Source organism: Agromyces terreus (assembly GCF_009749465.1).
Taxonomy (GTDB): Bacteria; Actinomycetota; Actinomycetes; order Actinomycetales; family Microbacteriaceae; genus Agromyces; species Agromyces terreus.
The window spans coordinates 1-53,006 of the sequence record NZ_WBIS01000011.1 but is presented as its reverse complement, the minus strand read 5'-3'; the positions used below and the strand labels follow the sequence as shown (position 1 = coordinate 53,006).

The 53,006-nt window shown below is 71.2% G+C and carries 53 protein-coding genes; 17 read left to right on the top strand and 36 right to left on the bottom strand.

Going from position 1 to position 53,006, the window contains the following annotated elements; genetic code table 11:
• The 18 genes from GQQ92_RS14930 to GQQ92_RS14845 form a co-directional block, all read right to left on the bottom strand.
• On the bottom strand, positions 1-224 hold a 224-nt coding region (locus GQQ92_RS14930; protein ID WP_157000094.1), incomplete at its 3' end, for a DivIVA domain-containing protein.
• 115 nt (positions 225-339) lie between these two features.
• A complete protein-coding gene (locus tag GQQ92_RS14925; RefSeq protein ID WP_157000093.1) occupies positions 340-645 on the bottom strand; it encodes a YggT family protein in 306 nt (101 codons plus the stop codon).
• A 5-nt stretch (positions 646-650) separates the two neighbouring features.
• On the bottom strand, positions 651-1,127 hold the full coding sequence (locus tag GQQ92_RS14920) for a cell division protein SepF (RefSeq protein WP_157000092.1): 477 nt from the start codon (positions 1,125-1,127) through the stop codon (positions 651-653).
• A 33-nt stretch (positions 1,128-1,160) separates the two neighbouring features.
• On the bottom strand, positions 1,161-1,859 hold the full coding sequence (locus GQQ92_RS14915) for a YggS family pyridoxal phosphate-dependent enzyme (RefSeq protein WP_232057728.1): 699 nt from the start codon (positions 1,857-1,859) through the stop codon (positions 1,161-1,163).
• Positions 1,856-3,049: a cell division protein FtsZ gene (gene ftsZ, locus GQQ92_RS14910; protein WP_157000091.1), complete on the bottom strand. Its 1,194-nt coding sequence runs from the start codon at positions 3,047-3,049 to the stop codon at positions 1,856-1,858. The genes GQQ92_RS14915 and ftsZ overlap by 4 nt, the downstream gene beginning before the upstream one ends.
• Positions 3,050-3,239: 190 nt before the next feature.
• Positions 3,240-4,316, bottom strand: a complete 1,077-nt coding sequence (locus GQQ92_RS14905; RefSeq protein ID WP_232057727.1) for an FtsQ-type POTRA domain-containing protein — start codon at positions 4,314-4,316, stop codon at positions 3,240-3,242.
• A gap of 13 nt (positions 4,317-4,329) precedes the next feature.
• The gene (gene murC / locus GQQ92_RS14900) at positions 4,330-5,733 is read right to left on the bottom strand and encodes a UDP-N-acetylmuramate--L-alanine ligase (RefSeq protein WP_157000090.1); all 1,404 of its coding nucleotides are present in this window, start codon (positions 5,731-5,733) and stop codon (positions 4,330-4,332) included.
• A gap of 93 nt (positions 5,734-5,826) precedes the next feature.
• Positions 5,827-6,927 (bottom strand): undecaprenyldiphospho-muramoylpentapeptide beta-N-acetylglucosaminyltransferase, encoded by a 1,101-nt coding sequence (murG, locus tag GQQ92_RS14895; protein ID WP_157000089.1) that lies wholly within the window; start codon positions 6,925-6,927, stop codon positions 5,827-5,829.
• On the bottom strand, positions 6,924-8,096 hold the full coding sequence (gene ftsW / locus GQQ92_RS14890) for a putative lipid II flippase FtsW (RefSeq protein ID WP_232057726.1): 1,173 nt from the start codon (positions 8,094-8,096) through the stop codon (positions 6,924-6,926). The genes murG and ftsW overlap by 4 nt, the downstream gene beginning before the upstream one ends.
• Positions 8,097-8,133: 37 nt before the next feature.
• The gene (gene murD, locus GQQ92_RS14885) at positions 8,134-9,672 is read right to left on the bottom strand and encodes a UDP-N-acetylmuramoyl-L-alanine--D-glutamate ligase (RefSeq protein WP_157000100.1); all 1,539 of its coding nucleotides are present in this window, start codon (positions 9,670-9,672) and stop codon (positions 8,134-8,136) included.
• Positions 9,669-10,766 (bottom strand): phospho-N-acetylmuramoyl-pentapeptide-transferase, encoded by a 1,098-nt coding sequence (mraY, locus tag GQQ92_RS14880; protein WP_157000087.1) that lies wholly within the window; start codon positions 10,764-10,766, stop codon positions 9,669-9,671. Before mraY ends, murD begins: the two co-directional genes overlap by 4 nt.
• The gene (locus GQQ92_RS14875) at positions 10,763-12,175 is read right to left on the bottom strand and encodes a UDP-N-acetylmuramoyl-tripeptide--D-alanyl-D-alanine ligase (protein WP_157000086.1); all 1,413 of its coding nucleotides are present in this window, start codon (positions 12,173-12,175) and stop codon (positions 10,763-10,765) included. The genes mraY and GQQ92_RS14875 overlap by 4 nt, the downstream gene beginning before the upstream one ends.
• Positions 12,172-13,719, bottom strand: a complete 1,548-nt coding sequence (locus GQQ92_RS14870) for a Mur ligase family protein (protein WP_157000085.1) — start codon at positions 13,717-13,719, stop codon at positions 12,172-12,174. Before GQQ92_RS14870 ends, GQQ92_RS14875 begins: the two co-directional genes overlap by 4 nt.
• Positions 13,720-13,732: 13 nt before the next feature.
• Positions 13,733-15,538 carry a peptidoglycan D,D-transpeptidase FtsI family protein gene (locus GQQ92_RS14865; protein WP_157000084.1) on the bottom strand — a complete coding sequence of 602 codons (1,806 nt, stop codon included), beginning with the start codon at positions 15,536-15,538 and terminating at the stop codon, positions 13,733-13,735.
• A 41-nt stretch (positions 15,539-15,579) separates the two neighbouring features.
• Positions 15,580-16,164: a hypothetical protein gene (locus GQQ92_RS14860; protein WP_157000083.1), complete on the bottom strand. Its 585-nt coding sequence runs from the start codon at positions 16,162-16,164 to the stop codon at positions 15,580-15,582.
• Positions 16,161-17,114 (bottom strand): 16S rRNA (cytosine(1402)-N(4))-methyltransferase RsmH, encoded by a 954-nt coding sequence (gene rsmH, locus GQQ92_RS14855; RefSeq protein WP_157000082.1) that lies wholly within the window; start codon positions 17,112-17,114, stop codon positions 16,161-16,163. The genes GQQ92_RS14860 and rsmH overlap by 4 nt, the downstream gene beginning before the upstream one ends.
• A 102-nt stretch (positions 17,115-17,216) precedes the next feature.
• The gene (mraZ, locus tag GQQ92_RS14850) at positions 17,217-17,648 is read right to left on the bottom strand and encodes a division/cell wall cluster transcriptional repressor MraZ (protein WP_157000081.1); all 432 of its coding nucleotides are present in this window, start codon (positions 17,646-17,648) and stop codon (positions 17,217-17,219) included.
• Between the two features lie 343 nt (positions 17,649-17,991).
• Positions 17,992-18,378, bottom strand: coding sequence for a DUF3040 domain-containing protein (locus GQQ92_RS14845; protein ID WP_157000080.1), 387 nt, complete (start codon positions 18,376-18,378; stop codon positions 17,992-17,994).
• A gap of 74 nt (positions 18,379-18,452) precedes the next feature.
• Between GQQ92_RS14845 and GQQ92_RS14840 the strand changes: the two genes are divergently transcribed.
• Positions 18,453-19,565, top strand: coding sequence for a polyprenyl synthetase family protein (locus tag GQQ92_RS14840; protein WP_157000079.1), 1,113 nt, complete (start codon positions 18,453-18,455; stop codon positions 19,563-19,565).
• A gap of 57 nt (positions 19,566-19,622) precedes the next feature.
• On the opposite strand, the gene GQQ92_RS14835 is transcribed toward GQQ92_RS14840, so the two are convergent.
• The gene (locus GQQ92_RS14835) at positions 19,623-19,976 is read right to left on the bottom strand and encodes an Rv2175c family DNA-binding protein (RefSeq protein ID WP_157000078.1); all 354 of its coding nucleotides are present in this window, start codon (positions 19,974-19,976) and stop codon (positions 19,623-19,625) included.
• Between the two features lie 320 nt (positions 19,977-20,296).
• Here GQQ92_RS14835 and GQQ92_RS14830 point away from each other — a divergent pair, with 320 nt between their 5' ends.
• Both GQQ92_RS14830 and pknB read left to right on the top strand, forming a co-directional pair.
• The gene (locus GQQ92_RS14830) at positions 20,297-21,316 is read left to right on the top strand and encodes a LysM peptidoglycan-binding domain-containing protein (RefSeq protein WP_157000077.1); all 1,020 of its coding nucleotides are present in this window, start codon (positions 20,297-20,299) and stop codon (positions 21,314-21,316) included.
• A gap of 152 nt (positions 21,317-21,468) precedes the next feature.
• Positions 21,469-23,403 (top strand): Stk1 family PASTA domain-containing Ser/Thr kinase, encoded by a 1,935-nt coding sequence (gene pknB / locus GQQ92_RS14825; RefSeq protein WP_157000076.1) that lies wholly within the window; start codon positions 21,469-21,471, stop codon positions 23,401-23,403.
• Positions 23,404-23,573: 170 nt separating this feature from the next.
• Here the strand turns inward: pknB and GQQ92_RS14820 are convergent, their stop codons facing one another.
• From GQQ92_RS14820 to GQQ92_RS14810, 3 genes are all read right to left on the bottom strand, one after another.
• Complete coding sequence (locus tag GQQ92_RS14820; protein WP_372493398.1) at positions 23,574-24,944, bottom strand: class II 3-deoxy-7-phosphoheptulonate synthase; 1,371 nt, start codon at positions 24,942-24,944, stop codon at positions 23,574-23,576.
• A gap of 80 nt (positions 24,945-25,024) precedes the next feature.
• The gene (locus GQQ92_RS14815) at positions 25,025-25,714 is read right to left on the bottom strand and encodes a lysophospholipid acyltransferase family protein (protein WP_157000074.1); all 690 of its coding nucleotides are present in this window, start codon (positions 25,712-25,714) and stop codon (positions 25,025-25,027) included.
• Positions 25,715-25,755: 41 nt separating this feature from the next.
• Complete coding sequence (locus GQQ92_RS14810) at positions 25,756-26,712, bottom strand: ROK family glucokinase (RefSeq protein WP_157000073.1); 957 nt, start codon at positions 26,710-26,712, stop codon at positions 25,756-25,758.
• Positions 26,713-26,868: 156 nt separating this feature from the next.
• Between GQQ92_RS14810 and GQQ92_RS14805 the strand changes: the two genes are divergently transcribed.
• Positions 26,869-28,704 carry an AMP-dependent synthetase/ligase gene (locus GQQ92_RS14805; protein ID WP_157000072.1) on the top strand — a complete coding sequence of 612 codons (1,836 nt, stop codon included), beginning with the start codon at positions 26,869-26,871 and terminating at the stop codon, positions 28,702-28,704.
• A gap of 116 nt (positions 28,705-28,820) precedes the next feature.
• On the opposite strand, the gene def is transcribed toward GQQ92_RS14805, so the two are convergent.
• From def to GQQ92_RS14790, 3 genes are read right to left on the bottom strand one after another with little or no spacing between them, the layout of a single operon-like run.
• The gene (gene def / locus GQQ92_RS14800) at positions 28,821-29,312 is read right to left on the bottom strand and encodes a peptide deformylase (RefSeq protein ID WP_157000071.1); all 492 of its coding nucleotides are present in this window, start codon (positions 29,310-29,312) and stop codon (positions 28,821-28,823) included.
• 12 nt (positions 29,313-29,324) lie between these two features.
• Positions 29,325-30,698, bottom strand: a complete 1,374-nt coding sequence (locus tag GQQ92_RS14795) for a MinD/ParA family ATP-binding protein (RefSeq protein WP_232057724.1) — start codon at positions 30,696-30,698, stop codon at positions 29,325-29,327.
• A gap of 56 nt (positions 30,699-30,754) precedes the next feature.
• Entirely contained in the window at positions 30,755-34,159 is a 3,405-nt protein-coding gene (locus GQQ92_RS14790) for a pyruvate carboxylase (protein WP_157000070.1), read from the bottom strand.
• Positions 34,160-34,237: 78 nt separating this feature from the next.
• Here GQQ92_RS14790 and GQQ92_RS14785 point away from each other — a divergent pair, with 78 nt between their 5' ends.
• Positions 34,238-35,071 carry a ParA family protein gene (locus tag GQQ92_RS14785; RefSeq protein ID WP_157000069.1) on the top strand — a complete coding sequence of 278 codons (834 nt, stop codon included), beginning with the start codon at positions 34,238-34,240 and terminating at the stop codon, positions 35,069-35,071.
• Between the two features lie 127 nt (positions 35,072-35,198).
• Here the strand turns inward: GQQ92_RS14785 and GQQ92_RS14780 are convergent, their stop codons facing one another.
• The 4 genes from GQQ92_RS14780 to GQQ92_RS14765 all read right to left on the bottom strand — a co-directional run bounded on the left by GQQ92_RS14780 (position 35,199) and on the right by GQQ92_RS14765 (position 37,700).
• On the bottom strand, positions 35,199-35,753 hold the full coding sequence (locus GQQ92_RS14780; protein ID WP_157000068.1) for a MerR family transcriptional regulator: 555 nt from the start codon (positions 35,751-35,753) through the stop codon (positions 35,199-35,201).
• 123 nt (positions 35,754-35,876) lie between these two features.
• Positions 35,877-36,566, bottom strand: a complete 690-nt coding sequence (ftsR, locus tag GQQ92_RS14775; protein WP_157000067.1) for a transcriptional regulator FtsR — start codon at positions 36,564-36,566, stop codon at positions 35,877-35,879.
• The gene (locus GQQ92_RS14770; RefSeq protein ID WP_157000066.1) at positions 36,566-37,060 is read right to left on the bottom strand and encodes an FHA domain-containing protein; all 495 of its coding nucleotides are present in this window, start codon (positions 37,058-37,060) and stop codon (positions 36,566-36,568) included. The genes ftsR and GQQ92_RS14770 overlap by 1 nt, the downstream gene beginning before the upstream one ends.
• A gap of 16 nt (positions 37,061-37,076) precedes the next feature.
• On the bottom strand, positions 37,077-37,700 hold the full coding sequence (locus GQQ92_RS14765) for a CDP-alcohol phosphatidyltransferase family protein (protein ID WP_197738279.1): 624 nt from the start codon (positions 37,698-37,700) through the stop codon (positions 37,077-37,079).
• A 32-nt stretch (positions 37,701-37,732) separates the two neighbouring features.
• Between GQQ92_RS14765 and GQQ92_RS14760 the strand changes: the two genes are divergently transcribed.
• The gene (locus tag GQQ92_RS14760; RefSeq protein WP_157000065.1) at positions 37,733-38,572 is read left to right on the top strand and encodes a DUF1295 domain-containing protein; all 840 of its coding nucleotides are present in this window, start codon (positions 37,733-37,735) and stop codon (positions 38,570-38,572) included.
• A 6-nt stretch (positions 38,573-38,578) separates the two neighbouring features.
• On the opposite strand, the gene GQQ92_RS14755 is transcribed toward GQQ92_RS14760, so the two are convergent.
• Together GQQ92_RS14755 and GQQ92_RS14750 are read right to left on the bottom strand one after the other, a co-directional pair.
• Positions 38,579-39,028: an NUDIX domain-containing protein gene (locus GQQ92_RS14755; RefSeq protein WP_232057723.1), complete on the bottom strand. Its 450-nt coding sequence runs from the start codon at positions 39,026-39,028 to the stop codon at positions 38,579-38,581.
• Between the two features lie 34 nt (positions 39,029-39,062).
• On the bottom strand, positions 39,063-39,581 hold the full coding sequence (locus tag GQQ92_RS14750) for a MarR family winged helix-turn-helix transcriptional regulator (protein ID WP_157000063.1): 519 nt from the start codon (positions 39,579-39,581) through the stop codon (positions 39,063-39,065).
• A 55-nt stretch (positions 39,582-39,636) separates the two neighbouring features.
• Here GQQ92_RS14750 and idi point away from each other — a divergent pair, with 55 nt between their 5' ends.
• From idi to GQQ92_RS14705, 9 genes are all read left to right on the top strand, one after another.
• The gene (gene idi / locus GQQ92_RS14745) at positions 39,637-40,188 is read left to right on the top strand and encodes an isopentenyl-diphosphate Delta-isomerase (protein ID WP_157000062.1); all 552 of its coding nucleotides are present in this window, start codon (positions 39,637-39,639) and stop codon (positions 40,186-40,188) included.
• Positions 40,181-41,227 (top strand): polyprenyl synthetase family protein, encoded by a 1,047-nt coding sequence (locus GQQ92_RS14740; RefSeq protein ID WP_197738278.1) that lies wholly within the window; start codon positions 40,181-40,183, stop codon positions 41,225-41,227. Before idi ends, GQQ92_RS14740 begins: the two co-directional genes overlap by 8 nt.
• Complete coding sequence (locus GQQ92_RS14735; protein WP_157000060.1) at positions 41,224-42,105, top strand: phytoene/squalene synthase family protein; 882 nt, start codon at positions 41,224-41,226, stop codon at positions 42,103-42,105. The genes GQQ92_RS14740 and GQQ92_RS14735 overlap by 4 nt, the downstream gene beginning before the upstream one ends.
• The gene (crtI, locus tag GQQ92_RS14730; RefSeq protein ID WP_157000059.1) at positions 42,102-43,733 is read left to right on the top strand and encodes a phytoene desaturase family protein; all 1,632 of its coding nucleotides are present in this window, start codon (positions 42,102-42,104) and stop codon (positions 43,731-43,733) included. The genes GQQ92_RS14735 and crtI overlap by 4 nt, the downstream gene beginning before the upstream one ends.
• On the top strand, positions 43,730-44,125 hold the full coding sequence (locus tag GQQ92_RS14725) for a lycopene cyclase domain-containing protein (RefSeq protein ID WP_157000058.1): 396 nt from the start codon (positions 43,730-43,732) through the stop codon (positions 44,123-44,125). Before crtI ends, GQQ92_RS14725 begins: the two co-directional genes overlap by 4 nt.
• Complete coding sequence (locus tag GQQ92_RS14720; RefSeq protein ID WP_157000057.1) at positions 44,122-44,454, top strand: lycopene cyclase domain-containing protein; 333 nt, start codon at positions 44,122-44,124, stop codon at positions 44,452-44,454. Before GQQ92_RS14725 ends, GQQ92_RS14720 begins: the two co-directional genes overlap by 4 nt.
• Positions 44,451-45,353, top strand: coding sequence for a prenyltransferase (locus GQQ92_RS14715; protein ID WP_157000056.1), 903 nt, complete (start codon positions 44,451-44,453; stop codon positions 45,351-45,353). The genes GQQ92_RS14720 and GQQ92_RS14715 overlap by 4 nt, the downstream gene beginning before the upstream one ends.
• 9 nt (positions 45,354-45,362) lie before the next feature.
• On the top strand, positions 45,363-45,746 hold the full coding sequence (locus GQQ92_RS14710; protein ID WP_157000055.1) for an RNA-binding S4 domain-containing protein: 384 nt from the start codon (positions 45,363-45,365) through the stop codon (positions 45,744-45,746).
• Positions 45,747-45,811: 65 nt separating this feature from the next.
• The gene (locus tag GQQ92_RS14705) at positions 45,812-46,105 is read left to right on the top strand and encodes a GNAT family N-acetyltransferase (protein WP_157000054.1); all 294 of its coding nucleotides are present in this window, start codon (positions 45,812-45,814) and stop codon (positions 46,103-46,105) included.
• 49 nt (positions 46,106-46,154) lie between these two features.
• Here the strand turns inward: GQQ92_RS14705 and GQQ92_RS14700 are convergent, their stop codons facing one another.
• Complete coding sequence (locus GQQ92_RS14700) at positions 46,155-47,003, bottom strand: aggregation-promoting factor C-terminal-like domain-containing protein (RefSeq protein WP_232057722.1); 849 nt, start codon at positions 47,001-47,003, stop codon at positions 46,155-46,157.
• Positions 47,004-47,158: 155 nt separating this feature from the next.
• Between GQQ92_RS14700 and GQQ92_RS14695 the strand changes: the two genes are divergently transcribed.
• Complete coding sequence (locus GQQ92_RS14695) at positions 47,159-47,572, top strand: YchJ family protein (RefSeq protein ID WP_157000053.1); 414 nt, start codon at positions 47,159-47,161, stop codon at positions 47,570-47,572.
• Between the two features lie 4 nt (positions 47,573-47,576).
• Here GQQ92_RS14695 and GQQ92_RS14690 read toward each other — a convergent pair whose 3' ends face one another.
• A complete protein-coding gene (locus GQQ92_RS14690) occupies positions 47,577-48,443 on the bottom strand; it encodes an MBL fold metallo-hydrolase (protein WP_157000052.1) in 867 nt (288 codons plus the stop codon).
• 182 nt (positions 48,444-48,625) lie between these two features.
• Between GQQ92_RS14690 and GQQ92_RS14685 the strand changes: the two genes are divergently transcribed.
• Positions 48,626-49,309: a GTP pyrophosphokinase gene (locus tag GQQ92_RS14685; RefSeq protein WP_157000096.1), complete on the top strand. Its 684-nt coding sequence runs from the start codon at positions 48,626-48,628 to the stop codon at positions 49,307-49,309.
• Positions 49,310-49,318: 9 nt separating this feature from the next.
• On the opposite strand, the gene ligD is transcribed toward GQQ92_RS14685, so the two are convergent.
• From ligD to GQQ92_RS14665, 3 genes are read right to left on the bottom strand one after another with little or no spacing between them, the layout of a single operon-like run.
• Entirely contained in the window at positions 49,319-50,350 is a 1,032-nt protein-coding gene (gene ligD / locus GQQ92_RS14680; protein WP_157000051.1) for a non-homologous end-joining DNA ligase, read from the bottom strand.
• A gap of 45 nt (positions 50,351-50,395) precedes the next feature.
• Positions 50,396-51,715, bottom strand: coding sequence for a nitroreductase/quinone reductase family protein (locus GQQ92_RS16890; RefSeq protein ID WP_232057721.1), 1,320 nt, complete (start codon positions 51,713-51,715; stop codon positions 50,396-50,398).
• Positions 51,716-51,720: 5 nt separating this feature from the next.
• Entirely contained in the window at positions 51,721-52,830 is a 1,110-nt protein-coding gene (locus tag GQQ92_RS14665) for a YihY/virulence factor BrkB family protein (protein WP_157000050.1), read from the bottom strand.
• Positions 52,831-53,006: the final 176 nt, after the last annotated feature.

Below are 53,006 nucleotides of genomic sequence, written 5' to 3'. Positions count from 1 at the left end.
GGCGCGGCGGCGGCGGGAGCGGCGGCGGCGGACTTGGCGGCCTCGGCGGCGCGCGCCTCGGCGGCCGACACGCGCTGGCGCAGCTCCTCGTTCTCCTGATTCAGTCGACGAAGCTCGACGACGACCTCGTCGAGGAAGTCGTCGACCTCATCCTGGTCGTACCCCTCGCGGAACTTCGTCGCCTGGAAGCGCTTGTTGACCACATCTTCCGGAGTTAGCGCCATGGCTTCTCACCCTCACATCTTCGAACTGTTCGTTGCGTTCTGCTAAACGGTAGCAAAGTCCACCCGGTTCCCCCAGTGCCGGGGTCATGCAGCGCCTCGTGTTCGCAGGAGATCGTCAGGCGACCGCTGCGAGCCACGATACGACGGTCATCGCCATGATCACGACGAGCATGGCCAGAGACCAGCCCAGATCCAGCGCGACCTGCCCGATGCGGATCGGCGGGATCAACCGCCGGAAGAACCGCACGAGCGGATCGGTCGCCGAGTAGACCACCTCGACGACCACCAGCCAGCCCCCTTGGGGCCGCCAGGATCGATTGAACGTCCGGATGAGGTCGAGCACGAAGCGCGCCCACATCACGAAGAAGTAGATGACGAGCAGTGTGTAGAGAATGCCCCAGACGACGGACAGCGCACCCACGCCCTTTACGCGTGCGTGAAGAACGACGCGTCGACGTCGCCCTCGGTCTCGCCGGCCTCGCCGGAGACCACGACGTGCGACGGCGAAAGCAGGAACACCTTGCTCGTGACGCGCTCGATCTTGCCGTTGAGGCCCTGGGAGAGCCCGCTGGCGAAGTCGATGAGGCGCCGCGCGTCGGCATCCGACATCTGCGACAGGTTGATGATGACCGGGACTCCCTCACGGAAGGACTCGGCGATGACCTGCGCGTCGCGGTACTGACGCGGGTGCACGGTGAGGATCTCGTTCATCTCCGCCTGCGGGGTGCTCGGTTGTACAGGATGCTTCCGGAGCGGCGTGACGGCCGCCCCCGTCTTCGGTGCCGGCGCGGCGTGCACGACCGGCGATGCCGGCGCGGGCGCCGACGCTTCTCGTTGCTCGGTCTCGAACTCCTCGTCCGCGAGGCCGAGGTAGACCATGGTCTTCTTGAGCGGGTTGGACATCGCTGCCTCCGTCTAGGTTCCGTCTCTTCGAGGCTAACCGGCGACCGGACGATTGCCGGTGATTGCGGTGCCGATGCGTAGGTGTGTCGCGCCCTCGGCCACGGCGTCCTCGAGGTCGTGGCTCATGCCCATCGAGAGCGACGCGGCGTCGGGTGCGGCCGGCAGCACGACGCGCTCGCTGAGCTCGCGCACCCTCGCGAACGCCGCACGGGCCGGCTCGTCGAGCGGAGCGACCGCCATGAGCCCCCTGAGCGCGAGGCCGGGGGTCTCCAGCACGCGGTCCACGAGCGAGGCGAGCTCGGCGGGCGCGACGCCGCCACGGCCCGGATCATCGGTGAGGTTGACCTGCACGAAGCAGTCGGTCGAGCGTTCGTCGGACCGCAGCGCATCGACGAGCGCGTCGCGGTCGATCGAGTGGATCGCATCCGCGTACGCCCTCACCTGGCGGGCCTTCTTGCTCTGCAGCTGGCCGATGAAGTGCCATCGCAGATCGAGGTCGGTGAGCTCGGCCGCCTTGGCCTGCGCTTCCTGATGGCGGTTCTCGCCGACGTCGGCCACGCCGAGCGCGGCGAGGTCGCGCACGAGCGAGGCCGGATGGAACTTGGTGACCACGATCGTACGGATGCCGGCGGGGTCGCGTTCGGCGAGGCGCGCTGCCTCGCCGACGCGATCCTGCACGGCCAGGAGCCGCTCGCGCAGGACGTCGACCCCCGCGGAGGGCTGGTCGCTCACTTCAGGAAGTCGGGGATGTCGAGGTCGTCGTCTGACGGCTCGAACGCGGGGTCGCCGACGATCTGGTCGGCGGTCTGCGTCTCGGCCCCGCCCCAGTTCGCCGTCTCGACGAGCTCGTCGATGTCGATCTCGCCGATGACGTCGGCCGAGTCCGCACCGGACGCCGCCGCTCCGCCGATGCCGGCGCCGACGGCGGCGGGAACGAGCTGTTCGCGTCTGGCCTCGACCGGCTTCGCGTTCGGCTCGCCGCCGTCGAATCCCGCGGCGATGACCGTGACCCGCACCTCGTCGCCCAGCGTGTCGTCGATCACGGCTCCGAAGATGATGTTCGCCTCGGGGTGCACGGCCTCCTGCACGAGACGGGCGGCGTCGTTGATCTCGAAGATTCCGAGGTTCGACCCGCCCTGGATCGAGAGGAGGACGCCGTGGGCGCCGTCGATGGAGGCCTCGAGCAACGGGCTCGCGACCGCGAGCTCCGCGGCCTTGATGGCTCGATCGGCCCCCCGGGAGGAGCCGATGCCCATGAGGGCCGAACCGGCCCCCTGCATGACCGACTTGACGTCGGCGAAGTCGAGGTTGATGAGGCCGGGCGTGGTGATGAGGTCGGTGATGCCCTGCACACCGGCGAGGAGCACCTGGTCGGCCGTGGCGAACGCCTCGAGCATGGAGATGCCGCGGTCGCTGATCTCGAGCAGGCGGTCGTTCGGCACCACGATGAGGGTGTCGACCTCTTCCTTCAGGCGTGCGACGCCCTGTTCGGCCTGCGTCTGGCGGCGCTTGCCCTCGAAGCCGAACGGCTTGGTCACGACACCGATGGTGAGAGCGCCGATGGACTTCGCGATGCGGGCCACGACGGGCGCGCCGCCGGTGCCGGTGCCGCCGCCCTCGCCGGCCGTGACGAAGACCATGTCGGCGCCCGCGAGCGCCTCCTCGATCTCTTCGGCGTGGTCTTCCGCGGCGCGGCGGCCGACCTCGGGGTCGGCTCCGGCGCCGAGGCCCCGGGTGAGGTCGCGGCCGACGTCGAGCTTGACGTCGGCGTCGCTCATGAGCAATGCCTGGGCGTCGGTGTTGATCGCGATGAACTCGACGCCCCTGAGGCCGAGTTCGATCATGCGGTTGACGGCGTTGACGCCGCCGCCGCCGATACCGACGACCTTGATGACGGCGAGGTAGTTCTGGTTAGTCGACATCTCCGGCCCTTCGTGCGAACTCTGAACTCTGAACCTCAAGTCGAGGGTTAAAGTCTTGCCGAGTATGCAATTCCTGTTCTCGAAGGTAGGCGGCCACGGCGCGAGGCGCGGCAAGGCACGCGGGCGTGTCGCGAACGGAGCGGATCCGCAGCCCCGAACAGGCTCGACGGAGCACCCGTCGCTATCGCGGTCACCGCGTGACGGCGCTCTTCGGCGACGACACGTCGTAGAGCTCGACGGTGTCGGGCGGCGCGGCCCGCATGAGACCGGCCAGCACCGCAGCCTTGAGCGCCGAGTCCTCGGCGCTCCCCCACACGACGCGTGCATCGCCGAGTTCGAGCACCACGTCGTCGGCCGTCTCGGCGCTCGCGCCCGTCACGAGCGACCGGACCTCGGCCGGGAGGCTGCGCACGACCGCCGCGACCGCCCGGAATCCCTCGCTCGCGACTCCCCCGTCGACCTCGATCAGCGGCTGTCCGTCGGGCCGGGCCTCCGGCCGCTCGATCACGACCCCGGCGGCATCGACGAGCTCGAGCCCGTCGTCGGTCTCGATCACCCCCACTGGCGTGCGCTCGACGAGTCGCACGACGAGGGTGCCGGGGGGAATCGCCTCGATCTGGTAGGTCTCGATGAGCGGGAACTGCGACAGCGCGGCCTGCACCTCGCCCCGATCGATCAGGGTGAGGGGGGTGCCGAGCATCGGCTCGAACGCACTCGTGACGCCGTCGGCCGAGACCCTCGACGCGCCCTCGACCCGCACGTCGCGCAGGGCCATGATCGGCGAGTACGCCCCGACCACGACCGCGGCGACGAGGAGCCCCAGTGTGCCGAGCGAGACGCCCCACGCCAGACGGCGGCGTCTGGAGCGCACGGTGAACCGGCGAACCTCGGCGCGCTCGTAACGCCTCCGCTCACGCGCCGCCGCCGCGATCGCGCGACGGGTAGACCATCGACCGCGCGCCGTCGTGCCCCGGGCGGGGGCGGGTTCGCCGAGCTGATCGGCCGACGCCGACCAGGCCGGACGGGACTCGGGCGAAGGGCCAACCTCGATCGGCTCGGTGTGCGCCGCGTCGGCAGCGCCCGGGCCGGGGCGGTGCGCGACCCCGTCGGCGGAGCCGCCCATGCCCCCCGACGCGGCCGTGCGGCGCGCCTGCTCGCCCTGACGGGACGCCCCGGACGCGCGCGCCTGCGGCCTCGGGGTGTCCGCGCGCGGCTTCGCGGCCGGGCGCGCCTGCGCCGGCCGTTCGAATCCCTGCGGCCGCTTCACGCGGCGTGCACCCTCATCCTCGTTCCCGCTCGAGGGAGCCGAGGAGCTGCGGAACGATGCGGTACACGTCGCCGCAACCGAGGGTGATGACGTAGTCGCCAGCCTGCGCGATGCGCGCCGTGTGGTCGGCCGCCTCCTGCCAGTCGGCGAGGAACGCGACGTGCGAGGCATCCGCGAACCGCTCGCTCACGAGCGCGCCGGTCACACCCGGCACCGGATCTTCGCGGGCCCCGTACACGTCGAGCACGACCGTCTCGTCGGCGTACCGCTCGAGCACCTCGGCGAACTCCCGCGCGAACGCCTGCGTGCGGCTGTACGTGTGCGGCTGGTGCACGGCGATGATGCGGCCGTCGCCCACGACGGTGCGCGCCGCCGCGAGCGCCGCGGCGACCTCGGTCGGATGGTGCGCGTAGTCGTCGAAGACGCTCACCCCGCCGACGGTGCCGTGCAGCTCGAACCGGCGGCCCGTGCCCGAGAAGCCCTCGATGCCGGCCAGCGCGGACGCGGGGTCGAAGCCCATGCCCACGAGCACCGCGAAGGCGCCCGCCGCGTTGACCGCGTTGTGGTGGCCGGGCACCCGCAGGCGGGCGGAGTAGTCGACGCCCTCGTACGCGACGCTGAACGCGACCGGGCCGTCGGTGACGACCGAGTGCAGGCGCACCGTCGCATCGGATGCCTCGCCGAACGTGATCACGCGCTCGTGCGAGAGGCGCTCGGTCACCCGCACCGCCCCGGCGTCGTCGCTCGAGATCACGACGAGCTCGCTCGCGCGGTCGGCGAAATCGACGAAGGCCTGCTCGAACGCGTCGCGCGAGCCGTAATGGTCGAGGTGGTCGGGGTCGACGTTCGTGACGAGCGCCACCGCGGTGTCGTACAGCAGGAACGAGCCGTCGGACTCGTCGGCCTCGACGACGAAGAGCTCGCCCGCGCCGGCGGCCGAGCTGACCCCGAGGTCGGCGAGGACGCCGCCGTTGACGAAGCTCGGGTCTGCGCCGACGGCCCGCAGGCCCGTCACGATCATGCCGGTCGAGGTGGTCTTGCCGTGCGCGCCGGCGACGGAGACCAGCCGGCGACCGCCGATCAGTGCGGCCAGCGCGTGCGACCGGTGCAGCACGGGCAGGCCCCGCTCGAGCGCGAGCCGGTACTCGGGATTGTCCTGCCAGAGCGCGCCGGTCACGACGACGGTGTCGACGTCGTCGCCGAGGTTCGCCGCCGCGTGCCCGATCGCGATCTCGGCGCCGAGCTCGCGCAACGCGGCGATGTTCGCGGAGTCGCGCACGTCGGAACCGGTCACCCGGTGCCCCTCGCCGATGAGGAGGCGCGCGATGCCGCTCATGCCGGAGCCGCCGATGCCCACGAAGTGCACGGCGCCGAGGCTGGCGGGGATCGGGATGGTCAGATCGGGCTTGATGGTCACGACGGTGCTTTCCTCGGGATCAGGGTGCGGGTGCGGCAATCGAGCATGCCACGGATCACGGCTCCGGATGCCGCGGCATCCGTCGTCTCCACGTTACGCGCCGCGCGAGGCACCGGCGGCACCCGCGCCGAGGGCCGCGTCGACGAGGCCGACCATGCGCTCGGTTCCGTCGCGGCGTCCGACCGAGGCCGCGGCGGCCGACATGTCGGCCACCCGGTGCGGTGCGGCGAGCAGCGGCAGCAGGGTCGTGCGCACGAAGTCGGACGTGAACGCGGCGTCGTCGACGAGGAGCGCGCCGCCGGCCTCGACGGCCTCGGCCGCGTTGAAGCGCTGCTCGCCGTTGCCGACGGGGTAGGGCACGAGCACCGAGGGGATGCCGAGCGCGGTGAGCTCGCAGACCGTCGCCGCGCCCGCCCTGGACACCGCGAAGTCCGCGACCGAGAGGGCGAGGTCCATGCGGTCGGCGTACTCGAGCAGACGGTAGTCGGGCACGTCGGGGTCGGACACCTCGGAGTTCGCACCGGTGATGTGCAGCACCTGCCAGCCGGCGCCGGTGACGGTCTCGGCCGAATCGACCATCGTGCGGTTGATCCGGCGCGCGCCGAGCGAACCGCCCGTCGCGAGGAGCACGGGCCGGTCGGGGTCGAGGCCGAAGAACTCCGCGGCGGCCCGGCGACGTGCGGTGCGGTCGAGCTCGGCGATCTCGCGCCGGAGCGGCATGCCGACGACCTCGGCGTGCCGGAGCGGGGTGCCGCCGAACGCGACGCCGACGGTCTCGGCCCACCGGGAGCCGAGTCGGTTGGCGAGACCGGGTTTCGCGTTGGCCTCGTGGATCGCGATCGGCACGCCCAGCCGGCGCGCGGCGAGGTACGCGGGCGTCGACACGTAGCCGCCGAAGCCGACCACGACGTCGACGCCGCGCTCGGCGATGATCGCCCGGACATCGGACACCGACTCCCAGAACCGCTTCGGGAACCGCACCGCGGCCCCGTTCGGACGCCGGGGGAAGGGCACCTTCGCGATCGTGAGCAGCTCGTAGCCGCGCGAGGGGACGAGGCGCGCCTCGAGCCCTTCGGCGGTGCCGAGCACGAGCACTTCGGCGCCGGGATCGCGCTCGCGCAGGCGATCGGCGACGGCGAGGAGCGGATTGACGTGGCCGGCCGTTCCCCCGCCGGCCAGCAGGTGCACGGTCATCGCGTGCGACCCGCGGCCGAGCGAGGAGCCAGGCGTGCCGCGGCGCGGGCGGCGGCGCGCGCCCCCGCCTCGGGGTCTCGGGCGACGGAGAGCACGACGCCGATGGCGAAGAGCGTCGTCACGAGCGCCGTGCCTCCGGCGGAGACGAGCGGAAGTGGGACGCCGAGGACGGGGAAGACACCGAGCACGACTCCGATGTTGACACACGCCTGCCCGATCACCCACACCATCACGGACGCCGTGACCGTCTTCGCGAACAGCGTCTGCGCCGAGCGCAGCACGCGCGCGAACGCCACCGCGAGCAGCACGAAGAGGGCGATGACCACGATCGCCCCGATCAGGCCGAGTTCTTCCCCGATGATCGCGAAGATGAAGTCGTTGTCGGCCGCGGGCAGCCACGACCACTTCGCCGTCGAGTTGCCGAGCCCGACCCCGAAGATCCCGCCGCCGGCGAGGGCGAACCGGCCGTGCTGGATCTGCCAGCAGTCGTCGCTGCTGCCGTCGGCGCAGTTCTCCTGGAGGAAGGCGCTGATGCGGCGCATCCGGTTGTCGCTGGAGACCGCGACGACCACGAAGATCGCGGCGCTCGCCAGCACCGGCGGCAGCAGCAGCCGGAAGCGAACCCCGATGAGGAACAGCGCGCCGAGCAGCATCGCGCCCATGATCATCACGGTGCCGAGGTCGCCGCCGAGCAGCACCAGCCCGATCGCTCCGCCGCCGACGAGCAGGATCGGGAGGATGCCGTGGCGGAAGTCGCCCAGGTACGCCTGCTTCTTCGTGACGATGAAGCCGAGCCAGAGCACGAGCGCGACCTTGATGAGCTCCGAGGGCTGGAACTGCACCGGACCGAGCGCGAGCCAGTTCGTGTTGCCGCCCACCTCGATGCCGAGGGGCGTCGCGACGACCAGGATCTGCAGTCCGCACGAGGCGATGAGGAGCGGCCAGGCCACGCGCATCCAGAACCGCTCGGGCATCCGGCTCGCGATGAGCATGAGCGGAAGCCCGATCACGGCGAACATACCCTGCCTCGCCGCCTGGAAGAAGAAGTCGCCGTCTTCGATGCGCGATTCGACGGTCGACGAGGAGAGCACCATGACGAGCCCGAAGAGCACGAGGAACACGGTGGTGCTCAACAGGAGCACGTAGTCCTTCGACTCGACGCGGAACACGCGACCGATCCGGATGCGGGCGGCGACGCCCCTGCGGTCAGGCTCCGGCGTCGGGGGTGTTCGCGGCGGGGTCGCCATCGGCACCACCTCCTGCTCGCTCCCGGACCGCCTGCTGGAAGGACCGCCCGCGATCGGCGTAGTCGGCGAACTGGTCCATCGATGCGGCCGCGGGCGCCAGGAGCACCGTGTCGCCGGCACGGGCGGCCGACTCGGCGAAGGCCACCGCGCGAGACATCACCGTTCCAGTGTCGGCGTCGTCGACCTCGAACACCGGCACGTCGGGCGCGTGTCGGGCGAACGCGGCGAGGAGGGCCGATCGGTCGACGCCGATCACGACCGCCGCACGCAGGCGCGACGCGTGCGCCGCGACGAGGGCGTCGACGTCGACCCCCTTGAGGAGTCCGCCGACCACCCACACGACGCTCGGATACGCGCGCAGCGACGCCTCGGCGGCATGCGGGTTCGTCGCCTTCGAGTCGTCGACCCAGCGGATGCCGCCCGCGAGCTCGACGGTCTCGATGCGGTGGTGATCGAGCCGGAACTCGCCGAGCGCGTCGTGGACGACGCCCACCGGGACGCCGGCGGCGCGCACGAGGGCCGACGCCGCCAGGATGTTCGCGACGATGTGCGGTACCGCGAGACCGTGCGGCTCGAGCTCGTCGACCGTGATGATCTCGAGCGCCGACGAGTGCCGCTCCTCGAGGAACGCGCGGTCGCAGAGGATGCCCTCGACGACGCCGAAGTCGCTGGGCCCCGGCACGTCGAGGCCGAAGCCGATCGCACGGGCGCCGGCCTCGACGTCGGCGTCCTCGACCATGCGGCGCGTCGCCTCGTCGGCGCGGTTGTAGACGCACGCCACGCGCGTGTTCGCGTAGACCTTGCCCTTCGCCGCACGGTACGCCTCGGCGCCGCCGTGCCAGTCGAGATGATCGTCGGCGATGTTGAGGCACACGCTCGCGAGCGGGTGCAGCGCGCCGGGGCCCTCGGTGGGCAGCGCGTGCAGCTGATAGCTCGAGAGCTCGACGACGAGCACGTCGAAGCCGCTCGGGTCGCGCACCGCGTCGAGCACGGGCACGCCGATGTTGCCGCAGGGGGCGGCGCGCAGTCCGTTCGCCGCGAGGAGCGTCGCGGCGAGCTGCGTCGTCGTGGTCTTGCCGTTGGTGCCGGTGACGAGGATCCACTCGGCCGGGGTCACCTTGTCGCGCACGCGCCAGGCGAGCTCGATGTCGCCCCAGACTGCGACCCCGGCGTCGGCGGCCCAGGCGAGCACGGCATGGTCGGGGTGGAATCCGGGCGAGACGACGACGACGTCGGGGGCGAACGCGACCGCCTCGTCGGGAACGGCGTCGAGCGGATGCCGCAGCACGCGCACTCCGATGACGTCGAGGATCCGCGCGCGATCGTCGTCGACCTTCGCCGCGACGAGCAGCACCTCGGCGCCGAGCTCGGAGAGCGTGTCGGCGACGGCGAATCCGGTGACCCCCGCGCCGAGGACGACGGCCCGGAGCCCTTTCCAGTCGGCGTGCCAGCTCGTCAGCGCGTCGAGACGCCCGGTCGAGGCATCCGCACCGCTCATCGCTGGAGCCACTCGAAGTAGAAGGCGCCGACGCCCGCGGCGACGAACATGCCGGCGATGAGCCAGAACCGCACGACGATCGTGACCTCGGCCCAGCCCTTCAACTCGAAGTGGTGGTGGATCGGGCTCATGAGGAAGATGCGTTTGCCGCCGGTGAGCTTGAAGTACGCGCGCTGCACGATCACCGAGCCGGTCTCGATGACGAAGATGCCGCCGATGAGCACGAGCAGGAGCTCCGTCTGGCTCACGATCGCGAGCGCCGCGAGGGCGCCGCCGAGGGCGAGGGAGCCCGTGTCGCCCATGTAGATCTTCGCGGGATTCGTGTTCCACCACAGGAACCCGATGAGGCCGCCGACGATCGCCGAGGCGACGATCGCGATGTCGAGCGGATCCCGCACGTCGTACGCCCGGTAGGCGTCGGCCATGTTGAGGTTCGGGCTGAACTTCGACTGGTTGAACTGCCAGAAGCCGATGATGATGAACGAGCCGATCGCGAGCACCGAGGCACCGCCGGCGAGGCCGTCGAGGCCGTCGGTCACGTTGACGCCGTTCGAGGCCGCGGCGGTGATCAGGCAGATCCAGATGACGTAGATGATCGTGCCGAGGATCGTGCCGAACACCATGAAGTCGAGCGGCAGGTCGCGGATGAACGAGATGCTCGTGCTGGCCGGCGTGACGCCCTCGGCGTTCGGGAAGTTGATCGCGAGCAGGGCGAACGCGGCGGCGACCGCGGTCTGCCCCGCGACCTTCGCCCATCCGCCGAGCCCGAGGCTCTGCTTCTTGCGCGTCTTCAGGAAGTCGTCGAGGAACCCGACGAGGCCGAGGCCGACCATCATGAACAGCACGAGGAGGCCCGTCGCCGTCGGCCGTTCGTTGCTCAGCAGCAGCGTCGCGACGAAGTAGCCGAAGATGGTGCCGAGGATGAAGACGATGCCGCCCATCGTGGGCGTCCCGCGCTTGACGTGGTGGCTCTGCGGCCCGTCGTCGCGGATGAACTGACCCCACCCGAGCCGCACGAAGAGCCGGATGAACAACGGGGTCAGAAACAGCGTGAAGGCGAGCGACAAGGCTCCGGCGCTCAGCAGTGCTCTCACGAGAACCATTCTCCCAGTCGGTCGCCGAGGTGGCGGAGGCCCGCCGCGTTCGACGATTTCACCAGCACGGTGTCTCCGGGCCGGGCGGAGGCGACGACGAGCTCGTACGCCTCGTCGGAGGTCTCGACGAACGCGGACTCGCCGTCCCACGAGCCCTCGTTGATCGCGGTGATGTGCAGGCGTCTGGCGCCCTGCCCCACGACGACGAGCTGCGAGACGCCGAGCCGCACGGCGAGCAGGCCGATGCGGTCGTGCTCCTCGCCCGAGAACTCCCCCAACTCGCTCATCTCGCCGAGGACGGCGATGGTGCGGGTGCCGGGCGCCTTGACCTGCGCGAGCGTCTTCAACGCCGCGCTCATCGAGTCGGGGCTCGCGTTGTACGCGTCGTTGATGACCGTGATGCCGTCACGACCGCCCATGACCTGCATGCGCCAGCGCTCGGCGAGGGTCACCGACTCGAGCGCGGCGACGACGTCGGACAGCCCGACGCCCAGTTCGACGGATGCCGCGACGGTCGCGAGCGCGTTCATCACGTGGTGCTCGCCGAGCACGCCGAAGCGGACCGACGCGGATTCCCCGCCGGGGACGTGCACCGTGAACTCGGTGCCGCGGGCGTGCACGACGACATCGGTCGCGCGCACGTCGGCGTTCGCGCCGAGCCCGAACGTGAGCACCCTGGCCTTCGTGAGCGCGGCCATCGGCGCGACCCGCGGATCGTCGACGTTCAGCACCGCGACGTCGCTCGGGAGGAGGTCGGTGACCATCTCGGACTTGGCGCGCACGGTCTGTTCGATGCCGCCGAACTCGCCGGCGTGGGCGAGCCCCACCTTCAGCACGATGCCGATGTCGGGCCGTGCCATGCGCACCAGGCGGGCGATCTCGCCGACGCCGGAGGCGCCCATCTCGGCGACCAGGTACTTCGTGTCGGCCTCGAGCGCGAGCATCGTGATCGGGCCGCCGACCTCGTTGTTGTACGAGGCGCGTGCGGCGACCGTGGGGCCGACGCGCTCGAGCACGGCGCGCAGGAGGTTCTTCGTCGTCGTCTTGCCGTTGGAGCCCGTGACGCCGACGATCTTGAGGTCGCCCGCCGCCCGCACGCGCGCGACGACCGAGGTCGCCAGCGCGCCGAGCGCGATCACGGAGTCGTCGACCACGATCTGCGGCACGTCGAGGTCGAGTTCGTGCTCGACGACGAGCAGCGCCGCGCCCTGCTGCGCGGCAGCGGGTGCGAAGCGGTGGCCGTCGTCGAACTCGCCGCGCTTGGCGAAGAACACGTCGCCCGGGGCGATCTCGCGCGAGTCGGTGGTGACGGTGCCGTCGACCGTCGTGTCGGGCGAGGCATCCGCGCCGCGCAGCACGAGCGCGCCGCCGACGGCGTCGGCGATCTCACGGAGGGTCAGGGCGATCATGCGGGCCACCCCGCCTCGCGGAGCGCGCTTCTCGCGTCGTCTCTGGCTGAATACGGGATCTTGACGCCTTTCACTTCGTGGTAGTCCTCGTGGCCCGGGCCGGCGTAGAGGATCGCGTCGCCGTCGCCCGCGAGGGCGAGCGCGGCACGGAACGCGGCGCGCGGGTCGGCGATCTCGTGGATCTCGCGGTCGGGCACCGCGGCGCGCGCGCCGTCGATGAGGGCCGTGCGGATGGCCGCCGGGTCCTCCCAGCGGGGATGGAAGTCGGTGATGACGACGACGTCGGCGCCGCGCGCGGCGATGGCGCCCATGTCGGCGCGCTTCGTGGTGTCGCGGTCGCCGTCGGCGCCGAACACCATGATGAGCCGGCCCGTCGTCGTGCGCCGGATGGCGTCGAGGGTCTGCAGGAACGCGTCGGGGCTGTGCCCGTAGTCGATGTAGACGATCGGCCCGCGTTCGCCCGAGATGCGCTCGGCACGGCCGGGGATGTACGCGTCGATGCCGCCGTCGCGCTCGAGGGCTGCGGCGATGCCCTCGAGGGCGTACCCGGCGTCGACGAGCATGACGATCGCGAGCGCGGCGTTGGCGGCCATGTACCAGCCGAGCAGCGGCACCCGGGTCTCGAGCCGGCGCCCGCCCGGGCCCTCGAGCAGGAACGCCGTGTGCGCGGGCTGCTCGTCGAGCACCGTGATGCGCCAGTCGGCCTCGATCTCGGGCCGCGTCGTCAGGGTCGTGACCGGGACGCCGGCCTCCGCGGCGAGTCGGGCGCCCCACTCGGAGTCGACCGTGACGACCGCGCGCCGCGACCGCTCGGGCTCGAACAGGTCGCGCTTGGCCTCGTAGTAGACCTGCATCGACGGATAGTCGTCGAGGTGGTCGTGCGTGAGGTTCGTGAATCCGGCGACGTCGAACACGAGGCCGTCGACCCGGTGCCGCGACAGCGCCTGCGCCGAGACCTCGATGCCGACGGCGCGCACGTCGACCTCGCGCATGCGCGCGAGGAGGGCGTGCAGCTCGCTCGCCTCGGGAGTCGTCAGCGAGCTCGTGACGGCCTCGTCGCCGATGCGCCGCTCGGCCGTGGAGGTGAGTCCGGCGGTCACGCCGAGCTGGCGGAGGATGCCGTAGAGCAGGTACACGACGCTGGTCTTGCCGTTGGTGCCCGTCACCGCGAACATCGTCGCCGGGTTCTCGGCCGTCCGGTGGATCCACGCGGCGACCTGCCCGAGCGTGGCACGGGCATCGTCGGCGACGAGCACCGGCAGGCCGGCGCCGGCGGCGATCTCGGCGCCCGCGGCATCCGTCAGCACCGCGACGGCCCCTGCGTCGCGAGCGGCGGCGGTGTACTGCGCGCCGTGGGCGTTGCGCCCCGGCACGCCGACGTAGAGGTCGCCGGGCCGGACCGTGTTCGAGGAGAGCACGACGCCCGTGGCCTCGAGATCGGCGAGTTCGCCCCGCACCTCGAGCCCGAACTGCTCGGCCAGACTGCGAAGCGACCGGGGCGCGGGATGCTGCGGCCGGAGGGCCGTGGGAGGCGATCCGGTCACGAACCCAACTTTCTCACCAGTTTGCTGGCAGGTCAGGCGCCGGAGCGCCGGATGGAATGGTCCGATTCTTCTTCAGCACCTGGCTCATGACCTGTTGGAACACGGGAGCGGATGCGGCGGACGAATTCATCTTAACGGCATCCATGTAGCTGACCGAAACGACGAACTCGGGATCGTCGGCGGGCGCGAAGCCCGAGACCGACACGAGGTACCCGGTGAGGTACCCGCCGTTGCCGTCGGCCACCTGGGCGGTGCCGGTCTTCGCCGCGACGCGGTAGCCCGGGATGTTCCACTGGTCGGCCAGCCAGCCCTTGGTGTAGACGTTCTCGAGCATCTGCCCGGTCTCGCTCGCGGCCTTCTCGCTGATGACCCGCGTGCCCTCGGACTTCGTCTTCGTGACCTCGCCGTCGGCGTCGGTGCAGCTCTCGACGAGCTGCACCGGCATGCGCACGCCGCCGTTCGCGATGGTCTGGTAGGCGCTGGCCACCTGCACGGCCGTGGTCGTGAGGCCCTGGCCGAACATGGTCGCGTACTTCGTCTGGTCGTCCCATTCGGCCGGGTCGCCGTGCAGGTCTCCGGATGCCTCGGCCGGGAATCCGACCTCGCTCTCGCGCCCGAAGCCGAACTTCTGCATGTACTCGTATCGCTGCTGGTCGCTCAGCATCTCGCCGAACATGGACATGCCGGTGTTCGACGAGTCGATCATCACGCCCGTGAGCGTGTACGGGGTGTCGTCGTGGTAGAAGCTGTCGTTGACGTTCGCGTCGCCCGGCTCGTAGCGGTAGCCGGCGGTGATGCGGCTCAGTGCGTTCGCCTTGCCGGCGTCGACGACGGATGCCGCGGTGACGGCCTTGAACGTCGAGCCGGGCTCGAACGGCGCGGTGAAGGTGCGCGAACCGCGGTCCTCGGCGTCGGTCTCGGCCGGTGCGTTCGGATCGACGGTCGGAACATCGGCCACGGCGAGCAGCTTGCCGGTCTTCGCCTCCATGACGGTGACGGTGGCCCACTGCGCGCCGACCGCGAGCCGCTGCTCCTCGGCGATGCGCTGCACCTCCCACTGGAGGTCGGCGTCGATCGTGAGCTGCACGGTGCCGCCGTTCCTCGCCTGCTTGTGCACGACCTCGGTGCCGGGGATCTCGACCCAGTCCTCGAGGCTCGGGATGAAGGTCACCTCCCCGTCCTGCCCGGCGAGGCACTCGTCCTCGCCGAGTTCGAGTCCGGCGACGGCCTCGCCGTCGGGGTCCACGAAGCCGAGCAGGTTTCCGGCGACGGCCCCGTTCGGGTAGCTGCGGCTCGGGTGCGTGTACTGCACCACCCACGGGATGTCGAGCGCGCGCACCTTCTCGTAGGTGTCGACGTCGACGAGCTTCGCGACGTAGGCGAAGTCGGAGTCGGGGTCTTCGGCCAGCGCCGCGGTGATGATGCCGAGCACCTGGTCGCCGGTGAGGCCGACGGCCTCGCCGAGTTCGGCCGCGGTCTGCTCGAGCGGCACCTCGACCCGTTTCGTCGTGGTCGGGTCCGCGGGGTCGGGCTCCTCGCGCGCGACGGGCCCCTTCTTCGCGTTCTTCGGCGAGAGGGCGACGTCGTAGCGCATCACGCTGTCGGCGAGCACCGTGCCGTTGCGGTCGAGGATGTCGCCCCTCGCGCCGTAGACCGGGATCGGCGCGGTCGAGCGCACCTCTTCGGCCTGCGCGTTGAGCGCCGAGGCACGCACGATCTGGATGTCGACGAGCCGCACCACGAAGACGCCGACGAGCACCACCAGGATGACGCCGGCGGCGAGGATCCTCCGCATCGGGTGGGTGCTGATGCGATTCATCTGCGGCCTTTCGGGTGGTGCGGGTGGATCGGTGCGACGGGTCAGTGCGTGGTCGGCGTCGGCAGCGAGCCCCCCACCGGCGGGGTGGTCGCGACCTCCGCGGCCGGCGCGCCGACCGAGGCGCCCGAACCGCCCGCGGGTGCAGTCTCGCCCCCTGCGGCCGCGTCCGTCACGAGCGGCACGCCGTCGATCAGCGAATTCGGAACCAGGGCCGCGGATGCCGCGGAGTCGCCCGACGCGCTCACCGGGAGCCCGAGCACGGCCCCGTCGCTGAGACGCAGGAACACGGGATTCGTGTTCGGGACCATGCCGAGCGCCTCGGCGTTCTTCGCCAGATACTGCGGCGACTCCACGCGATCGAGGTCTTCGGCGAGCTTCTGCTGCTCTCGCGAGAGCTTCGCCTGGCTCGTCTCGTAGGCGTCGATCTCGTAGGCGCCCTGCGTCACCGCGATGGACAGCAAGAGCTGCGCGAGCGCGATGAAGACGACGCCGCTGATCGCGATGACGGCGTAGGCGAGCCGGGGCTTCGCCCGGGCGGCCCCGTCGGGAACGGGTCGCAGGACGTCGGGGACGCGGATGCGCCGCCTGGACGGATTCGGGGCGCCGTGCGCGGGGAGTGCGGTCATGAGTCCCTCCTCACCCGTTCGGCCGCGCGGAGGCGCACGGGCTTCGCCCGCGGGTTCTCGGCCTGCTCGGCCTCGCTCGCCAGTTCGGCGCCTCGCACGAGCAGCTTGAACCGCGGGGCGTGCTCGGGCAGCTCCATCGGGAGGCCGGCGGGCGCCGAGGACGTCGTGGCCGACTGGAGCACGCGCTTGACGATGCGGTCCTCGAGCGACTGGTAGGCCAGGACGACGATGCGACCGCCGAGGTTCAGCGTCTCGAGCGCCGCGGGCATCGCCCGCTGCAGCACGGAGAGCTCTTCATTGACCTCGATGCGCAGTGCCTGGAACACCCGCTTGGCGGGGTGCCCCTGGCGCTGCACGGCGACCGGGGTCGCCGCGGTGATGATCGAGACCAGCTCGGCGGAACGGGTGATCGGGCCCTCGTCGCGTGCCTGCACGATGGCCTTCGCATAGCGGCCCGAGAGTTTCTCCTCGCCGAAGTCCTGGAAGATGTGACGCAGCTCCACCTCGCTGTACGTCGCGATGATGTCGGCCGCGGTGCGGCCGGCCGTGCCGTCCATGCGCATGTCGAGCGGCGCGTCCTTCGAGTACGCGAAACCCCGTTCGGCGCGATCGAGCTGCAGCGACGAGACGCCGAGGTCGAAGAGCACGGCGTCGACCTCGGCGAACCCCTCGGCGGCGACGGCCTCGGCGATGCCGTCGTACACGGTGTGCACGAAGCGCGCACGGTCGCCGAACCGGGCGAGCCGTTCGCGGGCGATCGACAGGGCATCGGTGTCGCGGTCGAGGCCGATGACGGTGAGCGACGGGAACCGCTCGAGCATGGCGGCCGTGTGGCCGCCCATTCCGAGCGTCGCGTCGACGGCCACCGCGCCGTCGCGGCCGAGCGCGGGTTCGAGCAGCGCGAGCGTTCGCTCGAGCATGACCGGGGTGTGGATGCGTTCGATGTCCATGATGTCTCCGGGTCGTGTCCGACGGATTCCGATCCCCATCCGTTCGTCCTGTTGCGGGGAAGTGCAGCAGGCGCGTACGGCTGGGCGTCGCAATCCGTCGGGCTAGAAGAGCCCGGGAATCACCTCCTCCGCCGTGTCTGCGAAGGCCGCCTCCTGCTCGGCGAGGTATGTCTGCCAGGCCGTGGCATCCCAGATCTCGACCCGGCTGCCGGCACCGATGACCGTGAGGTCGCGATCGAGCCCCGCATAGCTGCGGAGCGTGGCAGGGACCGTGATGCGGTGCTGCTTGTCGGGGGTCTCCGCGGACGCCCCCGAGAGGAAGACGCGCATGTAGTCGCGCGCCTGCTTGCTCGTCACCGGGGCTTGGCGGATCTTCTCGTTCATCTGCTCGAACTCCCGGGCGCTGAACACGTAGATGCAGCGTTCCTGACCGCGCGTGAGCACGAGTCCGGTGGAGAGCTCCTCCCGGAATTTGGCCGGAAGAATGACGCGGCCCTTCTCGTCGAGCTTCGGCTCGTAGGTCCCGAGGAACACCGCACCACCCCCTTTCCTCCGACCAGGATCCAGGTAGCCCCACTTTACTCCACTCTCATCCACCGAGCAACGCCATACGCCTCCCACGTGAGGAATTCTCCGTACGGATGCCCGGAAACACGGGGATCCCACGGGTGGAGGAAGGTGGAGCGGATCGTCGCCGCACGGAGTGTCGGGGGCCGATGGACGCGCAGGAGCGAGGACTCCGAGGCGCGCGGCATCCCTCGAACCTGCCGACGGGGCCCCGGCGGATCGGCTCAGCGTCGTGCGAGCCGTCCCCGGAAACGACGAAACGGGCCGATCCGAAGATCGACCCGTTCAGGCGTGGAGGATGGTGGAGGGCTCAGTCGCCGCGTTCCTGGCGGCGGTCCCAACGGTCGTTGAGCTTGTCCATGAAGCCGGCCGACTGTTGACCCTTGGGCTTGGCCGCCGGGCCGCCCTCGGACGGCGCCGGAGTTGCGGCGCCGCGCTTCGACGGCGTGATCGCGACCAGCACCCCCGCGAACATCAGTGCGAAGCCGATGACGCCGATGATGAGCGCCTGCAGCGCGACCCCCGCGATGAGCGCGCCCGCGCCCGCGACGGCGAGCAGCACGCCGAGCACGATCGCCCGGTAGTTCGGGCGACGCCCGCGTACCCCTCCGACCGCATGGACGAAATCCGCATCGTTGCGGTAGAGGTTCCGCTCCATCTCCTCGAGAAGACGTTGCTCCTGCTCTGAAAGCGGCATCTCTTTCCCCTCAGGCTCGGGACCGACGCATCCGGGGACATTCTAGCGCTGCCCGGCCTCGCTAGGCTAGGCGGGTGGCTCACGGTTCTCGACTTGTCGATCTGGTTCAAACGCGCATCGACTCGTTCCTCGACGAGCGCAGCTCCATTCTCCGCTCGATCGGCACCGACCTGGAGCCGCTCGACGAGTTCTCAAGGCGGTTTCTCAGCGGCGGCAAGCGATTCCGCGCTCTGTTCTGCTACTGGGGCTGGGAGGCCGCGAGCGGCACCGGGTTCGATCCGTTCGCCGACGGCGACGCGCGCGACCTCGCCCCGATCGTCTCGGCCGCGGCTGCACTCGAGCTCTTCCACGCGGCCGCGCTCATCCACGACGACATCATCGACCGCTCCGACACCCGTCGAGGCGCCCCGTCGGCCCACCGCCTCTTCGAGCGCACGCACGCCGAGGCCGGATGGCTGCGTCGCAGCGACGAGTTCGGCACCTCGGCGGCGATCCTCCTCGGCGACCTCGTGCTGGGCTGGAGCGACGAGCTGCTCGACGAGGGCCTCGCCCTCCTGACCGATCGGGCCGCGGCGCGCGCGGCCAGGGCCGAGTTCAACCGGATGCGCACCGAGGTCACCGCCGGGCAGTACCTCGACATCCTCGCCGAGCAGTCGTGGCACCGCCGCGGCGACGACGAGCAGCGCGAGATCGCCGAGCGGGTGATCACGTTCAAGGCCGCGAAGTACTCCGTCGAGGCCCCGCTCGCGCTCGGCGGGCTGATCGCCGGCGGCTCGGCGCCCCAGCTCAGCGCGCTGCGCGGGTTCGGCCTGCCGCTCGGCATCGCCTACCAGTTGCGCGACGACCTCCTCGGCGTCTTCGGCGACGCCGACGTCACCGGAAAGCCGAGCGGCGACGACCTCCGCGAGGGCAAGCGCACGATGCTCATCGCCGTCGCCCGTGAACGGCTGGCCTCAGGGGCGAGGGCCCTGCTCGACGAACTGCTCGGCGACCCCGCCCTCGACGAGGCGCAGATCCGGATGCTGCAGCGCACGATCCTCGACTGCGGCGCAGTCGACGAGATCGAAGGGCTCATCGAGCGCGAGGTCGCGAACGCGCGTGCCGCACTCGTCGACGCACCCCTCAGCGACGTGGCGAAGGCCGAGCTCGGTTCGCTCGCCACGACGGTCAGCCGGCGCACGAGCTGATCGTCGCGGCATCCGACCGGATGTCGCCACGCCGGGCGCGATCGCGTGCGGCCTCGCTCAGGCGAGCGCCTGCGCGACCCGCCGGACCTCGGCCTTGCGGCCCGCGCGGAGTGCGGCGATGGGCGTCGTGCCGAGGCTGTCGTCCTCGTTCAGGAGCCACTCGAGCGCCTCGCTGTCGCTGAACCCGCCGTCGCCGAGCACGATCACGGTGCCGTGCAGCTCCGTGAGCGGGGCGCCGTCGCGGATGAAGACCGCGGGAACCTTGAGCACGCCGTCGACTCTGGCCGCGAGCAGGTGGCGGTCGTCGATGAGCCGCCGCACCCTGCTCGGCGTCGAATCGAACAGCTCGACGAGGTCGGGGACGGTCAGCCATTCGGCGGCGTTGGCATCTGGCGCGGTCGCATCGGTCACCGTCCAAGCCTAGCCAGCGGGGCGCCCCCGCCGGAACCTCCGCCGGGACGATCCGCGCAGCACCCGGATCACGCGTCGCCGGCGGCTCCCGGGACACGCGCCGAGGACGTTGACACTCCCCATCGGCTGTGAAACCGTGTGGCCAACGCCGATGGGGGTCGGCCGATGGGGGAAGTATGGCGAACCGGGCCGATGCACGCCGGTACTCCGACGCGCGCGAACCCGAATCGCGCGAACCCGGGTCGGCGCCGTCGGCGTCGAAGCCGTCGGCCCCCGAGGCGCAGATCAGGCCCCGGCGCCGGCCACGCGGCATCCGCCGGATGCTGACGCTGCCGGTCGCCGTCGTCGGCGCGCTCGCGGTCGCCATCGGCATCGTCCAGCCCGCCGAGGCGACGCCGCAGCCCTCGAAACGTCTCGCGAAGGCCAAGGCGAACTCGACGGCCGTCAAGCAGCGGGCCGCGGTCGCGGCGCTCGCCGCCCCCGCCGAGATCACCGTGGTCGAGGGCGACACCGTCAGCGGCATCGCCGAACGGTACGGGCTCGCGACGGCGGAGGTCCTCGCCGCGAACGGGCTCGGCTGGTCGAGCCTCATCTTCCCCGGCCAACGTCTGGCGCTGCCCGGCGGATCCGCGCCCGCCGCGGAGGAGCCGGCCCCGGCCCCCGACCTCGCACGGCACACGGTCGTGGCCGGCGACACGATCATCGGCATCGCCGAGCGATACGGGCTCGACGTCGCGCAGGTGCTGAGCGCCAACGGGCTCGGCCGATCGAGCCTGATCTTCCCGGGCGAGTCCATCGTGCTGCCGCCGGCCGGCGGCGAGGCGATCGCGCCGTCGCCGTCGCCGTCGCCCGGGCCCGTCGCCGCGGCGCCGGTCCTCGATGCGACGCCCGCCGTGCCGGAAGGCCCCGCGCCCGAACCCGACCGGCCCGCGACGCTCACGGACGAGATGCGGGGCAACGCCCAGCTCATCATCGACATCGGTCGGCAGGCCGGGGTCTCCGACGCCGGGATCCTCGCGGCGCTCGTCGCGGCCGCGCAGGAGTCGGGCCTGCGCAACGTCGACTCCGGGGACCGCGACTCGCTGGGGCTGTTCCAACAGCGACCGAGCCAGGGCTGGGGCACGCCCGAGGAGGTCCTCGATCCGGTCCGCGCGACGCGCGCGTTCTTCGGCGGTCCCGACGGCCCGAACGTCGGCCGCGCGCCCGGCCTGCTCGACCTCGACGGGTGGACCGAGATGCCCGCGGATGCCGCGGCCCAGGCCGTGCAGAAGTCGGCGCATCCCGACCACTACGCCAAGTGGGTCGCCGCGGCCTCGGTCTGGCTCGCGGAGCTCGGCTGAGCGGAGGCGCGACCCGGGTTCGCGCCTCCCGCATCGTGCGACGCCCGGCATCCCGATCCCGACGGAACGGGAAGGATCACGAAGCCGTTTCGATCGCGCCGCCATCGGTGTGTAGTCGGCCCGAGGCATGCGCGAGTTCGTACACTCGTCTGGTGACCACCGCGCCCGTCGACCCGATGATCGGCCGTCTCATCGACGGCCGGTACCAGGTGCGCTCGCGCATCGCGCGCGGGGGCATGGCGACCGTCTACCTCGCGACCGATCTCCGGCTCGAGCGACGCGTCGCGATCAAGGTCATGCACGGCCACCTCGCCGACGACAACACCTTCAAGAGCCGCTTCGTGCAAGAGGCGAGGTCGGCCGCCCGACTTGCCCACCCGAACGTCGTGAACGTCTTCGACCAGGGCCAAGACGCCGACATGGCCTACATGGTGATGGAGTACCTGCCGGGCATCACCCTGCGCGACCTCCTGAAGGACTACAAGAAGCTCACGCCCGAGCAGACCGCCGACATCATGGACGCGGTGCTCGCAGGGCTCGCCGCGGCGCACAAGGCGGGCATCGTCCACCGCGACCTGAAGCCCGAGAACGTGCTGCTCGCCGACGACGGCCGCATCAAGCTCGGCGACTTCGGGCTCGCCCGCGCGGCCAGCGCGAACACCGCCACCGGGCAGGCCCTGCTCGGCACCATCGCGTACCTCTCCCCCGAGCTCGTGACCCGCGGCGTCGCCGACGCGCGCAGCGACATCTACGCCGTCGGCATCATGATGTACGAGATGCTCACCGGCGAGCAGCCGTACGTCGGCGAGGCGCCGATGCAGATCGCGTACCAGCACGCGAACGACCAAGTTCCGATGCCGAGCTCGAAGAACGCGGCCGTGCCCGCCGAACTCGACGAGCTCGTGCTCTGGGCGACGACGCGCGACCCCGAAGCGCGCCCGCGCGACGCGCGCGAGCTGCTCGACCGCCTCCGCGAGGTCGAGCCGGCCATCCGCCACGGCGTCGATCCGACCGCCACGATGGTGCTCTCGAGCGTGCCGCCGCGCACGACGACGCAGACGGCGGCGACCACGGTCCTCACCGGTGCCGCCGTCGCGGCGGGAGCGACGGCACCGCCCGCGAGCCCGCCCCTGTCCGATGCGGACGGCGGCGGGCCCGACGCCACGGCGCTGACGCAGACCGCCGCACGGCGCCGTCGCCGCGGCTATTGGATCCTCGCCCTCGTGCTGCTGCTGACCGGCCTGGCCGCAGGTACCGGCTGGTACTTCGGCAGCGGCCCCGGGTCGTACGCCACGGTTCCCGAGACCCGCGGGCAGACGCCCGACGCGGCCCGTGCCCTCCTGGTCGACGCCGGGCTCGAAATCGCCGATGCGGAGCGCAGCGACCCCGAGATCGCGGCCGGTTCAGTGTCCGGCACCGACCCCGCCGACGGCGAGCAGGTCAATCGCGGATCGAAGGTGACCCTCTACGTCTCGACCGGGCCGGCGATCCTCCCCGTCCCGCAGGTGATCGGCGCTGCCGAGGCCGACGCCCGCACCCAACTGGCCGACTTCTCGGTCGCGAAGGACGCCGTCGAGCAGTTCTCCGGAGACGTCGAAGCCGGTTCGGTCATCGCCGTGCTCGACGCCGACGGCGCCCCCGTCGGAGAGACGTATGCCGAGCGCGGCAAGCTGACGCTGGTCGTCTCCGTCGGGCGGGTGCCGCCCGTCGAGGGGCGTCCCGCCGGCGAGGCCGAGAAACTCCTGACCGATGCCGGGCTCACGGTGAAGTACAACGACCCGGTGTTCGACAACGACGTCCCGGCCGACCACGTGAAGACGGCCGACTGGACCGAAGACCCCATGGTGCCGGGTTCCACGGTCGTGCTCACCGTCTCGAAGGGCCCCGACCTCGTCGCCGTGCCCGACGTCGTCGGCAAGAACTGGAGCGAGGCGGGCACCGAACTGCGCGACGCCGGATTCACCGTCGAGTACAACCTGCTGGCGGATGTCGCGCCGAACGCGTTCGTGGTCTCGAAGACCGATCCCGCCGCCGGCGAGAGCGTCGCACGGGGCTCGAAGGTCACCGTCAACTTCGCGGGATTCTGACGCACGCTCCCGCGGCACGAGGGCGGTTCGGCGAGCGACATGTTCCCGCGCCCGGAGTCCGCATCACCACGCGGCATCCGGATCTCACGTCCAAGGCAGCATCCGGAGGTCGCGAGGCCGCGACATCCGCCCGTCTCGAACGAGGATCGGATGCCGCGGCATCGCCGTGATCAGCGCGCCGAGAGCTCCTCGGCGACGAGGAACGCGAGCTCGAGCGACTGCATGTGGTTGAGGCGGGGATCGCAGAGCGACTCGTAGCGCGTCGCGAGGGTCGCCTCGTCGATGTGCTCGGAACCGCCCAGGCATTCGGTGACGTCGTCGCCCGTGAGCTCGACGTGAATGCCGCCCGGGAAGGTTCCCGCGGCCCGGTGCGCCTCGAAGAAGCCCTTGACCTCGTCGACCACGTCGTCGAACCGACGCGTCTTGTAGCCGTTGGGCGTGGTGATGCCGTTGCCGTGCATCGGGTCGGTGACCCACAGCGGGCTGGCGTCGCTCGCCTTGACGGCCTCGAGCAGCGGCGGCAGGCCGTCGCGGATCTTCGACGCGCCCATGCGCGTGATGAACGTGAGGCGGCCGGGCTCGCGGTTCGGGTCGAGCTTGTCGATGAGTTCGAGCATCGTCTCGGGAGACGTCGTCGGACCGAGCTTCACGCCGATCGGGTTGCGCACCCGCGACAGGAAGTCGACGTGCGCGCCGTCGAGGTCGCGCGTGCGCTCGCCGATCCAGATGAAGTGCGCCGAAGTGTCGTACGGGCTGCCGGTTCGAGAGTCGATGCGCGTCATCGGCCGCTCGTAGTCCATGAGCAGGCCCTCGTGGCCGGTGAAGAACTCGGTGTGCCGCAGCGCCTCGAAATCGGCACCGCAGGCGTCCATGAACTTCACGGCACGGTCGATGTCGCGCGCCATGACCTCGTAGCGCGCGTTCGCGGGGTTCGCGGCGAAGCCCTGGTTCCAGGAGTGCACCTGCCGGAGGTCGGCGAAGCCGCCCTGCGTGAACGCGCGGATGAGGTTCAGCGTCGACGCGGCCATGTGGTAGCCGCGCACGAGCCGTGCCGGGTCGGCGTTGCGCGACTCGGGCGTGAAGTCGTAGCCGTTGACGATGTCGCCGCGGTACGCGGGCAGCGTGACGTCGCCGCGGGTCTCGGTGTCGCTCGATCGCGGCTTCGCGAACTGGCCGGCCATGCGGCCCATCTTCACCACGGGCATCGAGGCGCCGTAGGTCAGCACGACGGCCATCTGCAGCACGGTCTTCACGCGGTTGCGGATCTGGTCGGCGGTCGCGCCCGCGAAGGTCTCGGCGCAGTCGCCGCCCTGCAGCAGGAACGCCTCTCCCCTGGACGCGGCCGCGAGGCGATCACGGAGGTTGTCGACCTCGCCGGCGAAGACCAGCGGCGGCAGCGTGGCGAGCTCGGCGGATGCCGCGGCCGCGGCCACGGCGTCGGGCCAGACCGGCTGCTGCTTGATCGGCAGCGTGCGCCAATAGTCGAGGCCGTCGATCACGGAGGGATCTGCATTGACGACGGGCTCGACGAGCTGTACCACGGGTATGTCCTGAGGGGTTCGGGGCGCGATGCGCCGGGAGATGACGATCGGCGGCGCGAACGCGCCGCCGCCCATCGAGCCTACCGCGATTGCGGAGCGCGCTGCTCCCGGACCGAACTCGCGTAGACGTCGACGTACTCCTGCCCGCTCAACGTGCGGAGCGAGTGCACGAGCTCGTCGGTCACGGAGCGCAACACGAACCGATCACCCTCGAGCCCGTCGAATCGGGTGAAGTCGATCGGCTCGCCGATGATGATGCCGATGCGCCGCACCTTCGGCAGGCGCGTGCCGATGGGCATGACCGTCTCGGTGCCGATCATCGCGACCGGGATCACGGGGACGCCGGCCTCGAGCACCATGCGCGCGACGCCGGTGCGCCCACGGTAGAGCCGCGCGTCGGGGCTGCGGGTGCCCTCGGGGTAGATGCCGAGAATCCCGCCGCCGCCGAGCACCCGGAGCCCGGTCTCGAGCGAGGCCTCGGAGGCCTTGCCTCCTGAGCGGTCGATGGGCAGCTGGCCCGCCGCCTGGAAGAACACCTTGGTCGCCCAGCCTTTGAGCCCCTTGCCCGTGAAGTACTCGCTCTTGGCGAGGAACACGACCTGACGGTCGACGACGAGCGGCAGGAAGATCGAGTCGATGAACGACAGGTGGTTGCTGGCGAGCACGACCGGGCCGTCTTTCGGGACGTTCTCGAGTCCGACGATCCAGGGGCGGAAGATCGCGAGCAGGATCGGCCCCACCACGATGTGCTTCATGATCCAGTAGAACATCGATCCTCCCTCCGCCGTTTGAACCCTACCGCTGCGGCGGCTCAGGCGTGCTCGGCCACCCAGACGCGCGCGAGGTCGGCGGCTCCGACCACGCCGGCGTCGTTCACGAGCTCGGCGATCACGAAATCGGGCTCGGGATGGTAGCCGCGCGCCGGAAGGTGCTCGAGGTACGCCTCGCGGATCGGTCCGAGCAGCAGTTCGCCGGATGCGGCGACCCCGCCGCCGAAGACGAAGCGCTGCGGGTCGAGCACGGCCGAGAGCGATGCCGCGGCCTCGCCGAGCCAGTGGCCGAGCTGCCGCAGGGCGGCGATCGCGCCCGGGTCCTCGGACTCGATCATGGCCCCGACGATCCTGCCGTCGAGAGCGCCGTTCGCGTCACGGGCGCGGGCCAGCTGGAGCCCGATGCCGCCGGCGTCGGCGATCTCGTTCGACAGCCGCAGCAGCGCCCGTCCGGAACCGTACATCTCGAGGCATCCGCGCTGTCCGCAGCCGCACGGGAGTCCGCCGGGGACCACGCGCAGGTGGCCGAGCTCGGCGCCGGCGCCGAAGCCGCCGCGGAACAGGCGGTCGCCGGTGACGATCGCGCCGCCGACGCCCGTGCCGATGGTGAGCATGACCATGTCGCTCACGAGTCGACCGGCCCCGAAGCGGAACTCGGCCCAGCCCGCGGCGTTCGCGTCGTTGTCGACGACGACCGTGCCGCCGACGCGAGCCTCGAGCTTCGCGCGGAACGGCTCGTTGCGCCAGTCGATGTTGGGCGCGTAGTACACGGTCGACTGGGCCGCGTCGATGAAGCCAGCGGCCGCGACGCCGACGGCGACCTCGCGTGCGTCGATGTCTGCGGAGAGGTTCTGGATCATCTCGACGACGGCGTCCTCGAGGAGGGTGGCATCGCCCGCGGGCGTGGGCACGCGCTCGTGCCTGACGATCGCTCCCGCCTCATCGACGACCGCTCCCGCGATCTTGGTTCCGCCGATGTCGATGCCGATCGCGTGCACGGTGGATCGCCTTTCCGTGGATGGAGGTCTCGAACCGCCCCGAGGGCCGCCCGCGGGCGGAGCCGCGGCGGGGCAACCACTAGAGTGTAGTAGACCGGTCGCCCCCCTACGCCGACCGTCGACCCTGTATGACTTACCGGTGCCGAAGGAGCTACCGTGATCCAATTCGATACCCCTGCCGTCGTCCCCGCCGACCCCGAAGCGAACGCCACCGACCTCCTGGTCGAGCGCGTCGCGGCGACACCGGACTCCGTGCTCTTCTCCCTTCCGACCGCCGACGGCGGCTGGTCGCCCGTGACGACCAAGGAGTTCCACGACCAGGTGATCGCGCTCGCCAAGGGCTTCGTCGCCGCGGGCATCCAGCCGGGCGACAAGGTCGGCCTGATGAGCAAGGTCCGCTACGAGTGGACCCTCATCGACTTCGCGATGTGGTTCGCCGGCGGCATCCTCGTCCCGGTGTACGAGACCAACTCGCCCGCGCAGGTGCAGTGGAGCCTCAGCGACTCCGGCGCCGTCGCCGTCATCCTCGAGACGCCCGATCACTTCAGCCGATTCGACGAGGTGCACCCCGACATCCCCGCCATCGGCAAGGTCTGGCAGATCGACCTCGGCGACCTCGACAAGCTCGCCGCGTCGGGCACGGGCGTCACCGACGAGGAGATCGAGCGCCGCCGCAACCTCGCCGTGGGCTCCGACATCGCCACCCTGATCTACACCTCCGGTTCGACGGGCAAGCCCAAGGGCTGCGTGCTCACCCACTCGAACTTCGTCGAGCTCTCCCGCAACGCCGCAGTGGCGCTGAAAGACGTCGTGCTCGACCCGAACGGCGCGTCGACCCTGCTGTTCATCACCACCGCGCACGTGTTCGCCCGCTTCATCGCGGTGCTGAGCGTGCACGCCGGCGTCCGGGTCGGCCACCAGGCCGACACGAAGCAGCTCCTGCCCTCCCTCGCGAGCTTCAAGCCGACGTTCCTCCTCGCGGTGCCGCGGGTGTTCGAGAAGGTCTACAACGTGTCCGAGCAGAAGGCCGAGGCCGGCGGCAAGGGCAAGATCTTCCGCGCGGCCGCCGAGACGGCCGTCGCCTATTCCACGGCGAAGGAGGCCGGCAAGCCCGTCTCGCTGGGCATGAAGCTCAAGTTCAAGCTCTTCGACGCCCTCGTGTACTCCAAGCTGCGCACGGCAATGGGCGGCAACGTGAAGTACGCCGTCTCGGGTTCGGCTCCCCTCGGCCCGCGCCTCGGGCACTTCTACCACTCCCTCGGCATCACGATCCTCGAGGGCTACGGCCTCACCGAGACCACGGCCCCCGCGACGGTCAACCTCACCACGCGTTCGAAGATCGGCAGCGTCGGGCCGGCCCTGCCGGGCGTCTCGGTGCGCATCGCCGACGACGGCGAGATCCAGGTCAAGGGCGTCGACGTCTTCAAGGAGTACTGGAACAACCCCGAGGCCACGGCCGAGGCTTTCGACGGCGAGTGGTTCAAGACCGGCGACCTCGGCTCGTTCGACGACGAGGGCTTCCTCACGATCACGGGCCGCAAGAAGGAGATCATCGTCACCGCCGGCGGCAAGAACGTGGCACCCGCGGCGCTCGAAGACCCCATTCGCGCGAACCCGCTGATCGGGCAGGTCGTCGCGGTCGGCGACAAGAAGCCGTTCATCTCCGCGCTCATCACGCTCGATCCCGAGATGCTGCCCGTCTGGCTCAACAACAACGGCGAAGACGCGGGCATGAGCGTCGACGAGGCCGCCGCGAACCCCGCGGTGCTCGCCGAGGTGCAGCGGGCCATCGACACGGCGAACGAGAACGTCTCGCGGGCCGAGTCGATCCGCAAGTTCACGATCCTCGCCACCGACCTCACCGAGGCGAGCGGTCACCTCACGCCGAAGCTCAGCATCAAGCGCAACGTGATCCTCGAGGATTTCGCCCCGGAGATCGAGGCGATGTACTCCGGCGCCCCTGCGACCGAGGGGCACTCGATCATCCGCTGATGCGCTGATCTCCGCACGACAGCGGGCCCGCACCGATCGATCGGTGCGGGCCCGCTGTTGCGTTCACGACGAACGCCGACCGGGCCGGTCGGCGCCCCGGGCGCGATGGCCGAGGCTCAGAACCAGTCCGATTCCCGCACCGCGCGCATCGCCGACCGGCGTTCGTCCTTCTCGAGTCGATCGAGGTAGAGCATGCCGTCGAGGTGGTCGGTCTCGTGCTGGAGCGCCTGGGCCATGAGCCCGGTGCCCGAGAGCTCGATCTCGTTGCCGTCGAGATCGATGCCGCGAACCCTCGCGAAGGGGTACCGCGGCGTCTTCTGCCAGAGACCCGGGACCGACAGGCATCCCTCGTCGAGCAGTTCGAGATCGCCGGATGTCTCGACCATCACCGGATTCAGGATGTAGCCGACCTCGCCGTCGACGTTGTAGCTGAACGCGCGGAGATTGACCCCGATCTGCGACGCCGCGACGCCCGCGCGGCCCGGGATCCGCACGGTGTCGAGGAGGTCTGCGACGAGCGCGCGAACACCGTCATCGATCTGTTCGACGGGGGGTGAGACGGTCTTCAGGACTGGGTCGCCGAACAGGCGAATGGGACGTTCCGGCAATGCCGCTCTCTCTCAATGGCCGCCACGGTCGACCGGCAGCCCCTCCACGACGAGCGCGGCGAGCTCGCGTGCGGCGTGGCGCGTGATGGGACGCAGTTCGTCCCAGTGCACCACGGAACCGGCGGCCAGTTGGGGGTCGTAGGGGATGCGCACGATCTCGCGCACCCTGGACTGGAAGTGCGCCTCGATCTCGTCGACCTTGACGAGGTGGGTGCCCTGGGTGGCGAGGTTGATCGCGACCACGGCGTTGCGCACCAGTTCGCCGTAGCCGTTGGCCTCGAGCCAGGTGAGGGTCTCGGACGCGAGCCGCGCCTCGTCGACGCTGCCGCCCGAGACGATCACGATCGAATCGGCCCGCTGCAGCGTCGCGCGCATCACCGAGTGGACGATGCCCGTTCCGCAGTCGGTGAGCACGAGCGAGTAGTACCGTGCCGCGAGGCCCGCGACCACGTTGTAGTCATCGTCGTTGAACGCCTCGGAGAGGCTCGGGTCGGTGTCGGACGCGAGGATGTCGAGCCGCGTCTCGTCACGCGAGACGAAGGCGGAGAAATCGGTGTAGCCGCCGATGGACGGCGCCTTCGTCACGACGTCGCGAACGGTCTCGCGGGTCTGACGGTCGACGCGTTCGGCGAGCGTGCCCCGGTCGGGGTTGGCGTCGATCGCGATGATGCGGTCGTCTCTGGCATCGGCCATCGCCATGCCGAGCAGCGTCGTGATCGTCGTCTTGCCGACCCCGCCCTTGCGGGTCAGCACCGGCACGAATCGCGCACCGCCGTCGAATCGTCGTTGGATGCGGGCGCTGAGCTCTTTGTAGGCCCTGGCCTTGGCAGAGTCGCCGAGGTTCACCAGATGCAGCGACGCCTCGTAGATGAACCGGTTGAAGCCGCCGTGCGGTGCCGGACGGGTGGTGCGGTTCAGGTCGATGAGGCGATCGGCCGTCAGCGACTCGGAGGTCTCGGGCACCTCGGCCGGCGCCGCGCCCTCGGACGGCACGTCGACGATCGCCACGTGACTGCCCGTGTCGGTGCTCACGCGCTCGCGGCGCGTCTTGGAGGCGTCGGCCGCGAGCAGCGCGCCGTAGGGCGAGGCATCCGCATGCGCTCCCCCGCGATAGGCGCCCGCCAGCGCGGGGGTCATCACGTCGACCGAGGTCGTCGTGGGACCGGCGACGAGCCCGCCGGGGTCGACGGCGACGTCGTCGATGGCGACGGCGACCTCGTCGTCGGGCATGACCGGTCGCGGCGCCGGCGGCAGGTCGACCTGGATGTTCAGGCTGTCGGGAAGAGCCCCCGCGCTGTGCGAGCCTCGCGCGCCGTCGGCCCCCGCCGCCGTGACGCGCCCCGTGCGCCGGGTTCCCGTGCGGTCCACTCCGGAATCGTCAGCCACCGAATCCCCTCCTCAGTGCGAACACGAGCACGCGTCACCGCGAGCCCACGCCCAGCCTACAGCGGACGGACCACCACGAGGAGGTCGCCCGCCTCGACCTGCTGGGTCTTGGGGATCGCGACACGCTCGACGACCCCCGCCACGGGCGAGGTGATCGCGGCCTCCATCTTCATGGCCTCGATGCTCGCGACGCTCTGCCCGACGGCGATCTCGGCACCGGCCTCGACCTGGAGGGTCACCACGCCCGAGAACGGCGCGGCCACGTGGCCGGGCTGCGAGGCGTCGGCCTTCTCGGCCGCGCGGGAGTCGACCTCGATGCCGCGGTCGCGCACGAAGACGGGGCGCAGCTGGCCGTTGAGGATGGTCATGACGGTGCGCATGCCCTTGTCGTCGGCCTCGCCGATCGCCTCGAGCCCGGCGTAGAGCCGAACGCCGCGGTCGATCTCGACGACGTGCTCGGAGCCCTGCCGAAGGCCGTAGAGGTAGTCGAGGGTGTCGACGGCGGAGAGGTCGCCGAACAGCTCCCTGATCTGCTCGAACTGGCGGGTAGGAGCCGGGAACAGCAGGTGGTTCAACATCGCGCGACGCTCGTCGGCCTCGCCCTCGAGCGCGGCGCGCTGTTCGGGCGTGAGCTCGGTCACGCCGATGCGCACGTCGCGTCCGGCGAGGACCTTCGAACGGAACGGCTCGGGCCAGCCGCCGGGCAGATCGCCGAGTTCGCCGGCCATGAAGCCGACGACGGAATCGGGCACGTCGTACTTCTCCGGGTTCGCCTCGAAATCGGCGGGATCGGCCTTGACGGCCGCGAGGTGCAGCGCCAGGTCGCCGACCACCTTCGAGGACGGGGTGACCTTCGGCACCCGCCCCAGGATCGAGTTCGCCGCCGCGTACATGTCTTCGATGAGCTCGAAGTCGTCGGCGAGGCCCAGGGCGATCGCCTGCTGGCGCAGGTTCGACAGCTGCCCACCGGGGATCTCGTGGTGGTAGACGCGACCGGTCGGCCCGGGAAGGCCGGACTCGAACGGCCGGTAGATGCGCCGCACGGCCTCCCAGTACGGTTCGAGGTCGGCGACCGCCTGCAGCGAGATGCCGGTGTCGCGCTCCGTGTGCGCGAGCGCGGCAACGAGCGAGGAGGCCGACGGCTGGCTCGTCGTGCCGGCCATGGGCGCGCTCGCGACGTCGACGGCGTCGACGCCGGCGCGGCTCGCCGCGAGCAGCGTGGCCAGCTGGCCGCCCGCCGTGTCGTGGGTGTGCAGGTGCACGGGCACGTCGAAGCGCTCGCGGAGCGCCGCGACGAGCTTCTCGGCGGCGGCGGGACGCAGCAGCCCCGCCATGTCCTTGATCGCCAGGATGTGGGCCCCCGCCGCGATGATCTCGTCGGCGAGCTCGAGGTAGTAGTCGAGCGTGTAGAGGTCTTCCGCAGGGTCGAGCAGGTCGCCGGTGTAGCAGAGGGCGACCTCTGCCACGGCCGTGCCGGTCGCGAGCACCGCGTCGATCGCCGGACGCATCTGGTTGACGTCGTTCAGGGCGTCGAAGATGCGGAAGATGTCGACGCCGGTGGCGGCCGCCTCACGGACGAACGCATCGGTGACCTCGGTCGGGTACGGCGTGTATCCGACCGTGTTGCGGCCTCGGAGCAGCATCTGGATCGCCACGTTCGGCAGCGCGGCGCGGAGGGAGGCGAGGCGCTCCCACGGGTCCTCGCCGAGGAAGCGGAGGGCGACGTCGTAGGTCGCACCTCCCCACGCCTCGACCGACAGGAGCTGCGGCGTCAGCCGTGCGACGTAGGGGGCCACGGCCACGAGGTCCTTGGTGCGCACGCGGGTCGCGAGCAGCGACTGGTGGGCGTCGCGGAAGGTGGTGTCGGTGACCGCGAGCGGGGTCTGGGCGCGCAGCTCGGCGGCGAACGCCACGGGGCCGACCTCGAGGAGGCGCTGACGCGATCCCGCCGGGGCCTCTGCCGCGAGATCGACCACTGGGAGCTTCTCGGTCGGGCTCACGGTCGTGGGCGCAGCGCCGTTGGGCTGGTTCACGGTGACGTCGGCGAGCCAGTTCAGGATCTTGGTGCCGCGGTCCTTCGACACGCGCCCGCGCACGAGCTGCGGCCGCTCGTCGATGAACGAGGTGCTGAGGTCGCCGGCCACGAACGCGGGGTCGTCGAGCACGGCCTGGAGGAAGGGGATGTTCGTCGAGACGCCGCGGATGCGGAACTCGGCGAGGGCGCGCTTGGAGCGGGCCACGGCCGACGGGTAGTCGCGGGCACGGCAGGTGAGCTTCGCGAGCATCGAGTCGAAGTGCGGGCTGATCTGCGCGCCGGGGTTGATCGTTCCGCCGTCGAGGCGGATGCCGGCGCCGCCGGGCGAACGGTAGGTCGTGATCTTGCCGGTGTCGGGGCGGAACCCGGCGGTGGGGTCTTCGGTCGTGATGCGAGTCTGGAGCGCGGCGCCCCTGAGGCGGATGCTGCCCTGCTCGAGCCCCAGCTCGGCGAGGGTCTCCCCCGCGGCGATGCGCATCTGCGAGACGACGAGGTCGACGTCGGTGACCTCTTCGGTGACGGTGTGCTCGACCTGGATGCGCGGGTTCATCTCGATGAAGACGTGCTCGCCCGCCCGCTCGCCGGCGGTGTCGAGCAGGAACTCGACCGTGCCGGCGTTGACGTACCCGATCGACTTCGCGAACGCGATCGCGTCTCGGTACAGCGCGCGCCTGACGTCGTCGGAGAGGTTCGGCGCGGGGGCGATCTCGATGACCTTCTGGTGCCGGCGCTGCACCGAGCAGTCGCGTTCGAAGAGGTGCACCGTCTCGCCGGAGGCGTCGGCCAGCACCTGGACCTCGATGTGGCGGGGGCGGAGCACCGCCTGCTCGAGGAACATGGTGGGATCGCCGAAGGCGCTGTCGGCCTCGCGCATCGCCTCCTCGAGCGAGGCGCGCAGGTCGTCCTTGGTGTTGACGCGCCGCATGCCGCGCCCGCCGCCGCCCGCGACCGCCTTCGCGAAGATCGGGAAGCCGATCTCGTCGGCCTGGGCCACGAGCGCCTCGACGTCGCGCGACGGCGGCGTGGACTTCAGCACGGGGACGCCCGCCGCGATGGCGTGCTCCTTCGCGGTGACCTTGTTGCCGGCCATCTCGAGCACGCGCGTGGGCGGGCCGATGAAGGTGATGCCCGCGTCGGCCGCGGCCTGGGCGAGCTCGGGGTTCTCGGACAGGAAGCCGTAGCCGGGGTAGATCGCGTCGGCCCCGGACTCCTTCGCGACCCGGATGATCTCGGACACGTCGAGGTACGCGCGCACCGGATGCCCCGGCTCGCCGATCTGGTAGGCCTCGTCCGCCTTGAGCCGATGCAGGGAGTTGCGATCCTCGAAGGGATACACCGCCACGGTCTTGGCACCGAGTTCGACGGCCGCCCGGAACGCCCTGATGGCGATTTCGCCGCGGTTTGCTACCAGAATCTTCGAGAACATGCAGGCCTTTCGGGGAGAGGGTTTCCGCACAGCGAACGTTTAGGTTTCGTCCAAGCAATAGAGGTAGCGTATCTGTTCGTGCACGTACTCAGCGTCAGTTCCCTCAAGGGCGGTGTCGGCAAGACGACCGTCACCCTCGGACTGGCGTCGGCGGCGTTCGCCCGCGGCGTCCGGACCCTCGTCGTCGATCTCGATCCCCAGTCCGACGTCTCGACCGGCATGGACATCCAGGTCGCCGGGCATCTGAACGTCGCCGATGTGCTCGCCTCGCCCAAGGAGAAGATCGTCCGATCGGCGATCGCGCCGAGCGGCTGGGCGCGATCGAACCCCCAGTCCACGATCGACGTCATGATCGGCAGCCCCTCTGCGATCAACTTCGACGGCCCGCACCCGTCGATCCGCGACATCTGGAAGCTCGAGGAGGCCCTCGCGAACGTCGAGGCCGACTACGAGCTCGTCCTCATCGACTGCGCTCCCTCGTTGAACGCGCTCACGCGCACCGCCTGGGCCGCGAGCGACCGGGTCGCCGTGGTCACCGAGCCCGGCCTGTTCTCGGTCGCGGCCGCCGACCGCGCGCTGCGTGCGATCGAGGAGATCCGCCGTGGCCTCTCCCCCCGTCTCCAGCCGCTCGGCATCATCGTGAACCGCGCGCGCGTGCAGTCCCTCGAGCACCAGTTCCGCATCAAGGAGCTGCGCGACATGTTCGGCCCGCTCGTGCTCTCGCCGCAGCTGCCCGAGCGCACCTCGCTGCAGCAGGCGCAGGGCGCCGCGAAGCCGCTGCACATGTGGCCCGGCGAGAGCGCCGAAGAGATGTCGGCGAACTTCGACCAGCTGCTCGAGCGCGTGCTGCGCACGGCTCGCATCGGCGACTACGCCAACGCACCGCTCGAGCTCGAGACCCCCACGCACTGACCCCGGCCCGCCGAATGCGGCGGGGCAACCCGACGCCGCGGCGATCGAGCACCGTGGTCGCACGGGACTCCCGCGCAGCGCGGACGGTTCGCCGATACGGGCGCAGGCCCGACCGGATCGCTCCCGTTCAGGAGATGCGGCGGTTCTTCGTGCCGCGTCGCGCGGCCAGTTCGTCCATCGGATCCGCCGGCTGGGTGTCGATCTCGACGAGGGAGTTCTCGACCTCCCGGAGCACCTTGCCGACGGCGATGCCGAAGACGCCCTGTCCTCGGTTGACGAGGTCGATGACCTCGTCGTCGGAGGTGCACAGGTAGACGCTCGCGCCGTCGCTCATGAGCGTGGTCTGCGCGAGGTCCCTGACCCCGGATTCGCGGAGCTGGGTGACGGCGGTGCGGATCTGCTGCAGCGAGATGCCGGTGTCGAGCAGCCGCTTGACGAGCTTCAGCACGAGGATGTCGCGGAAGCCGTAGAGGCGCTGCGACCCGGATCCGGCCGCGCCGCGGACGGTCGGCTCGACGAGCTGGGTGCGTGCCCAGTAGTCGAGCTGCCGGTAGCTGATGCCGGCCGCGCGCGCCGCGACGGCGCCGCGATAGCCGGTGCCGTCTTCATGCTCCGGCATGCCGTCGGTGAAGAGGAGTCCGAGGTCGTAGCGGTCGCGCGCGCTCCGGTCGAGCTCACTCATGCGATCCCCTCACTCTCGGTCACTCACCCCGTCGGGGCATCGTCCACGCTACCGAGGGCAGGGGGCCGAACCAAACACATCGGGCCGAACGTCACGGCGTGTCGCGAGGGTCGTGGATGCGGTTCAGCGCGCGAGCCTGGCGAGGGCGCTGCGCACGGCCTCGGCGCGAACGGTCTCGAGCTGGGAGGCGAGTTCGGCGGCGCGCTCGGAGACCCGCGCCTTTCCGGCGGCGTCGGGGCGGCGAGAGGGGGCGAGCGCACGTTCGATCAGCGCGGCGTCGCGCTCGGCGGCCGCCCGCAGCCCACGCAGGTGGCGCGGCTCGATGCCCACCTCGCGAAGGGCCGCGAGGGCGCTGAGCACGCCGAGCGCCTCGTCGTCGTAGGGCTCGGCCGACGAGATGAGCGACGCGGCGACGGCATCGTCGAGCAGGCCGCGGGGCGCCCGGGCGGCGGCGATCAGCTCGTCGCGGGCGAAGCGGCGGGCGCCGAGGAAGCCGCGCGCGTCCCTCGCGCCGGGGAGCGACGGCGTCTCACCGGCGTCGATCGCCTCGAGGTGGGCGCGGATCACCTTGAGCGGGAGGTAGTGGTCGCGCTGCATCGACAGCACGAGGGTGATGCGCTCGACGTCGGCGGTCGAGAACTTGCGGTAGCCCGCGGCGGTGCGCGCCGGGAAGACGAGCCCCTGCTCTTCGAGGAACCGCAGCTTCGACGGCGTGAGGTCGGGGAACTCCGGCTGCAGACGTGCGAGAACCTGACCGATGCCGAGCAGGGGGGCCTGGCCGCTCGCGTGCGTGGGGGCGGCGTGGCCCGACACTAGCTGCTCGCCAGCGGCGCCAGGTCGCGACGCGAAGCGTAGAACGTGAGCCGGAACTTGCCGATCTGCACCTCGGCGCCGTCGCTCAGCAGCGCCGTCTCGATGCGCACCCCGTCGAAGTAGGTGCCGTTCAGCGACGAGAGGTCTTTCACCTCGAAGGCGGTGCGATGCCGGTGGAACTCGGCATGCCGGCGCGAGACCGTGACGTCGTCGAGGAAGATGTCGGCGTCGGGGTGTCGGCCGACGGTCGTCACGTCGGTGTCGAGGAGGAATCGAGCCCCGCTGTTGGGGCCGCGGCGCACGATGAGCAGCGCCGACCCGGACGGCAGTGCCGCGATCGCCTCCTGCTCTTCGACCGTGATGTCGGCGTCGACCAGCGAGAGCTGGGCGGCAGCCTCGCGGCTGAACCCGATCGTCGTGCCGGCGGTGTTGCTGTCGCCGAACTCGCCGTTCGATGCCGTGCGGTCGCCCTCAGCGCCGCCTGCCTGTGTCATGTCGGTATCCGCCACGCTAGCCTCCCTGTTCAAGCGTATCCGATCGCGAGTCATCCGACACCCGCGGAATGCGGATGGCTCTCGACGTCTCGATCGCATAGATGACGCCCGCCCACCAGTAGAGGAAGGCGCCCCAGACCGTGATCGCCCATCCGATCGGTTCGCTGACCGGCTGCACTGCCGGGAACGCGAGACCGAGCATGATGACGGGCAGTCCGAAGAACAGGGCGAAGGTCGCCACCTTGCCCAATTGGTGCACGGGCAGGGGGCCGAAGCCGTGGTTCGCGAGGACGATGCCGAGGACCAGCAGGAAGACGTCGCGGGAGACGATCACGATGACGATCCACCACGGCACGAGCGAGTTCGCCGCGAGGCCGAGGAGCGCCGCGAAGATGTAGAGCCGGTCGGCGGCGGGATCGAGCAGTTGCCCGAGCCTCGTGATCTGCCCCAGCCGCCGCGCCAGGAACCCGTCGAGCAGGTCCGTGAGGCTGGCGACGACGAGGATCACCAGGGCGAGGACGTAGTCGCCGGCGATGACGGCCCACAGGAAGAAGGGCACGAGCACGAGCCGGAGCATGCTGAGGAGGTTCGGGATCGTCCAGATCTCCGTTCCGACCGCCCCCGCGCTCCGCCCAGCCACGAATCGATCCTATCGAGCCGTAGAATCGCGCCATGGCTCCCCTCGGCGTGTGTCTGGTGCTCCTCGCGGCGATCACCGCGGGCACGTGGGTCCTGTCGCTCGTCACTCGCGAGTACTCGTGGGTCGATCGCATCTGGTCGATCGCCCCCGTCGTCTATGTCTGGGTGTTCGCCGCGGCGAGCGGCGGCGACGCGCGGCTCGTCCTCATGGCCGTGCTGGTCACTGCCTGGGGCGCCCGCCTGACCTTCAATTTCGCGCGCAAGGGCGGGTATCGTCCGGGTGGGGAGGACTACCGTTGGGCGGTCCTGCGCGAACGGATGCCCCGACCGGCGTTCGAGGCGTTCAACCTCTTCTTCATCTCGATCTACCAGAACGTGCTGATCCTCCTGTTCTGCCTCCCGGCGCAGACCGTCTCCGCGTCGTCGCGACCGCCGCTCGGCGCCTGGGACGCGATCGTGGCCGTCGTCTTCCTCGCGTTCCTCGCGGGCGAGACCATCGCCGATCAACAGCAATGGGCGTTCCACCGGTGGAAGGCGGCGGAGCGCGCCGCAGGCCGTACGCCGACCCCGGGGTTCCTGCAGACGGGCCTGTTCCGCGTGTCGAGGCATCCGAACTTCTTCTTCGAGCAGGCGCAGTGGTGGGCGTTCTACGGGTTCGCGGTGGCGGCGACGGGGATCTGGTTGCACTGGAGCGTCGCCGGCGCGGTGCTGCTGACCCTCCTCTTCATCGGATCGACGGTCTTCACCGAGTCGATCTCCAGGCGGCGCTACGCCGACTACGACGCCTACCGGGCGCGCACCTCCGCCATCGTGCCGTGGTTCCCCCGCAGCGTTCCGGCCGCGACGGCCGCAGACGCCCACGCGCGCGACTGAACGGCCTCAGAGTCGGTCGCGGAGCCCCGGCCACGCTTCGGCGAACCGCGGATGCAGCGGCAGCGCCGCGACCTCGTCGATGGCGATCCAGGCGACGGCGATCGATTCGGGATCGCTCACGGCGGGCTCGAACCGGTGCGCGGCATCGGCGACGACGGTCGTGTACGACCAGTACCCGAGGTCGAGCACGCTCGTGAATCGCACGGTCAGGGCTCCAGCCGGGACGCCGGCCTCCTCCCCCGCCTCGCGGACGGCGGCCTCGATCGGGGTCTCGTCCTCATGCCTGGCGCCGCCCGGCATGCCCCAGGTGCCGCCGAAGTGGCTCCAGACGGCGCGATGCTGCAGGAGGACCTCGTGTTCGGGACTGACCGCGAGCAGCCCGGCCGCGCCGTACCGGCCCCAGTACCGTGCGCCGTCGGGACCCTCCACCCAGCCGTCGCCGCTCGTTCCGCTCATGCTCCCAGCATGGCGTACGTGCCCGGCCATGCGGTCATCGGGCCGACCCGTTCGGCGCGATCGCCTCGGCGAGGTCGTCGAGGAACGCGATGATCACGGCCCGTTGCGGCTCGTCGAAGGACTCGGCGACCCGCCGGAGTCGCTCGTGCATGGGCCCGAGCGTGCGTACGATGCGTTCATGGGCCTCCGGCATGGTGTGCAGGAGCAGGATCCGGCGATCGGTCGGGTGGGGGTCCCGCTCGAGGTCGCCGCTCGCGACGAGCCGGGCGACGAGCTTGACGGCGGCGGCGCTGGTGATGCCGAGCTCGCGGGCGAGTCCGGCGCTCGTCGCCGAGCGCCCGGCGCGCTCCTCGGCGATGACCCAGCGCAGGGCCGCGACGTCGGTGTCCCCCATGTCCATGTCGGCGCGCAGTCGCCGGCGCATCTCCGCCTCGGCGGCCCGGTGCCGGCGCACGGCGTCGAGGAGCGCCACGGTCGTGGCATCCGCGGTCTCGAACCAGTAGCGGTCGCGTTCGCGGTCGCGGTTCGAACTTTCGGTGGTTCCGTCGGGCACAGCGTGATGTTAGCGTGCTTTTCACTAACCAAGTAAGCGAAATTCTGGAGCGAGCATGACCGACACGATCGAACTTACGGAAGTCGTCGAAGACGACGTGGTCCTCCTCGACGAGTCGGGTGCGCCCATCGGGCGGGTCCCGAAGAGCGCCGCCCACGGCCCCGACACCGCACTCCACCTCGCGTTCTCCTGCCATGTGCTGAACCCCGCCGGCGAAGTGCTCGTCACGCGCAGGGCGCTCTCCAAGCAGGCATGGGCGGGCGTCTGGAGCAACTCGTTCTGCGGGCACCCCCGTCCCTCCGAACCGCTCACCGCGGCCGTGCGGCGCCGTGCCGAGTTCGAGCTCGGACTCGAACTCGATTCGCTCGAGCTCGCGCTTCCCACGTTCCGGTACCGCGCGATCGATGCCGACGGCACCGTCGAGAACGAGATCTGCCCGGTCTACATCGCGACGACGTCCGCCGACCCCGAACCGAACCCGCGCGAGGTGGTCGACCACGTCTGGGTGCGGCCCGATGAACTGCGCACCGCCATCGAGGCGGCGCCGTGGGCGTTCAGCCCGTGGCTCGCGCTCCAGGCACAGCAACTGGACCTCTACCGTGGCTGACGTCATCGACGCGGCGATCGAGGTCGAACTCGGCGCGATCTTCGCCGACGCCCGCCGCCGGGCCGGCGACCTCGACCCCCACTACGCGGCGCTGTGGCGCAGCCTCGCCCAGCAGAGTTCCGGCGGCAAGCGCATCCGGCCGCATCTCGTGCGCCTCGCGTACTCCGGATTCGGCGGCACCGATGAAGCGCTCGCAACGCGGGTCGCCGTGGCGTTCGAGCTGCTGCACACCGCGTTCCTCATCCATGACGACGTCATCGACCAGGACACCGTGCGCCGCGGCGACCCGAATGTCGCCGCGAGGTTCGCGGCGCGGGCGATCCGCCACGGCACCGACGAGCGCACGAGCGGCATCTGGGGCGAGACGGCCGCGGTCCTCGCCGGCGATCTCGCCCTCAGCCGGGCCCACCGCGAGATCGCCCTGCTCCCCGTCGACCGGACGAGACGCGGCCGGCTGCTCGACATCCTCGACCGTGCCGTGTTCGTGTCGGCGGCGGGCGAGCTCGCCGACGTCGTGAACGCCGGCGACGCCGAGCCCACGAGCATGCCCCGCGTGCTCGCGACCCTCGAGCAGAAGACCGCCGTGTACTCCTTCGAGTGCCCGCTCGCGGCCGGCGCGGTGCTGGCCGGCGCCTCGGACCCGGCCATCGCGGCGCTCGAACGGTTCGGGCGATTCGTCGGCATCGCGTTCCAGATCACCGACGACGTGCTCGGCGTGTTCGGCGACCCGGCGATCACGGGCAAGTCGGCCTCCTCCGATCTGCGCGAGGGCAAGCGGACCGCGCTCATCGCGCACGCGGCGACGACGGCCCACTGGCCGAGGATCGCCGCAGGGCTCGGCGATCCGGGGCTCGACGAGGCCGAGGCCGAGGAGATGCGCGCGGCGCTCCGCGACTGCGGGGCCCTCGACACGGCCCTGCGGCTGGCCGACGAGCACGTCACGCTCGCCCGGTACGAACTCGAGACCGCCGAGCTTCCCGCCCCCCTCGCCGCGGAGCTCGGCGCGATCGCCCTGCGCGCCGTGGAGCGTGCGCGATGAAGCCGCGTCCGGGGCTGCTCGAACGCTACGACGCGACCGCGGTCGCGAGCGCGGCGACGGTCATCGGCCGGTACTCGACCTCGTTCGGGGCCGCGGCCCGCATGCTCGACCCGACGACGAGGCGAGGCATCCGCTCGATCTACGCCCTCGTGCGCGTCGCCGACGAACTCGTGGACGGCACCGCGGATGCCGCGGGGCTGACGCCGCCCGAGCAGGCCTGCCTCCTCGACGAACTCGAAACCGAGACCGAATCGGCCATGCTGTGCGGCTACTCGACGAACCTGGTCGTGCACGCGTTCGCGCGCACCGCACGGGATTCCGGGATCGACCTGACGCTCACCCGCCCGTTCTTCGCCTCGATGCGTCGCGACCTCGATCCGACGCCGATCCGCGAGGCCGAAGTCGCCCCGTACATCCACGGCTCGGCCGAGGTCGTGGGCCTCATGTGCCTCGCGGTGTTCCTCCTCGGCGACGACGTCGACCCCGCCCGGAGGGCCCGGCTCGAGCGGGGCGCCGTGCATCTCGGCGCCGCATTCCAGAAGATCAACTTCCTGCGCGATCTCGAGACGGACTGGCGCACCCTCGGCCGCAACTACTTCCCGTGGTGCGACCCCGAGCACTTCGGCGAGGACGACAAGCATCGCATCCTCGACGACATCGATCACGACCTCGACCTCGCCGACGCCGCGATCCCCGAGCTGCCGCGGCGAGCGCGTGCCGCGGTGCTCACCGCGCACGGGCTGTTCTCGGCGCTCACCCGCCGGTGCCGGCAGACGCCCGCCGAGGTGCTCATGTCGACGCGCATCCGCGTTCCGGACGCCGCCAAGCTCGCGATCGCGCTGCGTTCGATGACGAAGTCGATCGGACGGACGCGATGATCGTGGGCTCGGAGCGCATCGTCGTGATCGGCGGGGGCATCGCGGGGCTCGCGGCATCCGCCCTCCTGGCTCGCGACGGCCATCGCGTGACCCTGCTCGAGGGGCGCGAGGGGTTCGGGGGGCGGGCCGGCTCGTGGTCGCGCGACGGGTTCCGGTTCGACACCGGCCCGTCGTGGTACCTGATGCCGGAGGTGTTCGATCACTTCTTCCGGCTCTTCGGCACGAGCGCGGCCGAACACCTCGATCTCGAGCGGCTCGACCCCGGGTACCGGGTGTACGCCGACGGCTACGACGCTCCCCTCGACATCCGGGGCTCGCGCCGCGAGAACGTCGAGCTGTTCGAGTCGGTCGAGCCCGGCGCGGGCGCCGCATTGGAGCGCTACCTCGATTCGGCGGCGTCGACGTACGACATCGCGCGACGACGGTTCCTCTACACGAACTTCGACGGCGTGCGGGGCCTGCTCGCGCCCGAGGTGCTGCGGGGTGCGGGGCGGCTGACGTCGCTGCTCACGACCTCCCTCGATCGGTTCGCGGCGCGCACCGTGCGCGACCGACGCCTTCGACAGGTGCTCGGCTACCCGGCGGTCTTCCTCGGCTCGTCGCCCACGGCGACGCCCGCGATGTACCACCTCATGAGCCACATGGATCTCGAGCAGGGCGTGTTCTACCCGCGCGGCGGGTTCACGGCGGTGATCGAGGCGATCGCGTCGATCGCGGCCGATGCCGGCGTCGATCTCGTGCCGAACGCGCGCGTCACCGCGATCGAGCTGACCGAGGGGGCCGATCCGACGGTCACGGGCGTGACCTTCCACGACGCCGCGGGCGCCTCGCACCGGGTTCCCGCGCATCGGGTCGTCTCGGCCGCCGACCTGCACCACACCGAGACCGAGCTGCTGCCGGCGCACGCGCGGACGTATCCCGAGTCCTGGTGGCGTCGGCGCACGTCGGGCCCCGGCGCGGTGCTCGCGATGCTCGGCGTGCGCGGGGAGGTGCCGGGGCTCGCCCACCACACGCTGTTCTTCACCGAGGACTGGCGCGAGAACTTCGGGCGCATCTTCGGTTCGAACCCGTCGATCCCCGATCCCGCGTCGTTCTACGTGTGCCGGCCGAGCGCGACGGATGCCTCGGTCGCGCCGCCCGGAGATTCGAACCTGTTCGTGCTCGTTCCGGTGCCCGCCGACGTGGGCATCGGCCGCGGCGGCGAGGACGGCGCGGGCGACCGGCTCGTGGAGGCGACCGCCGACCGTGCGATCGCCGTGATCGCCGCGGCGACGGGCGCGAACGATCTGGTCGAGCGGATCGCGGTGCGCCGCACCGTGGGCCCCGCGGACTTCGCCGCGGACCTGAACTCGTGGCGTGGCGGCGCGCTCGGGCCCGCGCACACGCTCAGGCAGAGCGCGTTCCTCCGAGGGTCGAACAGGTCCCGGCGGGTGCAGGGGCTCCTGTACGCGGGCGGCTCGAGCGTTCCGGGCATCGGGCTTCCGATGTGCCTCATCAGCGCCGAGAATGTGGTGAAGCGGGTCCGCGGCGACCGGTCGTCCGGTCCGCTCGCCGAGCCCGAGGCCGCCGGACCGGGGGCAGTCGGCCCCGCTCCCGCGTCCGGCGTCCGCTCGAGGGAGGGCGCATGACCGGATTCACCTATCTCGGGCTGCTCCTGCTGTCGATCGCTGCGATCGCCGCCGTCGACGTGCGGTGGCGGCTCGCGTTCCGGCGCGCACCGCTCGCCGCGTCCGTGGCGGTGGCGTGCGGCACGGTGCTCCTGCTCGTCTGGGACCTCGTCGGCATCGGGTTCGGCGTCTTCTTCCGAGGCGACTCGGTGTTCGCGACCGGCCTGCTGCTCGCCCCGGACCTGCCGATCGAGGAACCCGTGTTCCTCGTCTTCCTGTGCCAGCTCTCGCTCGTCGCGGTGCTCGGCGTCGAGCGGCTGCTCGGGCGTCGCCCGGGCGCGACGGACGCCGGCGCGACGGACGCCGGCCCGACGACGGTCGCCGCGGCATCCGATCGAGAGGCGCGCGCGTGACCTACCTGCTGATCTGCCTGCCCTTCCTCGCCGTGGCGGCGTGCGTCGCGGTCCTCGCGACCGTCCGGATGCCGCGGGCCGCACGCCGCACCCGGCTGCTCGCGCTCGGCATCGCCTTCGTGCTGATCGCCGCCCTCACGGCCGTCTTCGATTCCGTGATGATCGCCGCAGGACTCTTCGGGTACGCCGACGGAACGCGGCTCGGGCCGACCGTCTGGCTCGCACCCGTCGAGGACTTCGCGTACCCGCTCGCGGCGGTCCTGCTCGTTCCGGCCGTGTTCTCGCTCGCCCTCCGGCGCGGCGCCCCCGTCGAGGGCGGTGCCCGATGACGGACGCCGCCGGCACGAGGGCACCCTCTCGGGTCGGCCGGATCCTCGTCTCGAGCCGGCCGATCAGCTGGGTCAACACCGCGTTCCCCTTCGCGGCCGCGTACCTGCTCACGACGGGCGCCGTCGACCTGACGTTCGTGGTCGGCACCCTGTTCTTCCTGATCCCGTACAACCTGCTCATGTACGGCGTGAACGACGTCTTCGACTACGAGTCCGACCTGCGCAACCCGCGCAAGGGCGGCGCCGAGGGCGCCGTGCTCGATCCCGCGCTGCATCGCGCGGTCGTGTGGGCCGGGGTCGTCACGGCGGCCCCGTGCCTCGTCGTGCTCATGTGGTCGGCCGGCACGGGGCATCCGCTCTCGTGGATCGTGCTCGCGGCGAGCCTGTTCGCGGTGTTCGCCTACTCGGTGCCCGGGTTGCGGTTCAAGGAACGGCCGGTGCTCGACTCGATCACCTCGAGCTTCCACTTCGTGAGTCCCGCGCTCTACGGCCTCGCCGTCGCCGGCGCGGTCATGACGCCGCAACTCCTCGCCCTGATCGTCGCCTTCTTCTGCTGGGGCATGGCGAGCCACGCGTTCGGCGCGGTGCAGGACGTGCTGCCCGACCGCGAGGCCGGCATCGACTCGATCGCGACCGCGTTCGGCGCGCGCGCGACCGTGCGCATCGCGCTCGGACTCTGGACGACGGCCGGGCTCCTCATGCTCGCGACGCCCTGGCCGGGGCCGCTCGGCGCGGTGCTCGTCGTGCCGTACCTCGCCGCGGCGTGGCCGTACCGTTCGGTGACCGACGCACGCTCCGGCGAGGCGAATCGCGGCTGGCGGCACTTCATCGCGCTGAACTACGCGGTCGGGTTCCTCGTGACGATGCTCCTCATCTGGTGGGCGGCCGTGCGCGCGTAGGCTGATCGCATGCCCGCACCCGGAGACGCCCCCGTGCGCATCGATGCCTGGCTGTGGGCGGTGCGCCGGTTCAAGACGAGATCGGCCGCGACCGCGGCCTGCCGCGCCGGGCACGTGCGCGTGAACGGCGAGCGGGCGAAGGCCGCCCAGATGGTGCGCCCCGGCGACGAGGTCCGGGTGCGCGTCGAGGGGTTCGACCAGCTGCTCGTGGTTCGGCTCACGCTCGTGAAGCGCGTCTCGGCGAGCGTCGCCACGACCGCCGTCGACGATCGCACTCCCCCGCCGCCGCCTCGCGAGAGCGTTCCGATCGTGCCCGTGCGCGATCGCGGCGCGGGCCGCCCGACGAAGCGGGAGCGCCGCGACCTCGAACGGCTCCGGGGGCGCGACGCCTGAGCGGCGCCGCCGGCGCCCGGCTCGGGATCCATCGGTCGCGACCGGCGACGGCGTAGCCTGAGTCGATGCAGAGAGCATTCACCCATGAACCCGACGCCGATCGCTACGCCCTGCGATTGAACGGCGAGATCGCGAGCGTGCTCGACTACCGGGTGCTCGGCGACGCGATCTCGATGACGCGGGCGTACACGAACCCGCCGTACCGCGGGTCCGGCTACGCGGGCGAGCTCGTGGCGTTCGCAGTCGACGACGTCGAGTCGAACTCGTCGCGGCACATCGTGCCGAGCTGCTGGTACGTGGCCGAGTGGTTCGACCGTCACCCCGAGCGCGCCGGACTGCTCCACCCGCGCACCGCCTGAACGGCGACGAATCGGGCGGAGCAGCGCCGCAGATCGGGAGCTCGGCCGATCAGTACCAGTTGACCGACTGCGAGTGCGACCAGGCGCTGCACGGCGAGCCGTACGATCCGGCGATGTATCCGAGGCCCCACTTGATCTGCGTCGCCGCGTTCGTCGCCCAGTCGGCGCCGGCCGAGGCCATCTTGCTGCCGGGCAGCGACTGCGGGATGCCGGTGGCGCCGCTGGAGTCGTTGTACGCGGTGTACGACCATCCGGACTCCTTCGCCCAGAGGCTGTCGAGGCACTGGAACTGGTCGTCGCCCCAGCCGTACATGGACGACGCGAGCGAACGCGCGGTGGCACGCGCGCCGTCGGGGGTGTTCGCTGCGGCGAGCGCCTGGGCGGCCTCGGCAGCGGCCTTCGCGGCCGCCGCGGCCTGAGCCTGCTCAAAGGCCGTCGTGTCGGCCGCCGTCTTCGCCGCCGCCGCCTTCGTCTCCTTGGTGAGATCGGCGACGTCGTCGGTCGGGATCGTCTCGTAGTCGCTGAGGGAGGCGACGGATGCCGCGAGCGCCGATGCGTCGACCTTGCCGTCGGCCTTCTCGAGCGTCGCGTTCGCCAGCGTGATGGTGTCCTCTGCCTGGGCCTTGACCTTGGCCGCCGCGATCGAGCTGTAGACGCCGAGGGAATCGGCGCTGAGCCCCGTCGCCTTCGTGAGCTGGGCCGTGGCCTGTGCACGCGCATCGGCTTCGAAGGCGTTCTGGACGGCGAACCCGGTGCCGGCGACGAGGCCGACGGCGAGCACGGCGCCCGCGGCGATGAACCGGCGGCGAACGGTGCGTCGCGAGCGGAGGCTGCGGCGGGGGGTGGAGTCGGGTGCGGAGATCGAGGGAGCAGGGGTCGAGTTCGTGGTGGGGCGCATGAATCCTGTGTGCTCGGAAGGTGGGGGGAACGGGGGTCGGCGCCGCCGAGCGCGGGCACAAGTCAGAGACTCTGCCGACCGTTTCTGAACGGATCCTCAGGTATGGCTGTGCAGAGCATGACCGCGACCGCCGCACGCCCCGGAATACTGGGGACATGGCGCAATCCTCCGAATCCCCTGAGTTCCCGGCATCCGGCACCCGCTGCCCCTGCTCGAGCGGGCTGACCTTCGGGGAATGCTGCGGCCGATGGCTCCTCGGCGGAGCGGCGGCACCGACCGCCGTGCAGCTGATGCGGTCGCGCTACACCGCCTTCGCCGTCGGCGATGCCGACCACCTGCTCGCGACGTGGCATCCGTCGACCGCGCCGGCGAGCCTCGAGCTCGATCGAACGATCCGCTGGATGCGCCTCGACGTCGAGCGCACCGAGCGCGGCGGACCGCTCGACCACGCGGGAGTCGTGGAATTCACGGCCCACTACCGGCACGACGGCGAGCGCGGGGCGCAGCACGAGGTGAGCCGGTTCGTGCGCGAGGGCGGCCGCTGGTTCTACCTCGGTGCGCTCGACTGACCCATCACGCGTCGTCGATGCTCCCGTCGTCGAGGGGCCGCCCGTCGAGGGCCGCGTAGGCGCGTTCGACCGCGCCGACGAGCCCGGCGACGTCGAACGGCCAGTCGTCGTGGGCCGCCAGCGCTGCGCCTTCTTCGAGACCGGCGCCGTGCGCGACGATGAGGCGCTCGGCGATGAGGCGCAGGTCGCCGGCCTGACGTGCGACGAAGTCGGGGCCGACGACCGCACCGTGTCCGGGCACCACGAGATCGCCGGGCCGCATCTCGTCGAGGAGGCGTTCGAGCACGACGGGCCGGGCGAGGGGGTAGCTGCCGGAACCGTACATGGGCGGACCCGACTCCTCGACGAGGTCGCCGACGATCCACACCCGCTCGGCGGGCAAGAGCAGCACGAGGTCCGTGTCGGTGTGCGCCGCGGGCTGCGGACGGAGCTCGGCGGTTCGCCCGCCGAGGTCCAGGCCGGTCGCCCGGTCGACCGGATGCGTCGGGGGCGTGAGCACGACCCGATCCCAGCGGCGATCCGGCTCCCGCGACCGGTCCGCGCGCCAGGCCGCGAGGCGCGGGCCCTCGTACGCGGCGAAGTGCTCGCCGATCGCAGCGTGGCCGTGGATCGCGGCATCCGTCTCGGAACCGGGTCCGAACGCCTGGTTGCCGAACGTGTGGTCGAAGTGCGCGTGGGTGTTCACGAGGCCGAGGATCGGGGCATCCGAGCGCTCCCTGATCTGCGCGAGGATCTCTTCGCCCTCGTCGGGATCCGCGCCGGAGTCGACGACGAGCAGCCCTTCGGCCCCCTCGATCACGACCACAGACAGGTCGAACACGCCCGCGCGCAACTGGTGCACTCCGGGGGCCACCGACGTCCAGCTCGCCATGTCTCGATGGTATCGGCGCACCGCGGGCGACCCTCGGTCAAAGGGAATGCAGAGGTTGCCCGCGTACGGTGACCGACGTGAGTTCGAACGACGAGGTCGCCGCCCGCGACGATGCCGCCCATGCCCTGACCGAACGAGCCCAGCGGGCGCTCGAGGCCATCGACGGCGGCACGCTCGACGAGATGCGCAGCCTCCGCGACGAGACCGAGCGGTTCATGCTGCGGTACAAGTTCGGCATGGACGAGGTCATCACCAAGCTGTCGATCCTTCGCGAGGAGTTCGGGCAGACCCACGCGTACAACCCGATCGAGCACATCTCGAGCCGGTTGAAGAGCCTCGACAGCGTGATCGAGAAGATGGACCGCAAGGGCATCGAGCCGACGTTCGACGCGATCCGCGGGACCATCACCGACATCGCCGGCGTTCGGGTGACGTGCAGCTTCGTCTCCGACGTCTATCGGGTCGCCGAGCTGCTGACCGCGCAGGGCGACATCCGCGTGCTGAAGGAGAAGGACTACATCGCCGCGCCCAAGGCGAACGGCTACCAGAGCCTCCATCTCATCGTCGAGGTGCCCGTGTTCCTCTCGACCGGGACGCACCACGTGCCCGTCGAGGTGCAGGTGCGCACCATCGCCATGGACTTCTGGGCGAGCCTCGAGCACAAGATCTACTACAAGTACGACCGGCAGGTGCCCGCGGAGCTGCTCGACGATCTGACGGACGCCGCGCACACGGCCGCCGAGCTCGACGCGCGCATGGAGCGGCTGCACCGCGAGCTCCACGGCGCCGCAGCGGGCTCCGCGGTCGGTGCGCCGCTCGTCGCGGCACCCGCGCCGGGGACGCCCACGAGGCCGATCGCAGTGTGATCGGGCAGCTCAGTCGCTCGCGTCGTCGTGACGCGCGCGGCTCGGCTGCACCCGCATGGGCTCCCCCGGCATCTTCGGGAAGTCGGGAGGGAACGGGAGTTCGCCGAGCCCGTCGTCGAGATCGCGCTGCCACCACTCGAGGAGCATCTCGATGCGGCCGGGCTCATCGTGCATGCCCGACCACGGGTCGCCGACCTCGGCGAGTCGCCGGGGCACCGTTCGCACGGTGTGCGCCATGGGATCGGTCGTCGGCAGCTCGTCCCAGGTCAGGGGGCAGGACACCGGCGCCTGGGGCAGCGGGCGCGGGCTGTAGGCGCCCGCCATCGTGCGGTCTCGGTTCGCCTGGTTGTAGTCGATGAAGATGCGGTCGCCGCGCTCCTCCTTCCACCAGTTGGTGGTGACGAGGTCGGGCATGCGCCGTTCGAGCTCACGGCCGAGGGCGATCACGGCGTGCCGGACGTCGAGGAACTCGTGCTCGGGCTCGATGGGGGCGAACACGTGGATGCCGCGGCTGCCGGAGCTCTTCGCGAACGCCGTGAGCCCGACCTCGGCGAGCAGTTCGCGCAGCGCGAGCGCGACGGGAACGGCCTCGGCGAACCCGGTGCCCGGTTGCGGGTCGAGGTCGATGCGCAGCTGATCGGGGTTGTCGGTTTCGTCGGCGCGCGACGCCCATGGGTGGAACACCACGGTGTTCATCTGCACCGCCCACACCGCGCTCGCCGGCTCGTCGAGCACGAGCTGCGGATGCCGCCGGCCGCTGGGGTACGTCACCGTCACCGACCTGACCCAGTCGGGCGCCCCGCGCGGCGGGTTCTTCGAGAAGAACTGCTCCCCGTCGACGCCCTCGGGGAACCGCTGGAGGGAGACCGGCCGCCCGCCGTTGGCCTCGATGAACGCGGGCCCGACCGCGACGAGGTACTCGGCGAGCTCGAGCTTGGTGACGCCGACCTCGGGCCAGAGCACCCTCGTCGGCGACGAGACGCGCACCTGCCGCTCGCCGTGCGGACCGGGAACGATGAGCTGTGCCGCGTCGCCTGCCATGCCTGCGACGGTACTCCACGCCGCCGACGCCGCGCGAGGGCGGGGCTAGGCCTCGGCGCGGCGAGCCTCGCGTGCGGCGTCGCGCGCCGCGTCGGAGGCCGCGGCCTCCTCGGGCGTCGGCGCCGTGCCGCCGAGGCTCCTCGGCTGCCACCATGCGCCGGTGCCGTCGACGGGGTACTCGCGCTGAAGACGGTCGACGAGCTCTTGGAGCCGCTCGCGCAGGCGCCCGGTCGCGACGCGCGCGTCCTCGTCGGCGCCGACGGTGATCGGGGCGCCGAACGCGAAGCTCACGGGCACGCCGAAGCGTTCGAGGAATCCGACGCGGTGGCCCTTCGTCAGCAACCGGTGACCGCCCCATACCGCGACGGGGATGACCGGCACGCCGGCCTCGGCCGCGAGCCGCACGGCGCCGGTCTTGAGCTCGCGCACGGTGAACGACGCGCTCACGCCCGCCTCGGGGAAGACGCCGAGCAGCTCTCCGCCGCGCAGCGCCTCGACGGCCTTCGCATACGCGGCGGCGCCGGCCTTCATGTCGACGGCGATGTGGCGCATGCCGCGCATCAGCGGACCCGTCACGGGCGAGTCGAACACGCTCTGCTTGGCCATGAACCGGATGCGACGCCGGTCGGCGAGCCAGGTGACCCATTCGACCAGCGCGAACTCGAGGTACCCGAAGTGCGTCATCGCGAGCACGGCGCCGCCCGTGTCGGGCACGTTCTCGACCCCGGTCACGTGCCGCTTGAGCCCGAGCGCGCCGAAGAGCCCGCGACCGGCGACGATCGCCGTGCTGTAGATCGGTTCGCTGGCGCGTCGTCGGCTCATGCCCGCCAGCCTACGGGCAGGCTCTGTGGGGCGACTGCGAGCTCGGGCCCGCGGAACGGCCTGCTCGGCGACGGGTCGCAGCCGGAACAGCCGGACGGTGCGGCCCGACGCGCGTTCGTAGGCCCGATATCCGGGCCACTGCGCCTCGATGCGCGACCACGCGAGTTCGCGCGCGGGAGCAGCGTCGATGAGCTCCGCCCGCACGTCGAGCTCGCGACCGCGCACGCTGATCGACGCATCGGGACGGCGCAGCAGGTTGTACGTCCACCCGGGATGCCGTCGCTGCGCGAACGTCGTGCCAGCGACGATCGCGCTTCCGTGCCCGTCGGGCGTGTACATGAGGTGGTTGTCGCGTCGCTGCCCCGACCTGGCGCCGGTGGTGTGCAGCACGAGGGACGGCACGAGCAGCCCGCTGAGCTGCACCCGGCCGCCGGACAGGCGGCGGACGAGGCGTTCGAGGGGTGGCAGGAGCACGGGGCCGAGGGCGCGGAAGAGCCGGGTGCGCGTCAGCGGCGCGACCGCGGCCCGTACGAGCCCGAGCACGGAGGTCACGGTCGGCCCGCGCGGTCGCCGCCGCCGGGCCCGCCCGACGCCGCCGCGCGTTCGCCCTCCACCGCCTCGCGGGCCGAGACGAGCTCGGCCGAGGCATCCGCGGCCCGTCGTTCGGCCCGCCGCAGCCGACGGATCGCGACCGTCGGCGCCCCGTGTCGTGCGTGGACCCGGTCGTGCTCCTCGTCGACGCCCGTGACGATGTAGGCCGAGGCGATGAGGATCACCTGGCTCGACAGGTTCAGCCAGAGCAGGAGGGCGATGAGCGATCCGAACGAGGCGAGCAGCGGATTGCTCGTCGCGCCGGCGACGAAGAGGCCCGACAGCTGCTGGAGCACGGTGAGACCGACCCCGCCGATGAGGGCGCCCGACCAGAGCGAGCGCGCCGCGGGGCGCAGACCCGAGAGCACCCGGAACATCGTCGCGACCACGGCCACGTCGATCGCGAAGATCACGAGGATCGACACGATGCGGGTCGCGACCTCGGAACCCGTGTCGGTCGTGGACCACCCGAGCCATCCGAACACCCCGTCGATCGCGGCGGTGCTCGCGAACGTCACGGCCGCCGCGGCCGCGAGCGCCGCGCCGAAGCCGATCGCGAGCGCGAGGTCGCGCAGCAGCACCCACAGGAAGAAGGTCTGGGGGTCGGGCTGGTCGGCGAGGTCGCGCAGCGCGACGCGCAACGACCCGACGGCGCCGATCGCCGCCGTGACGAGACCGACGAGGGCGAGCGCCCCGGCGATGCTCAGGGTGATCGGCTGCACGAGATCGTCGGGGTCGATGAGCGCGCCCTCCCCGACGAGTCCGGGGATCGCCTGGTCGACGGTCGCGACCAGCGCGCTCATCGCCTCGTCGTTGCCGGCGAGCCAGATGCCCGCGACCGCGAAGCCGAGGAAGACGCCCGCGAACACGGAGAAGAGCGTGCGGTAGGTGATGCTGTCGGCGAGCACCGCCCCGTGGTGCTCCATGTAGAGCAGATAGGCGCGGACCGGCTTGCGTGCGAGCGCCCAGGCCGTGATGCGGCGCAGGCGCTCGGCGAAGGACGCGGGCGCGGGCGCGGGCGGCGCTGTCCGAGCCTGCTCGATGTGTTCGCTCTCGTCTGCCTCCATGCCGTCAGCGTATCGAGGGCGGATGCCGCGTGCAGGTGCTTGACAGGACCCGCTCCGCCGTTCGCAGTGACCGGGCTCGGGGACGCAGAAGGGGGCCCCGCGGCGGGGGGGGCGGGGGGGGGGGGGGGGGGGGGGGGCCCCGGCGGGGCCGGTAAAAACCAGGCACAGCGCCCGGG

Excerpts from the sequence above, each read along its gene's own strand:
- GQQ92_RS14920 (WP_157000092.1), bottom strand. The coding sequence starts at position 1,127 with ATGTCCAACCCGCTCAAGAAGACCATGGTCTACCTCGGCCTCGCGGAC.
- ftsZ (WP_157000091.1), bottom strand. The coding sequence starts at position 3,049 with ATGTCGACTAACCAGAACTACCTCGCCGTCATCAAGGTCGTCGGTATC.
- murG (WP_157000089.1), bottom strand. The coding sequence starts at position 6,927 with ATGACCGTGCACCTGCTGGCCGGCGGGGGAACGGCCGGCCACGTCAAT.
- murD (WP_157000100.1), bottom strand. The coding sequence starts at position 9,672 with ATGAGCGGTGCGGATGCCTCGACCGGGCGTCTCGACGCGCTGACGAGC.
- GQQ92_RS14875 (WP_157000086.1), bottom strand. The coding sequence starts at position 12,175 with ATGATCGCCCTGACCCTCCGTGAGATCGCCGACGCCGTCGGCGGCGCG.
- GQQ92_RS14865 (WP_157000084.1), bottom strand. The coding sequence starts at position 15,538 with ATGAATCGCATCAGCACCCACCCGATGCGGAGGATCCTCGCCGCCGGC.
- GQQ92_RS14860 (WP_157000083.1), bottom strand. The coding sequence starts at position 16,164 with ATGACCGCACTCCCCGCGCACGGCGCCCCGAATCCGTCCAGGCGGCGC.
- rsmH (WP_157000082.1), bottom strand. The coding sequence starts at position 17,114 with ATGGACATCGAACGCATCCACACCCCGGTCATGCTCGAGCGAACGCTC.
- GQQ92_RS14845 (WP_157000080.1), bottom strand. The coding sequence starts at position 18,378 with ATGCCGCTTTCAGAGCAGGAGCAACGTCTTCTCGAGGAGATGGAGCGG.
- GQQ92_RS14830 (WP_157000077.1), top strand. The coding sequence starts at position 20,297 with ATGCTGACGCTGCCGGTCGCCGTCGTCGGCGCGCTCGCGGTCGCCATC.
- GQQ92_RS14815 (WP_157000074.1), bottom strand. The coding sequence starts at position 25,714 with ATGTTCTACTGGATCATGAAGCACATCGTGGTGGGGCCGATCCTGCTC.
- GQQ92_RS14790 (WP_157000070.1), bottom strand. The coding sequence starts at position 34,159 with ATGTTCTCGAAGATTCTGGTAGCAAACCGCGGCGAAATCGCCATCAGG.
- GQQ92_RS14780 (WP_157000068.1), bottom strand. The coding sequence starts at position 35,753 with ATGAGTGAGCTCGACCGGAGCGCGCGCGACCGCTACGACCTCGGACTC.
- GQQ92_RS14770 (WP_157000066.1), bottom strand. The coding sequence starts at position 37,060 with ATGACACAGGCAGGCGGCGCTGAGGGCGACCGCACGGCATCGAACGGC.
- GQQ92_RS14760 (WP_157000065.1), top strand. The coding sequence starts at position 37,733 with ATGGCTCCCCTCGGCGTGTGTCTGGTGCTCCTCGCGGCGATCACCGCG.
- GQQ92_RS14755 (WP_232057723.1), bottom strand. The coding sequence starts at position 39,028 with ATGAGCGGAACGAGCGGCGACGGCTGGGTGGAGGGTCCCGACGGCGCA.
- idi (WP_157000062.1), top strand. The coding sequence starts at position 39,637 with ATGACCGACACGATCGAACTTACGGAAGTCGTCGAAGACGACGTGGTC.
- GQQ92_RS14735 (WP_157000060.1), top strand. The coding sequence starts at position 41,224 with ATGAAGCCGCGTCCGGGGCTGCTCGAACGCTACGACGCGACCGCGGTC.
- crtI (WP_157000059.1), top strand. The coding sequence starts at position 42,102 with ATGATCGTGGGCTCGGAGCGCATCGTCGTGATCGGCGGGGGCATCGCG.
- GQQ92_RS14725 (WP_157000058.1), top strand. The coding sequence starts at position 43,730 with ATGACCGGATTCACCTATCTCGGGCTGCTCCTGCTGTCGATCGCTGCG.
- GQQ92_RS14715 (WP_157000056.1), top strand. The coding sequence starts at position 44,451 with ATGACGGACGCCGCCGGCACGAGGGCACCCTCTCGGGTCGGCCGGATC.
- GQQ92_RS14710 (WP_157000055.1), top strand. The coding sequence starts at position 45,363 with ATGCCCGCACCCGGAGACGCCCCCGTGCGCATCGATGCCTGGCTGTGG.
- GQQ92_RS14705 (WP_157000054.1), top strand. The coding sequence starts at position 45,812 with ATGCAGAGAGCATTCACCCATGAACCCGACGCCGATCGCTACGCCCTG.
- GQQ92_RS14700 (WP_232057722.1), bottom strand. The coding sequence starts at position 47,003 with ATGCGCCCCACCACGAACTCGACCCCTGCTCCCTCGATCTCCGCACCC.
- GQQ92_RS14695 (WP_157000053.1), top strand. The coding sequence starts at position 47,159 with ATGGCGCAATCCTCCGAATCCCCTGAGTTCCCGGCATCCGGCACCCGC.
- GQQ92_RS14690 (WP_157000052.1), bottom strand. The coding sequence starts at position 48,443 with ATGGCGAGCTGGACGTCGGTGGCCCCCGGAGTGCACCAGTTGCGCGCG.
- GQQ92_RS14685 (WP_157000096.1), top strand. The coding sequence starts at position 48,626 with ATGCGCAGCCTCCGCGACGAGACCGAGCGGTTCATGCTGCGGTACAAG.
- ligD (WP_157000051.1), bottom strand. The coding sequence starts at position 50,350 with ATGGCAGGCGACGCGGCACAGCTCATCGTTCCCGGTCCGCACGGCGAG.
- GQQ92_RS14665 (WP_157000050.1), bottom strand. The coding sequence starts at position 52,830 with ATGGAGGCAGACGAGAGCGAACACATCGAGCAGGCTCGGACAGCGCCG.